This is a genomic window from Ruegeria sp. CDSB113, from assembly GCF_059611045.1.
Genome location: NZ_JBXWOU010000003.1, coordinates 403,700 through 461,095, shown reverse-complemented (window position 1 = coordinate 461,095; position 57,396 = coordinate 403,700). Strand labels below are relative to the sequence as shown.

Below are 57,396 nucleotides of genomic sequence, written 5' to 3'. Positions count from 1 at the left end.
GACGTTCTCTAGGGTTACTGTTGCCATTTCTTATTTCTCGCTATCGACAAGGCCGCGGACAAAGAGCTTTTGCATCGACACCACCACGATGACCGGCGGGATCATTGCCAGAATTGAGGTCGCCATGATCGTCGGCCAATGCGCAAAATCATCACCCGACGGGAACATCTGCTTGATGCCCATCACGATGGTGTTCATTTCAGGGTCTGTCGTGATCAGCAGCGGCCACAGGTATTGGTTCCAGCCGTAGATGAACAAGATCACGAACAGCGCCGCGATATTGGTCCGGCTCATGGGCACCACGATGTCGATGAAGAACCGCATCGGGCGGGCTCCATCCACGCGGGCTGCTTCGGCCAATTCATCAGGGATGGTTAGGAAGAACTGACGGAACAGAAATGTCGCCGTTGCCGAGGCAATCAACGGAAAGATCAGACCGTAATAACTGTTGAGCATGCCAAACCCGGCCACAACCTCGAAGGTTGGAACGATCCGCACCTCGACCGGCAGCATCAGGGTCAGGAAGATCAGCCAGAAAAACGTCGTACGGCCTGGAAACTTGAAGTAGACAATCGCAAAAGCGGACAGCAGCGAGATGATGATTTTGCCCACTGCGATGCCAATTGCCATCACCAGGCTGTTGAACAGCATCGTCGCAACGGGCACGTTTACACCCGAGAACAGCGCCGCTTTGTAGTTCACCCAGAACTGATCACCCGGCACTACGGGCATAGGTGGCGAGACGATGTCTGCCTGGGTCACGGTCGAAGCCACAAAGGCCAGCCATATCGGGAAAAAGATGATCAAAACGCCTAGGATCATGAACGCATGGGTAAACCAGATGCCTACGCCGCGTTTTTCGACCATTCCGTGTTGTTGGGCTGTCATCAGTAATGCACCCTCTTTTCCACGTATTTGAACTGAATGACGGTCAGTAGGCCAACAACAATCAGCAAGATAACAGATTGTGCCGAAGATGACCCAAGATCTTGCCCGACAAACCCATCTGAGAAGACCTTGTAGACTAGGATCGTCGTCGCCTGTTGTGGGCCTCCGCCAGTGATCGTGTGGATCACCCCGAAGGTCTCAAAGAAGGCATAGACAACATTCACGACCAGCAGGAAGAATGCAGTCGGAGACAGCAGCGGCAGCACAATCGTGAAGAACCGGCGCCAGAAATGCGCGCCGTCAATTGCCGCCGCTTCGATGACCGAGCGGGGAACGGATTGCAGCGCTGCAAAGAAAAACAGGAAGTTATAGCTGATGCGGCCCCAAGCTGAGGCGACAACAACCAACCCCATAGCTTCAGTGTCGTTCAGGACATGGTTCCAGTCATAGCCAAGCTGGCTGAGATACCACGCCACCACACCGACGCGTGTATTGAACATGAACAGCCACAGCACACCGGCCACAGCGGGGGCCACGGCATAGGGCCAGATCAGCAATGTGCGATAAACACCCGAACCTTTAATGAGCCTGTCCGCGATAACTGCCAGAAATAGCGCCGGTATCATCGAGCAGAGCGTCACAAGCGTCGAAAACACGGCGGTTGTGACGAAAGATGCGCGATAATACTTGTCGCTCAGCAGGAACTCAAAGTTGCCGAGCCCCACAAACTGCGACGACAGACCGAACGGGTCGGGAATGAACAGGGACTGCCAAACCGCCTGACCGGCGGGATAAAAGAAGAAGACGGCGGAAATGATGACCTGTGGGGCGATCAGCGCCAATGGCAATAGCCAGCCGCGAAAGGTGACGCGTTTTTCCATCCTGAATTTCCACCGAAGAAAGATAATGCGGGCCCGAAAAGGGCCCGCATGAAGTTACGACTTATTGATTGGCGGATTCGAACCGGCGCAGCAGCGCGTCACCACGTTCCTTCGCGCTATCCATCGCTTCCTGAGCAGTTTTCTCACCGGACCAGACGGCCTCAAGCTCTTCGTCGATGATACCGCGGATCTGGTCGAATGACCCCAGACGCAGACCTTTGGAATTTGCGGTCGGCTCTTTCGCGGTCATCTGGATCACAGCGATGTCGGTGCCGGGGTTTTCGTCATAAAAACCTGCCGCACGGGTCGCATCACCCGCTTCGGCCGTGATTGGAAGGTAGCCGGTGTTCTGGTGCCAGGCCGACTGCACGTCAGACGATGACAGGAAGCTCAGAAACTCTCCGACGCCCTTGTACTCCTCAGGGTCATGACCTTCCATTACCCAAAGGGATGCGCCACCGATAATGGTGTTCTGCGGCTCACCTGTGACGGCTTCCCAGTAGGGCAGCGGACGGACGTCGAAATCGAATTCGGCCTCTGCCTTGATGCCAGCGTAACCAGCCGAGCTTTCGGTGAACAATGCGCATTCGCCTGACCGGAAGTTCGCACCACCTTCGTTTCTGCGACCGGTGTAGATGAACTTGCCATCCTTGGCCCAGTCACCCATCGCGGTCAGGTGTGCCACCTGCGCCGGACCGTTCAGCATCAGCTCGGTATCCAGACCGGCAAAACCGTTGTCCTTCGAGGCAAATGGAACGTCGTGATAGGCCGACATGTTCTCAAGATGGATCCAGCTTTGCCATGCGGTGACCAGCGGGCAGTCTTCGCCCCCGGCCTTGAGCTGTTCAAGTACGTCTCCAACCTTTTCCCACGTGGACAGATCCGTGTCTGGATCAACGCCGGCGGCTTGCATGGCGTCGCGGTTGACCCACAAAACCGGCGTGGATGAGTTGAAGGGCAGCGAAAGCATGTCCCCGTCAGTGGTCGTATAGTACCCTTTGACGGCACCGATATACGCGTCGGGATCAAAAGACGCGCCACTTTCAGCCATCACTTCGTAGACCGGCCGGATCGCACCTTCGGCTGACATCATCGTTGCCGTGCCGACCTCGAATACCATCAGGATTTGCGGCTGCTCACCGGCGCGGAAGGCAGCGATGCCCGCGTTCAGGGTTTCCGAGTAGTTGCCCTTGTGGCTTTCAACCACGACATACTCGTCCTGACTGGCGTTGAATTCTTCCACTTGCGCTTTGACAAGCTCACCAAGGCGGCCGGTAAAGGCGTGCCAGAACTGAACCTCGGTTTGTGCCATTGCCGCCACTGGGGACAATGCAGTTGTAACGGCAAGAGCGCCGAGAAAATTCTTTTTCATGATTCCTCCCATGCATCAGGTTCGATGCTTCGTTGAATACCGACCGCAACGGGTAAACGGCACACATGACGATTTCACGACGTTAACGTTACAGAAATATAATTCAAGCCCAATTTACTGGATAAAAAAATAACATAGTGTTATGAGGCGAAGGCGGCAGATTGGGATCGGTAATGAGTCAAATTCTTAGGGTCCGGCAGTTAGAAGCCCTTATGGCTGTAACCACCAACGGCTCTGTTACGGCGGCAGCGACCGACCTGGGGGTGAGCCAGCCAGCCGTCAGCAGGTTGCTTTCGGATCTTGAAAAGTCACTTGGGTTTCAGCTTTTTGATCGACGCGAAGGCCGGTTGGTGCCGACACAGGAGGTGCGGTATCTTTTGCCCAGCGTCGAGCGTGTTCTGGAACTGATGAGGCAAATCTCTGACGTCAGCCAGGACATTACACAGCGCAAAGCAGGGCACATCCGTGTTGCTTGCTTGCCCGGATTTGCCACTAGCCATTTACCCGACGTTGTCGCCAGATTCTTGACGGATCGGCCCGGCGTCACCCTGACGATCGAACCTGACAGACCCGAGCGCATTCTCGAATGGATGATCGGCGAGCAGTATGATTTCGGGATCACCGACAGCTTTAACGGTCACCCCGCTGTCGAAAGCTGGGATATCGAGGTCCGGACGGTTTGTGTGTTTCCCACCGGAAGTGAATTGGAAAACCTCTCTGAGGTTACACCGGCGGACCTCGTAAATAGCAAAATTATCCACACACGACGCGACAGCGACTTTTTCGGACGGCTCTCAAAAGCGTTTCAAAGTGCCAACGTGGAATTGAATTCCCATATTGAAGTCAGGCAGTTCACGGCGGCATGTGAATTGGCTGTGAAAGGCGTTGGCGTTTCCGTCGTGAGCGAACTGGACGCCGTCCAATACGCAGCCCACGGGTTAAGCTATCGACCGTTTAAGCCATTTCTGCCGCATACTCTTTCTCTTGTTCGCCCGATTTTGAAACAACCGTCACTGGTGACCCTGGAATTCATCGAACAGTTTCGAGACAGCCTTGAGCCTTTCAAGGCAGAATAGGGCGGTTGAAATTAAATGTTGCAACCGGTTGCAAAAATATTGATTGTGTCACCTGAGAATTGATTCGGGGGACCGTATGTTGAAGATCGGATTGCTGGGGGCCGGACGTATTGGTCGCGTGCATGCGGAAGCGATTTCGGCACACCCCCAAACCGAATTGACGGCTATTTCAGACGCGGTGAATAATGCCGCTGTCGGTCTGGCTGCTGAGTACGGCGCCAGGGTGCAAAGCTCTGACGAGATTATCGGTGATTCAACGATTGATGCGGTTCTGATCGCAACGCCTACCGATACGCATTCCGACTTGATCGAAGCGGCAACGCAGGCCGGCAAAGCGGTTCTGTGCGAAAAACCCGTCGATCTGGACCTTGAGCGAGCGAAGATTTGCCAAAAAGCTGCAGGCGCGACTGGTCAACCGGTCATGCTTGGCTTCAACCGTCGCTTCGATCCCAATTTCCAGGCGCTAAAAGCTGCCTATGATGGTGGGGAGGTCGGGAAAGCTGAGCTGTTGTCCATCACGTCGTTTGATCCGGCGCCGCCTCCGGTAAGTTATGTCAAGGTATCGGGCGGGTTGTTCCGGGACATGATGATCCATGATTTTGACATGGCCAACTACCTGATGGGGCAGATGCCTGTCACCATTTCAGCCGTAGGAACCTCGGTCGTCGATCCGGAAATAGGGCAGGCCGGTGACGTAGATACGGCTGTGGTAACAATGACTTACTCGGATGGTAGCCTCGCCGTTATCAAGAACTCGCGGCGGGCAGCATACGGGTATGATCAACGGGTCGAACTGCTGGGCTCAAAGGGCCTTTTGCAGGCGCATAATGTCCTTGAGAATTCAGTTGTTAAATCAACGGCCGACGGCGTGACCGGAGCGAAGCCAACATACTTCTTTCTTGAACGCTACATGGCCGCTTACCGCGCCGAATGGGATGCGTTTACGCGCGCCGTTCAGTCCGGGTCGGACGTGCCGGTAACACTTGAGGATGGTGTCGCGGCGTTGGCGATGGCCGAAGCTGCAACGCGCTCGGCGAAGTCCGGAAGGCCCGTTGCGATGGAGGAAGTTTTTTGAAACCGGTTGCAAAATGATCGGATATCCGGAAACTGAAGGAAGCCCGATCACCGATCGGAGCAGACGAGATTCGGTTTAGCCGAATGGCCGGGCAGACCCGGCACCAAGATTGAATTTTCTATTGGGAGGAATGGAAATGAAAAAAATCGTAAAAGGTGTGCTGATGGCCAGCGCAGTCGCATTTGCCGGCGCCACAGGCGTTGCGGCAGAAGGCGAGAAGTATATTCTGGTCAGCCATGCCCCGGACAGTGACAGCTGGTGGAACACCATCAAGAACGGTATTGCCCTGGCGGGCGATCAGATGGGTGTCGAGGTTGAATATCGCAACCCGCCTACCGGTGACCTTGCCGACATGGCGCGGATCATCGATCAAGCCGCAGCTTCGGGACCCAATGGTATCATCACTACGCTGGCCGACCCGGACATTCTGGAAGGTCCGATCAAAGCCGCCGTGGATTCCGGTATCGACGTCATCATCATGAACACTGGCACGCCGGAAAAGGCGCGCGAAGTTGGTGCGCTGATGTATGTCGGCCAGCCGGAATATGACGCTGGATTGGCCGCTGGCCAGCGCGCCAAAGGCGATGGCATCAGCTCGTTCCTGTGCGTGAACCACTATATCGTGCAGCCATCCAGCCAAGAACGCTGCCAGGGCTTTGCAGACGGTCTGGGCATCGAACTGGGCGAGCAGATGATCGACGCAGGACAGGATCCGGCCGAGATCAAGAACCGCGTTCTGGCATACCTGTCAGCAAACCCCGAAACGGAAGCCGTTTTGACACTTGGCCCGACATCGGCCGACCCAACCATTCTGGCGCTGGAAGAAAATGGCATGGCCGGTGACATTTACTTCGGCACCTTCGATCTGGGTGGTGAAATTGTCAAAGGCATCAAAAGCGGTGTGATCCAGTGGGGCATCGACCAGCAGCCCTTCCTGCAGGCCTACCTGCCAGTCGTCGTGATGACGAACTACCACCGTTACGGCGTTCTGCCGGGCAACAACATCAACTCAGGCCCCGGTTTCGTGACCGCTGACGGGTTGGAAAAGATCGAAGAGTTCGCGGGCGAATACCGCTGATCTTCAAAACGGTGCGGACGCATGACGTGTGTCCGCACCACCTGATGCAAGCATTCAGACGAACGCGCCAAGGAGGCAACAATGGCTGAGTCAGCGCAATCCGCAGTCGGTGGTGACGAGCGGGTAAAAGAGATATCACCTCTACGCAAGGCCCTGATACGCCCCGAATTGGGCGGAATGGTCGGCACAGTCGCGGTATTCACGTTTTTCCTGCTGTTTGCTTTTGACAGCGGCATGTTCACCAGTCAGGGCGTGATGAACTGGTCCGTGGTTTCCGCGCAGTTCATGATCATCGCTGTCGGAGCCTGTTTGCTTATGATCGCAGGTGAGTTTGACCTTTCCGTCGGCTCAATGATCGGATTCGCGGGCATGATGATCGCGATTTTCTCGGTCACTCTTAGCTGGCCGGTTTGGATTGCCATCATGGTGACCTTTGTACTTTGCGTTTCAATTGGGGCGCTGAACGGCTTTATCGTCGTGCGCACCGGATTGCCCAGCTTTATCGTGACGCTGGCCTTCCTGTTTATTTTGCGTGGTTTTACCATTTTTCTACCGCAAACAATCGAGCGGAAAACAATCATTGGCGGCATTCGGGATGTAGCCGAGGGCGATTGGCTGGCATCGGTGTTTGGCGGCAAGATAGGGCAGGGCTTTTTCGTTTGGTTGGGCGATAATGACCTAATCGGAACTTTTGAACGCGGCACGCGCGAGGGTCAGCCGGTGGTTGACGGTATCCCCATGCTGATTATTTGGGCCATCGCGCTTATCATCTTCGGCCATGTGCTTCTGACCAAAACAAAATTCGGCAACTGGATCTTCGCCTCTGGCGGTGACGCTGAGGCTGCCCGGAACTCGGGTGTCCCGGTCAACAGGGTCAAAGTTTTGATGTTCATGTTCACCGCATTCTGCGCGACGGTTTTTGCGACTTGTCAGGTGATGGAATTCGGTTCTGCCGGCGCGGATCGCGGGTTGCTGAAGGAATTCGAGGCGATCATCGCCGTGGTCATCGGCGGCGCGCTGCTGACCGGCGGTTATGGCTCCGTCATTGGGGCGGCACTTGGTGCCCTGATCTTTGGTGTGGTGCAGCAGGGGCTGTTCTTTGCCGGGGTCGAAAGCTCTCTGTTCCGGGTGTTTCTGGGCGTGATCCTGTTGGGTGCCGTGATCTTGAACACCTACATCCGTCGCATCATCACAGGAGAACGCTGAGATGACCGAAGATACCAATTTCCATCATGGTGATGTGCAGGGTCAGGATCCGATCATCCGGATGATCGACATTGAAAAGCACTTTGGCTCTGTGATCGCTCTGGCCGGGGTCAGCTTTGATTTGAAGCCGGGTGAGTGTCACTGCCTTCTGGGTGACAATGGCGCGGGTAAATCGACCTTCATCAAGACTATGTCCGGGGTCCATAAGCCGACAGCTGGCGAGATCATCTTTGAAGACAAACCCATGCATTTTGAGGACCCGCGTGATGCCATCGAAGCCGGGATCGCAACAGTGCACCAACATCTGGCTATGATCCCGCTGATGAGCGTCAGCCGCAACTTCTTCATGGGCAATGAACCCACTCGCAAGGTCGCGGGGATCAGCTTTTTTGACAAGAAGTTGGCCGACGAAATCACCATGGAAGAGATGCGCAAAATGGGCATCAACTTGCGTGGTCCCGATCAGGCTGTGGGTACGTTGTCAGGCGGTGAGCGTCAGACGGTTGCGATTGCACGCGCCGTGCATTTTGGCGCGAAAATCTTGATTTTGGACGAACCGACATCGGCTCTTGGCGTGCGCCAGACTTCGAACGTTTTGGCGACCATCGACAAAGTGCGCAGTCAGGGTGTGGGTGTGGTATTCATCAGCCACAATGTTCGTCATGCGCTGGCCGTCGGCGATCGGTTTACGGTGTTGAACCGGGGTAAAACTCTAGGCACGGCCATACGGGGTGAGATTTCGCCCGAAGAACTACAGGACCTGATGGCAGGTGGTCAGGAACTGGCCCAGCTGGAAGGGTCTTTGGGCGGAACGGTCTGACGCGGTCCCGCGCAGACCCAGCTTTCGAAAAACTGGTATTCAACAGACTGGCCATGTGGCCTTGAGTTGAAAGGGATCAATATGGGCAAAACTATTAGACTGACCGCAGCGCAAGCTCTGGTTCGCTATCTGGGCGCGCAGATGAATGAGGCCGGAGAGCCTTTTATCGCAGGTGTCTGGGCTATTTTCGGCCATGGAAACGTGGCTGGCCTGGGCGAGGCGCTGCATGCTGTGAAAGACAGCCTGCCGACCTATCGCGGCCATAACGAACAGACCATGGCGCATTGTGCCATCGCTTACACCAAACAGATGCGGCGATCACGGGCGATGGCGGTGACCTCGTCCATCGGACCGGGCGCGACCAACATGGTGACAGCCGCCGCTTTGGCGCATGTAAACCGGTTGCCGGTGCTGATCATCCCCGGCGATATCTTCGCAACGCGTGGTCCTGATCCTGTGTTGCAACAAATTGAAAGCTTTGGCGACGGTACGGTCAGCGCAAACGACTGTTTCAAACCTGTCAGCCGTTACTTCGACCGCATCTCGCGGCCCGAGCACCTGCTAACCGCACTGCCAAGGGCTTTCCGCACGATGACGGACCCGGCCGACTGCGGACCGGCAACACTGGCCTTCTGTCAGGATGTTCAGGCCGAGGCCTACGACTATCCTACAAGCTTCTTTGAGCCCCGCGTCTGGTATCAGCGTCGCATTCGCCCCGACGAAGGTGAACTGGCCCACGCCGTCGCTGCCATCAAAGCGGCAAAGCGCCCGGTCATCGTGGCCGGGGGCGGCGTTCACTACTCTGGCGCTACGGACGCGCTGCAGAGTTTCGTGGAAACGCACAATCTCCCGATCACCGAGACACAGGCAGGCAAGTCTGCGCTTGCATGGGATCACCCGTTGAACCTCGGGCCCGTGGGTGTGACTGGCGGCGAGCCGGCCAATTCCGTCTGCGCCGAAGCTGACCTGGTTCTGGCCGTTGGATCTCGCTTACAGGATTTTACCACCGGGTCTTGGGGCCTGTTCTCAAACCCTCAGCGCGAGATGATCTGCCTGAATACCGCAGCTTATGACGCGGAAAAGCACGGTGCGATGCCATTGCAATCAGATGCGCGCGTTGGGCTAGAGGAGCTGGGGGCGGCCTTGCAGGGATACCGCGCCGATCCGGTTGCGGATACGCTTAAAGCGGATTGGTTCGGCAAGGTCGACAAGTTAACCGATGCCCCCGGCGACGGGAACGCATTGCCGACAGATATGCAGGTTGTTGGTGCGGTTCAGCGCGCCTCGAACAACGATACTGTCGTTATGTGCGCGGCGGGCACCATGCCCGGAGAGTTGCACAAGCTGTGGAAAGCGCCGCGCCCGGGTGCCTACCACATGGAATACGGCTTTAGTTGCATGGGCTATGAGATCGCCGGTGCGATGGGCATTAAAATGGCCCAACCAGATCGCGACGTGATCTGCTTTACCGGTGACGGCACTTATATGATGGCGAATTCCGAGATGGCTTCGGCAGCGATGATGGGTATCTCGTTCACTGTGGTCATCACCGACAACCGGGGCTTTGGCTGCATCAATCGTCTGCAGATGGGCACAGGTGGAGCCGAGTTTAACAACCTGCTGGATCACGCCGTTCATGAAACCCCATCGGCCATCGACTTCGCGGCCCATGCCGCGGCAATGGGCGCAACTTCGGTCAAGGTCACTTCGATTGTCGAGCTGGAAGACGCGCTGGCTAAACGCGGCGATGTCCAAGGCCCTTATGTGGTGGTCATCGACACAGATCCTTACCCGTCGACCGAATATGGCGGGACGTGGTGGGAAGTGGCGGTTCCGGAAGTCAGCATCCGCCCCGAAGTGAACGAAAAACGCGCGGCCTATGAGCTGGCGATCAAGGAAAGAAACACGAAATGAGCGTGAAAATCGGGATTTCTCCGATCGCCTGGCAGAATGATGACCTGCCGGACCTGACGGCGGCGTACACGATGGAACAGGCCCTGAAAGAGGCGCGCGAGATCGGATACACCGGTGTCGAGCGTGGTCAGCGGATGCCCAGTGATACCGAAGGGCTACGTGCTTATCTGGAAGGCAATGACATCGCGCTCTGTGGCGGGTGGTGCTCGGGCGCGTCGCTGGTCAATGATTTCGCAGCGGAACGTGAGGCTGTGCGGGAACAGGTTGAACAGTTCGTGGCCCTGAATAGTCCATGTATTGTCTATGCCGAATGCTCAAACACCGTTCAGGGCCAAGCGGGTACGCCGGTGAACAACCGACCCAGGCAGTCCAAGGACGAAGTGTTGGCTTATGCCGCCAAGATCACCGAACTTGCCAAATGGATGGCCGACCAGGGTATGCCGATGGCCTATCACCATCACATGGGTACCATCATCGAGACCGAAGATGACGTGAACTGGTTGATGGAAGGTTCAGGCCCCGAGGTGAACCTGTGCTTTGACACTGGGCACCTACTTTTCGGTGGCGGGGATGTGATGGCGACCCTCAAACGCTGGGGCGACCGTGTGCATCACGTGCATTTCAAAGATATCCGCCCGGCTGTGGTACAGGACGTAAAAGAGAATGATCGCAGCTTTCTCGATGCGGTCGTCGCCGGAGCATTCACCGTGCCAGGTGACGGGTGTATCGACTTTCAGTCCGTGGCGAATGCGCTCAAATCCTTGGATTACAACGGATGGATCGTGGTCGAGGCCGAACAGGACCCGGCCAAGGCTCCGCCATACGAATACTCCAAGAAAGGCTACGAGCACATTCTCGACGTCTGTGGACAGGAAGGATTGGAGGTCCAAGCGTAACACTCTCCCTATGGGGTTAACACCTAAGCCATGAAAAAGGAGAACTCTCATGGTAGATCAGCAGCTAGGTTTTGTCGGCTATTTCGACCGGGAATCCTGTGATCTGGATGAATTCAAGGTGTTGACCTCGCAGAACCTTACAGCCGATGTCGCCCCGTACGCCGCCACGATCGAAAAGAACGTTCCAGTCTATGACATGGACGAGCTGCGCCCTGCGCTGGAAAATGTAGGTAAGCGCAAGGCTCTGCTGGCCGAGTGGGGCCATGTGTTGGACAAATCGTCGGGCGTGATCGTTCTGAAACGTGCGTTCTCCGATACCTCGGTGATTGACCGCGCAACCGATGTCTTTCGCCAGATAATAGCTGAAGAAAGACAAAGCGGCGCGGGTGATGGCGACCACTTTGCGGCGTCCGGGGCCAATGATCGGATCTGGAACGCTCTGCAAAAGCAATGTCTGCGCGACCCCGAGGGTTTTGCCCTTTATTTCGGGAACACGGCTGTTGCTGCAGCCTGCGAGGCGTGGTTGGGGCCAAACTATCAGGTCACGGCACAGATCAATCAGGTGCGTCCGGGTGGTAAAGCGCAGCAGGCGCATAGGGATTACCATCTTGGATTCCAGAGCGCAGAAAGTGCTGCGCGCTATCCAGTGCACGCACATCTTGTTACGGCATCACTGACATTGCAGGGGGCGATTGCCCATTGCGACATGCCGGTCGAAAGCGGGCCAACCAAGCTGCTGCCGTTCTCGCAGCTTTATCCGTCGGGCTATCTGGCGTTTCATGACGAGGGTCATCGCGAGTATTTCGAAGACAGCTACATCCAACTGGCGCTGGACAAGGGCGATGCTGTGTTCTTCAACCCGGCACTGTTCCATGCGGCTGGTGAAAATCGCAGTGCGGATATCGACCGGATGGCGAACCTGTTGCAAATCTCATCCGCTTTTGGTCGCGCGATGGAAACCGTTGACCGGCGGTCCATGTCTGAGGCGGTGTTTCCTTCGCTTATTGCGTTGAAACAACGCAGACAGATGAAAGGGGCCGAACTGGATGCAGCCATCGCGGCTACGGCAGAGGGATACCCGTTCCCGACCAATCTGGATACGGACCCACCGGTCGGCGGCAACGCACCGGAAAGTCAGGCCGATATTTTACGTCGTGCTGTGTCTGAAGGCTGGACCGAACAACAACTGACCGAAACATTCTCGGCGCTGCAAACAAGGCAAGCTGCCTGAAGGAATACGGGCGGGCCTTCAAAGCCCGCCCCACACGGAGAAAAACACATGGCGGACCTGCTCAAAAAGCCCTTTGGGACCAGAGGTAAAGTGCATGACATCACTCCGGCAAGTGCCGGGTGGCGGTACGTCGGGTTTGCGCTTTACCACCTGCGGGCAGGCGATAGAGTGGCCGAGGCGACGGGTGATCGCGAGGTCATTCTGGTCATGGTCGAGGGCAAGGCCCGCATCGCCGGAGCTGACCGAGACTGGGGTGTTCTGGGCGATCGGATGAACGTGTTCGAAAAGACGCCGCCGCACTGCCTGTATCTGCCGAACGGCACAGAATGGACGGCCGCAGCCGAAACGGATTGCGTGATTGCGGTGTGTACAGCCCCGGGCAAGAATGGCCACTCTGCGCGACGCATCGGCCCCGAAGGCATTACTCTGACCGAGCGCGGCAAAGGCGTAAATACGCGTTATATCAACAACATCGCGATGGAGAATGAGGACTATGCTGATAGTTTGCTGGTGACCGAAGTTTTTACGCCAAACGGGCATTGGTCATCGTATCCCAGCCATCGACATGATGAAGATGATTTTCCGCGGATCACCTATCTGGAAGAGACCTACTATCACCGTCTGAACCCGGCGAACGGGTTCGGGATTCAGCGCGTCTATACTGATGATGGGCAGTTGGATGAGACTATGGCTGTTTCCGATGGCGATGTTGTTTGCGTGCCCCGCGGTCATCACCCATGCGGCGCACCCTATGGGTTCGAGATGTATTATCTGAACGTTATGGCCGGACCGCTGCGCAAATGGCGCTTTGTTCCGGCCCCCGAAGTTGAATGGATCATGGAGCGCGACGCGTAACGCCCACGCCTACCTTTGCGCGGGCGCACCAAAGGCCCGAATGACCATGCGGGCTGCTGCCTCGACCGGATCGTGGGTCTCTTTCAGGATCGCCACGCGGTCAAATCTGTCAGGGTCTCGGTTGACTGCCTCGCGCAGTGCGTTGCCAAACGCCATACGCAGTTCTGTCCCGATATTGAACTTGCAGATCGACGTTTCCCGCGCCAACCGGCGGCGTTGTTCCACAGGCACGCCAGAGCCGCCATGAATGACCAACGGAACATTTGTCGCAGCGTCGATTTCAGCGATGCGAGCCTCGTCCAATCCGCCTTCTTTGTTCTGTTGCAGATGGACGTTTCCGACTGAGATGGCCATCGCGTCCACGCCGCTTTCACGAGCGAACTGCGCGGCCTCGTTTGGGTCTGTCCCGTTCGATCCTTCGCCGCCGGAATAGCCGACAAAGCCAATCTCACCTTCGCAGGAAATACCGGCCGCATGGGCCATTTCGGCAATGGCAGCAGTTTCGTCGATGTTTTGCTGCAGCGGCTTGCGTGACCCGTCAAACATGAGCGATGTGAACCCGCTGTCCAATGCGATCTTGCAGTCCTCGAGTGTATAACCGTGATCCAGATGGGCCACGACCGGAACCGAGGCATTTTCCGCCAGGAAGCGAAACATCTTGCCCAAAACAGGCAGGGGCGTGTGTTCGCGGCAGCTTGGACCAGCCTGAAGGATCACCGGCGCATTTTCCGCCTCGGCTGCGGCTACATAGGCGCGCATATCCTCCCATCCCAGTGTAACAAGCCCGCCAACAGCGTAGCCGTTTTCGTATGCGGGGGCGAGGATGTCTTTGAGTGTGGCGAGGGTCATTTGAATTTGGCAATCATGTCTTTGATGCCCGGAATGGTCTCGACCTGATAGGCATGGGTTGGTTGGAAAAACTGAACCAGCGAACGCTGAGTCAGACCGCCAAGGATGGTGAAATAATACATCTCGTATCCCGGCAGAACACAGCAAGGGTGATAGCCCTTGTCGATGCAGATCGTTGAGCCGTCGACGATGTGATAGGCGTCGCCCGGTTTGTTGTCCTCACGCTGCAACATCTGAAGGCCCGACCCCCAGTTGGGTTTGAAACGGAAATTGTAGGTCTCGTCGTGCCGCGTCTCGTCGGGCAGACGGTTCGTGTCATGCTTGTGGCTGGGGAAGCCGGACCAGCCGCCTTGACCAACAGTGAAAAGCTCACTGACCAGCAGGCGACCGACTTTGTCGTGCTGTTTCTGACCGAGGATGTGTTTGATTTTGCGATGAGTTTTCGTGTCGTCGCTGCCGTATTGCACAAGGTCGTGTTCACGCACGTCAAACGGATCCAGTACCTTGTCGTACTTGGCGCCCGCTATGAAGATTTCGGTTTCATCCGACACGCAGACCAGTTGGACCTTAGCGCCGACCGGCACATAAACGCCTTCAGGATCCCCATCCCAGACGTCTTCGCCCCGCTTGCCCAACTTGGCGAACTGCTCGCCTTCGACGTCGACATCGACACTGCCCGTGGCGGGCACGATACACGTTTCATAACCGGGCACCTGATATTCAAACGCTTCGCCCTTTTTTAGTTTGACGATGTTGAAGTAATTCAGCGGCACCGTGGAGTCGTCTGCATCGACGATTGGCATGTTCTGGTTGTCATAAGGGGCGATGTGCATGGGGGTCTCCTATGCCGTGGGGCCGGGATGAGACGCCAGGAATGCGTCCAGTTCTGGGGTTGTTGGCATCGCTGGCGCGCAACCGGGCTTTGAAACAACGATCGAGGCGCAGGCCGAACCGCGCATGACTGCATCCTTAAGCTCGCTTCCAGCGGCGATCGAGGCCAGCAACCCCGCCATAAAGCTGTCGCCAGCACCGTTGGGTTTGACGGCCTCTACCGGATAGATGCCGGTTTCGATTTCCTGACCATCCACCAGAGTCACTGCGCCTTTTTCGCCCATCTTGTAGATCACGATCCGGCCCGGTTTCGCCGCCAACTCCTTGGCTTTGGCGAAGCCTTTGTCGATGCCGCCTGCCATGAACCCAAATTCTTCGTCATTGCCGACGATTAGATCGCTTGCTTCGCCCGCGCGCGACAGGACTTCGGCGGCGACCTCAGGTGATGGCCAACTGTAGGGACGGTAGTCTATGTCAAAAATTACCGGCAAACCCGCCTTGCGGGCGTTTTCGAACGCGCGAAACGTGGCGCTGCGCGAGGGTTCAGCGGCAAACACCGTTCCGGCAGATATCACGGCTGAAAATTTGCTGTAGTCGACCTTGTTCATGTCATCCTCGGTGACCTGAAAGTCTACTGCGCCGTTGCGGTAGATGACATTCTGAAATTCTTCGATCCGGCTTTCGTAAACGGCTAGAGACATGCGGTATTCACCACCGACGACGCGGATATAGGACGTGTCTACACCGTAGTGAGCAAGTTTATTCAGGCAGAAGCGGCCAACCGCATCATCTGCAACCGAAGTGATCAAGGATGCCTGGCTGCCCAGTTTGACCAGCCCCGCGCAGATATTTGCCGATGACCCGCCCAGATCGGCGTGAAACGTGTCGGCGTCTTCGCTTTTAACACCAACGGGATCGGCATACAGGTCCATGCCCGCGCGTCCAAAGACCGCGAACCGGTTTCCTTTGATACCGTCTATCAAAGCGCTCACGTCATGTCCTCCGGCAAAAATGGGCTGGCGAGGATCGTTGGTCCTTGCGTTGAATCGATTCACACGATACTGATTTTGCAACCGGTTGCAAATACATTGTTCGGAGCCGTTGCAGATGCCTGAAATCGGAATTGGAATTATTGGCGGCGGCTATATGGGCAAAGCTCATTCAGTCGCGATGTCAGCCGTAGGCGCAGTGTTCAACACAGCCTTGCGGCCACGACTTGAGATGATTTGCGCGTCCACGCCCGAAAGCGCCGAGCGATACCGTGCGGCTTACGGCTTTCGTCGCGCGACCTCGGATTGGTCTATGCTGGTCAATGATCCGGCAGTGGATGCTGTCGTGATTGCCTCGCCTCAAACAACGCACAGACAGATTGCAGAGGCCGCGTTAGCCTTGGGCAAGCCTGTGTTGTGCGAAAAACCCCTCGGATCTTCTTTGGATGATGGGCGCGCAATGGTTGCCGCGGCCGAGGCCACGGGCGTCACCAATATGGTCGGGTTCAACTACGTCAGAACGCCCGCAACACAGTTTGCCCGTCAGTTGATAGCCAATGGTGAATTGGGGGACATAACCTGGTTTCGCGGCGAGCATACTGAGGACTTCTATGCCGACCCTGACGCCCCGGCCACATGGCGGACGTCCGGAATGGCCAACGGCACGATCGGAGATCTTGCCCCACATATGGTCAACGGTGCTTTGGCCCTGATCGGTCCGATTGTCGAGGTTATGGCCGAAGTCGAAACGGTTCATACTGAGCGCCCAGGCGGCACCGTCACCAATGATGACCACGCGCAAATCATGTGCCGGTTTGCCAGTGGCGCGATGGGCAATATCTATGTCAGCCGCATCGCGACAGGTCGAAAGATGGGCTATGCCTATGAAATTACAGGCACCAAAGGCGCAATCCGGTTTGATCAGGAAGATCAGAACGCCCTGTGGCTCTATCGGCGCGAAGGACCAGAGGAAGAAAGGGGCTTCACTAAGATCCTGACGGGTCCGGCGCACCCCGACTACGAGCCTTTCTGTCAGGGCCCCGGTCATGGAACAGGTTATCAGGACCAGATCATCATCGAGGCCAAAGATTTTCTTGAGGCCATTCACACGGGCAAAACGATTTGGCCCACATTCCGTGATGGGCATGAGGTCAACTGCGTTCTGGCCGCCGCGCTGAAATCGTCAGAGCAACGGCAGTGGCAGGACGTCAGCACCGTCTGAACACAAAAACTAAGAGATCATCTAAGAGAGACGAGAACCATGGCAAAGCTGAAATGGGGCATGATTGGTGGTGGTGAAGGCAGTCAGATCGGACCCGCACACCGGTTAGGAGCGTTGGCGGATGGGATGTTTGAATTCGCTGCGGGTGCTTTGGATCACCGACCCGATGTTGGGCGAGAATATGCGCAACGACTTGGAGTGGCGTCGGATCGCGCCTATGGCGACTGGCAGGAAATGCTGGCCGGGGAAAAGGACCGTCCCGACCGGGTTGATCTGGTGACAATCGCCACTCCGAACTCCACCCATTTTGAGATTGCCAAAACGTTCCTTGAGGCTGGTTTTAACGTGCTTTGTGAAAAACCGATGACGATGACCGTGGAAGAGGGCCAAGAGATCGTCCGCGTTGCAGAGGCCTCGGGCAAGATTTGTGCGGTGAACTATTGCTATTCCGCCTATCCGATGGTGCGCCAGGCGCGCGCGATGGTTCGCGCCGGGGATATTGGCAAGGTGCGTCTGGTCGTGACGAATTTCAGCCATGGCCACCATGGCGACGCGACTGACGCCGATAACCCGCGCGTACGCTGGCGCTATGATCCCGCGATGGCGGGTGTGTCTGGCCAATTCGCCGATTGCGGTATCCATGCGCTGCACATGGCCAGTTTCATCAGTGACGATGAAGTCAAAACCTTGTCTGCAGATATGGCGTCCACGATTTCAGGCCGCGAACTTGAGGACGACGCCATGGTCAACTTCCGGACCGAAGGCGGTGCTGTCGGGCGGTTGTGGACCTCTTCGGTGGCAATTGGGCGTCAGCACGGGTTTGATATTCAGGTGTTTGGCGAAACCGGAGGTCTTCGCTGGACGTCCGAGCAACCCAATCAATTGATCTATACGCCTGTCGGTGGCCGGACACAGATCATCGAAAAAGGCGAGGGCGGTCTTCACGACGATGCGCAACGATTGTCCCGTGTGGCGATTGCCCATCCCGAAGGGTTCCCGCTGGCCGTGGCCAACATCTATTGCGATCTTGCCGATGCTATTCGCGGAGAGGCGCGTGATGGTCTGCCTACACCTGCCGACGGGGTGCGGTCGATCGCAGCCGTGCATGCCGCAGTGGCGTCTGCGAAAAATGACGGGGCATGGACGGACGCGCGCCCACCGATGTTTCGCTGATCAGGGTCGGGGCCGCAATGTGCCCCGCTCGATCACACGGCAGGGGAAAATACGGGCCTCGGGGTAACGCTCGGGGTCTTTCAGCATCTCTTCGACCAGATCGACGGATGCGGTAATGATTTGCTTGATAGGCTGATGGATCGTCGTCAGGTCCATGCTTTCCCAGCGCGACATCTCCATGTCGTTCAGGCCGATGATGCCGATATCTTTACCCGGTTTCAGCCCGTGATCGGACAATGCGGACAGGGCACCTATGGACAGAATATCGTCGCCGCAAAAGTACCCTTCTGCAGGGCCTTCCGCCAGTTGCTGAAGCATTTCTTCCCGCCCGGCTTCAAAAGAATAGGCGCCTGCGAAGCAATGCGTCACTTCGAGTTCCGGGTGCTTTTCAACTTCTTCCATGAAGCCGCGATACCGATCCATCGCCGATGTCGCATCTTTTGGGCCGCCCAGATAGCCAATACGGCGATACCCCCGCGACGACAGCTCGCGCGCGGCCATGCGCCCGCATTCAACGTTGTCGATGCCTACAACATGTACCTCTGGCGATGTCGCTGATCGACCGAACGTGTGTACGACGGGAACGCCCGCATCGTGGAATGCCTTTGCAAAACTGGGGGGCAAGGTGGATGAGGCGACGATGGCAGCATCCACAGAATACTGCCGCAGCATTCTTACCGAGTTTGTCGGCTCAGTTTCGTCGGTCAGGTTCACGATCAGCGGACGCAGGCCGCGTTCCTGTAAAGCGCGGGTGAACTGGTCGAAGACTTCAAGAAAAATGGGGTTGTGGAAGTTGTTGGAAATCAACCCGATCAACTTGGTGCGTCCGGTTGTCAGCGAAGAAGCCAACGCGTTTGGGCTGTACCCCAATTCGGCCGCAGCCTTTTCCACCTTGCTCCGTGTCTTTGGCGAGACGGATGCGCCTTCGGTAAAGGTCCGCGATACGGCAGAGCGAGACACACCGGCCAGTGCGGCCACTTCTTTTAGGGTTACACTCATGGCTGGCACCGATGGGTTCGGGGATGGCTTTCAGTCAATTTCATGGGAAAATACTACGCCCTATTGCGTCGGGTTTGCAATCGGTTGCAAGGCTGTGCGGAAAAGACGTCGGGTTCTTTGCAAAAGGCCACGCCAAGGCTTTAACAACTCGACTTGGATTCAATCTGTAAGTCCAAGCTTTGTATCAGAGGTGGTAACAGCATGCGCATCGCACTTAACGACCCTGAAATTGCGTGGCCAGCAACCTGAGTAAACCCCTTCTCCGACCTCATTGAAGCAATGACCATTCAAGACGGTTATCTCCGCACACTTCAGCCCGAACGCGCATTGGCCCGCTTTTGGTGGGCGCGGTGACGATTGTGCCTTCTTTGACTGGCGACAAGGGTGTTGCCGTCCATCGCAGTCTTTGTTCCGGGGTAACATGCTTAAGAGGGCGCTGCAGGCTGGGTTCTTCGTAAAAAACGGGGCGGTTTGGTCCATAAACATTTAGGGATGTCATCCTGTAGGCAGTGAACACATCAAACGGCTTGCTCCGTTTTATGGCCGCCCGCATGGAATGCCGCCACGCCTCCAGACCTGCTGGTGACACATAGAGAATAGCTATTGCACCGGCCATAGAATGCAGTCTCAGCCAATCGCTGTTCTCAGTCGAAGCGAGTGCAAGGTTGTAATGCGCGCGGTGCCCGAAGCTTTGAACATAGCGACGTGTCCAGGGAAAGCAGCCGAAGGGTGAAACCCCCAAATAAACGATGTCCGCATCTTTTGGAATTTCAGGAATGGTCAGGTCTTCGCTCAATGCGGAGACATCATCCTCCAGAACCAATGCCGGGAGTGTTTTGAGTGACTCAAGCGCTGCAAGGTGGGCGCGGGTGCAGTTCTGGGCATGGCTTTGTCCGGTGCTTCCTTCTGAAAATGAAAATTTGATGCCAAGCTTGTTCATCAAGTTGGTCATATGAAGCCGCCTGCTTTTGTTATCGGGTAAATTGATGACCCGGCAGTCTGCAACGATTGCGCTCAACTTCTTCATTCTGGTGTCCGTCAGCTACGCCGCGCAATTCGCGCAGCCGATGAATGATCGTGAACCGGGGGTTTCAAGATGCTTGAGCATTGGCTCTGTTGCAATCGTTGCTTTGGCCTAGGCGGGGCTTGGGACATGGACCTGAATCCGCCTGACATGGACTGTCAGGCAAGAGACAAAGTTGGGCTGTTCTTGCATAGCTCGGACGCCTGCCAAAACAGAACATCCTCAAAATCCTGAAGCGCCTGAGATTTCTCCTGCGTTGCGGGGTACAACAAACCAAAGGTCATCCAACGCTCTGGTACGATCGGAACCAGGGCCAAACGTTCTTTTGTTTCCTGTGCTGCGACCAGTTCGTCGGCAATCGTGATGCCAGCACCTTCTGCGACAAGCGAACAGGCAAGCTGGGACGCCGCGACTTCGCAGGTATGTCTGGGATTGACGCCCGCGGACCGGAAGATGTCATCAAGCTGTTCGCGCAATAGAAGGCCGTTCATCAGCCGAATGACCGGCTCGCGGGCGAGATCAGTGGCCGTAACCGACTTGCGATCAGATAATGCATGCGCAACCGGCAAAACGGCCTGCGCCCGCACCCGCAGCAGGGGTTTTGTCCTGACGCCCGGATGCTCGACCGGCAATGCCCCGATGCCGATGTCATATTCACGACCGGCAAGCCATTTGCTGGCTTCGCGCCGCGCCCGGATATCCAGAGTTACGTTTGTATCAGGGTGGGCTTGTAAAAACATCGCAAGCGCCGGCGCCGAAATTGCCCGGGCGATACGCGGCATTGTGACCACGCGCAGAGTTTCTGTACGTCCGGCTTTGATCTCTGCAGCGATGCGAGGCACTTCATCAAGGTTGTCCAGGATACGCCCCGCTTCGCGGTAGAACGCCAAACCTTCACGCGTTGGCGTCAAGTTGCGGCCGCTGCGGTCAAACAGGGTCAGGCCTAATTCTGCCTCAAGCCCAGAGATCAGTCGGCTGATTGCAGGCTGACTCAGGTGCAGGATTTCAGATGCGGCCACGAGCGTTCCTTCGGAAAGGGTGGCACGAAAGGCGCGAAGGGCTTTGATATTCATAAGGCGGACTCTTTACTATTTCGCAAGATAAGATAACATCTTTGCATTTTTATTAACACTAAATTTAAACTAGATTAGATCGCATCTTAGGGAGGATGCTATGAAGCGTAGAACAATTCTCACTGCTGTTCTGGCGGCAGTAACCGTGACTGCAACAGCAACAGCAAGTTTCGCAGCCGACTGGCCGAAACGTCCGATCAACCTGGTTGTTCCATACAAAGCCGGCGGCGGTACAGACGCTTATGCCCGCGCTATTTCGGCAGCAGCCGAAGGGATTCTGGACGTTCCAGTTGTCGTCGTGAACAAACCCGGCTCGGGCGGTCTGAATGGTGCGAACTCGGTCGTGGGTGCACGCCCCGACGGCTATACTTTGATGATGACGTCGGGCGGTTCGTTCCTGTTGTCGACCATGACACGTGACACCGATATCGATGCTCTGGACAGCTTTGAGTTTGTTGCTCAGGTCGGTCAGCTGCAAACGTCGCTGATGGTGCCGCTGAACAGCCCGTTCGAGTCCGTTCAGGACGTGATCGACGCGGCCAAAGCCAACCCCGGTCAACTGCGTTGGGCCCATTCGGGTCGCGGAGGCTTCCACCACGTTGGTGGCATGGGCTTTCTGGCCAGTAACGGCATCGAAGCTCAGGACGTACCGTTCAAAGGTGGCGGGCCGACCCGTGCTGCACTGATCGGTGAACAGGCTGACTTTGGTTTCCTGGGTGTTCAGCAGCTGGCAGGGTTTGAAGAGCAGCTTCGCGCCCTGGCGGTTAACAGCCAAGAACGTGACGGCATCATGAAAGACGTGCCTGCGTTTGGCGAACTGGGCATTCCGTTTGCCGCTGTTTCTTCGCCAGTGATCGTGTTCGCACCGAAGGGCACACCGGCCGAGGTCGTTGCCGCGATGGAAACTGCGCTGGAGCAAATCGCCGCGAAACCCGAATTTGCCGAACTGCTGGCCTCGCGCGGAACAGGCCCGGTCTATCAGAATGGTGCGGACGCCAAAGCAACGCTGTCCGCCATGAAAGAGGACGCCGCTCCCCTGGTCGAAAGTCTGACCAACTAAAGTCCTCGGGGCCGGGTGGATATTCTTCCCCCGGCCTTTTTGTATCTAACGCAATCAGGGAGGAACGATATGCGCGCCTATGCAGAAGGCCTTGTGCTTGCCCTTATTTCCATCGTTGCCATTTGGGGCGCCTGGCAAGTGCCAGCAGCCTCGCCGGGGGATACCTGGGCTGGCATCGTACCATTTTCAGCATCCATCGCACTGCTGTTTCTTTCCGGCCTGTTACTGCTAGGTGCCACTCGGCAAACGGCAGGCGATACCGGTCAGGAACAGGATAGCGGAGCAACCCTGCAGATCATCGGCCTGTTCGTCATCGCCCTGATCTATCAGCAGTCATTCCGCTGGTTTGGCTATCTTTTGCCAACGGCGATCGCTGCGCCGGTTGTTTTGTACTTCTTCGGAGTTCGCAGCTGGATCGGTCTGGCGGTTTCCGTCGTTCTGTGCCCGTTGATCTTCCACCTCATCTTTTTTGTGCTGCTTGGTGTGTACCCGCCTTATGGCGAGGTCTTTGACCTGCTTAGCTGGATACAGGGGTAAATCGTCATGGAAATTTTTCCCGCACTTCTTTCGGTCATAACCGACCCCAGTTTGCTGTTTGCCATCGTGCTGGCCGCGGCTGTGGGCATGGTTGTTGGGGCCACGCCCGGTCTGACCGCATCGGCAGCGATTGCGATGCTGCTGCCCATCACCTTTTACATGTCGCCACTATTCGCGCTCGCCTTCCTGTATGTGATCGGTAAGTCCGGTCGTTATGGCGGCTCGATCGCGGCAATTTTGTTCAACACGCCGGGCACTGCAGCCAGTGCCGCGACACAGATTGACGGTTATCCCCTTGCACGCGCCGGTCAGGCCGGCAAGGCGATGAAGGTCGCGACCATATCATCAGTCATCGGTGACCTTATGGGGGATATCCTGCTGGTCGTCGGTGTCGGTTTCATTGCATCTATTGCCCTAAAGCTTGGCCCGCCCGAAACCTTTGCGATCTACTTTGCAGCCTTCGTGGTCATCGGCTCGGTCATCGGCAGCTCAATCGTCAAAGGATTGGCATCTGCCCTGATGGGTATTTTGATCGCCATGGTCGGATTGGACCCAATCTCAAGCGAAGAGCGCTATACCTTTGGCTCGTTTGACCTATCCAACGGGATTGGACTTGTGCCCCTGATGATCGGCGTATTCGTTTTGGGCGAGGTTTTTGCCCAGTTGGAAACGCGCCGCAAAGCAACCGGTGAAACTAAAGAAAATGAAAGCACGGAAGACGGCAACAGCCTGACATGGGAAGAGTACAAACCTTGCTTGCCCCATGCGTTCCGTGGTGGCTTCATCGGTGCAGGCATCGGTGTGCTGCCAGGTCTGGGTTCGGCTATTGCGGCCTTCATTTCTTACGGTGAAGGTAAACGCCGCGCCAAAAACCCCGAGAAGTGGGGCAAGGGCGCGCTGGAAGGTGTCGCAGCACCCGAAGCAGCAAACAACGCGGTGTCCGGTCCGTCGATGGCCCCGCTGCTGACGCTGGGCATCCCGGGTTCGACAATTGGTGCAATCCTTTTGGGTGTTTTCCTGATCCACGGCATCCAGGTTGGACCAACCCTGTTCCTGACCGACAAAGAGCTGGTCTATAAGCTGTTCGCCTGCGGGATGCTGGGCATCGTGGCCTATGGTCTGATCGGTTATTTCGGTGCCACTCAGGTTGCACGAATTATCCTGAAGATCCCGACCAATGTCCTGTACCCGCTGATCTTCCTGACCGCGTTTGTCGCAGCGTATTCTGCACGTGGATCAATGTTTGACGTCACGGTCATGACCTGTGCGGGCTTTGCCGGCTGGTTGATGCGCAAATACGACTTCAACGTTGCGGCATTTGTCATTTCGTTCGTGCTGGCCAAAGGTGCTGAAGAGACATTCCGTCAGTCGTTGCTAATGTCGGAAGGTGGTGCCCTGATCTTCGTTGAACGTCCGATCGCTCTGGCCTTCCTGGTCATCGGCGCAGGGGCAATTGCATTCCGCGTCCGCGGGATCATGAAAGAGCGCAAGATCGCGAAGGGAGCGTTGGAAGATGCTTGAGCACTCCCTCTATCGCGACTGCTTTTCCAGCGCCGATATGCGGTCCGTCTGGTCGGAACACGCCACGATCTCGGCCTGGTTGAAGGTTGAACAGACGCTGGCCCGTCACCAGGCGCTGGAAAACCTGATCCCGCAAGAGGCTGCAGATGCGTTGGATGCGGTGTCGGTCTGCAATCTGGATACCGAGCGGTTGCACGAAGACATGATGCTTGTCGGGCGCCCGATCGTTGGTCTGGTCGAACAATTGCGAAGACAGGTAGGCGACCATGCAGAAAAGGTCCACTATAGGGCGACAACGCAGGACATTATGGACACTGCATTGGCCCTGCAAATGAAGATCGGTCTGGAGCACATCCAAACCGGACTGCAAAGACTGACCATCGCTATTGAGCAACACATCGATCAGCTTGGTGATACTATCATGATCGGTCGCACGAATGGCCAGCATGCCTTGCCTATACGGGCCGAAACTAAACTGACCGTCTGGAAAGTTGAACTGCAGCGGCGGGCACAAGCGTTGGAAGAAGCAGGCGTTCGCGGACTGAATGTCCAGATTGGTGGCCCTGTTGGCGATCTGCGCGGTTACGAAAACGGGACCGGACATCGCATCAAGGAAGGCGTTGCGGCCACTTTGGGTCTGAATGTAGTTGAACCCCATTGGCAAAACGCCCGTGATGGGCTTGCCGATGTTGTAACTGCACTGGGAGGGCTGTGTGCGACGCTGTGCAAAATCTCGCATAACGTCAATCTGTTGTCTTCATCGGATATTTCCGAATGGTCCGAGGTGCATGAAGCCGGTAAAGGTGCGTCTTCGGCTATGGCGCACAAACAGAACCAGCGCGCGTCAGAATTCGGAGAGGCCGTCGCCCGGCTTGGACGACAGCGGGCCGAGCAAATCGGCGAATTCACCACCCATCAACACGAACGTTCGGGTGGTATGTGGATTGGCGAATGGATCGTTATTCCCGAGACGTTCTTGCTGACGTCGGGCGCTTTGTCATGGGTCGAAACGATCTTTGCGAACCTGGTTGTGGATTCTGAATCCATGGCCCGCAAGGTTAACGACTTTGAGTATAGTACGGCTGGGAAATCGCACTGAAGCGATAAGACTGGTCATATCACCGCTCGTTTCTCGAGCGGTGATTGACGATGCGGGATAAGATCACTGGGTCCTGCGCCTGAATTGGGGCTTTCGCTTTTCCAGAAAGGCATTCATGCCTTCTTGTTGGGCCGGCAATCCATAAAGCGCGTGATACATCTGCCGCTCGAACCGCACACCCGATTCAAGTGTGCTCTGGTCGGCCATGTTTACGCAAGTACGCGCCATACTGACGATATCATCAGCGTAATCTGCAATGGTTTCGGCCACCTCTTGCGCGGTGTCCAAAAGGGTATTCTGCGTGACAACCCGACTGACCAGGCCCATCTGCAGCGCCTCTGACGCGTCGATCATGCGCCCGGTCAGGATCATGTCCATAGCTCTGGCACGGCCGATCAACCGCGTAAGCCGCTGTGTGCCGCCAATCCCGGGAATGCAGCCAATTTTGATTTCGGGCTGACCGAATTTGGCAGTGTCCGAGGCCAGAATGACGTCACACATCAGCGCAACTTCACACCCGCCGCCCAGGGCATAGCCACTGACCGCTGCCACCTTGGGCAGGCGAAGCGCCGCAAACCTGTCCCATTCGGCAAAGTAGTCACTTGCCTGCATGGTCGCGTAGGTTTGCACCGCAAGCTCGCCGATATCTGCCCCGGCGGCAAAAGCACGATCATTGCCCATAAGGATCAGGCAGCCGATGCCGGGGTCCTTGTCGAATTCGGTGGCGGCGGTCAGCACCTCATGCATGAGTTGTGTATTCAACGCGTTCAGCTGATCGGGCCGATTGAGGCGGATCGTTGCGACCCGCCCCCGTGTTTCAGTTTCGATTGTCTCAAACATGATCAGCTATCCCAAATTGCACCATAGGCGGGAATGCCAAGGCTTTCCAAGTCATGCACAACCTTGCGGGTCAGCTTTTGGTTCGAGATCACGATAACCGCCTCTGCCCCACTTTCGCGAACAGCTTGCAAGGCAAGGGCCGAAAGGTTCGGTTTGCCGTCTTCGTCGGTGTCCCAGATCAAAGGCTGCTCGGTATTTGCTTCGATCTCGTCAACTAACGCGTCACCATAGGTTTTGCGCGGGCTTCGGGTGGACCATATCAGGCGGTTCGGCACCTCTTTGGCCAACAGATGCGGCAGGATAGGCCCAATGCCCGAACCGGTGCCCACATACACCACTTTTTTGAAAAGCACCTCGATCCGCGCCACACCTGATGTTGTGATACCCTTGACCCAAACCTTGTCTGGCGGGTTGTCGATAAAACGCCCGGTCCAGTCTCCGGCGCGGCTGATGGCCAATCGATAGCCCGACCGGTCCGGAGCGGGGATATTGGCGAAAGAGTGGTACTCACCAAACGGGGTGTGGCTGATCGCGTTCGAGCTGCCGGGGAATGGCGTATCCCCATAGTCGAAATGCGCAATCACCGCATGGTTTGACGGCTTTTCAATCCTGACTTCGACCCGTTTCAGTGTCAGCCATGGCGACAGGATCGACAAGGTGATCAGGCAGAGCATCCAGAAGGCCGGGCTGTGCAACAACATGCCCCCCATGTCATTTGTGATAGAGATCGTCTGCGCCCAGAACAATCCCAAAACCGTCCAGCCGACAAAGCGGTGCGTTTTCTCGAACGCATTGTGGAACCGCGCGCGGATCGGGCCGAGGGCTGAAATCACCATCAATGTCATCAAGACGACCATTGTCGCGCTCAGGCCCAGTGTCAGGTCTGAGGGCACGGCGGCTCCGTTGGAGCGGTTCCAAATTATCGCAAAAAGAAGAAAGCCGAACCAGATGGTTCCAGTGACGGCGCCGCCGGAATGCAACCCGCCAAAGTGGAACACCTTGCCAGCCCCCCAACGGATCCAAAGTGGCCACGATGTGGGAATGCGGATGGCCAGCCAGAACAGGGCGTTGACCACTCGTTGTTGCCGGATCAGGATGCCGAGGCTGAGGTTGATCAGCGCCATATCCGCAATCGGGCCGAGCGTGAACGCGTTATCTGCGAACCAAGTCCCATCGCGCAATCCAACCACGAAGACGGCCAGATTCAGCAATGCAACAAGCATTACCAGGCGGCGGTATTCCATCAGGGCCGGGTGGCGGGTCACCCGCCGCCAATTCAGGCCGCCTGTGTCAAGATTTGTCGTCTGCGTCGTCATCAGTTCAACTCCGCACCAGTTTTCGCGATATGGGTGCGCGCCAGATCCAGCAAGAGACGCTTGTCCAGCTTGCCGCGCGGAGTGCGGGGCAGCGTGTCCATCGGGACCACAACGGCGGGGCTGCAGTAGTATGGCAAACGATCCGAGACGGATTGCGCCGCCTGCTTGGGGCAGGCCGACAACGGTGAGATAAAGCTGACCAGATTGCGGCTGTCATATTGCAAAGTCACCGCCTGCTGACAGCAGGGCGAGGCCTCAAGCGCGGATGTAACACCGTCGAGCTCTACCCGGAATCCGCGCACCTTGACCAAGTCGTCAACGCGCCCGAAATGCTCAAGCTCACCGGTCTTCGTCCAGCGCCCCAGATCACGGGTGCGGAACATCATATGCCCCGGTCGGAATGGATCAGGTCGGTAACGCTCGGCCGTCAGTTTGGGGTTGGCGAGGTAACCGGCAGTGACGCAATCGCCGCCAGCCCACATCTCACCCTTTTCGCCGATGGGCAAAGGGCGCAGGTTTTCGCCCAGAACATAGACCGTGTTGTTCGGTGTCGGGCGCCCGATCGACAAAACCGGTTTGTCGGGGTGATGCGGCTCGGCCGTATTGATGATGGTGGTCTCGGTCGGACCACAGGAATTGTAGAAGGTGCAAAAGGTTGACCAGCGATCTGCCAGCGGGCGGGGGCAGGGTTCGCCCGCTACGGCGACAGCTTTGACCTGCGTGCAGCGGGTCTGGTCCAGCGCATTCAGGATCGAAGGCGTGGCGATCAGCACATCCACCTTCTCGGCGGTTTCCTGAATCGATTTGCCACGGATCACCAAAGTTGCGCCATTGGACAAAGCGCCAAGGATCTCCCACGCTGCCATGTCGAATGAGATCGACAGGATCTGTCCGACCCGCAAGCCCGGTCGCATACTCAAATCCCCGGGGGCGGTCAGCAAGATGTTGGCCAGGTTCCGATGGCTAACCTGTACGCCGTTTGGAACACCGGTTGTGCCGGACGTGAACAATATCATCGCCAAATCGTCGGGACTGGCCTGATAGGCTGGACCGGGGGTCGGTGCGTTCAGCATCGGGTCGAACATCGTCGTATCAATTGTGATCAGGGTTTGGTCCAATCCAACGGGGATTTGATCTGCCAGTTCGCTCAGGCCGAGTAGGATTTTTGCACCAGTTACATTCGCAACATGGCGTAAGGTTTCCGTCGGCGCGACACCGACATGCTGCGGAATATAAGCGGCCCCAAGCTTTATGGCGGCGACGATACCCACGACCATCTCGACCGAACGATGCAGGAACAGGCACACCGCGTCGCCGCGTTTCACGCCATGGGCGCGCATGACATTCGCCAATCGGTTCGAGGCCTCGTCCAGTGCCCGGTAGCTGAGGTTATGGTCCGCGCATTCCACCGCGGTGGCATCGGGCTGATCCTGCAACGACTGGCGCAGCGCATCGGCGATGGTGGCATAGCGTGGCGGAACCTGCGGCCCCCAGCCAAAGGATAGAAACAGCTTTTGATCTTCGGGGCTGAGCGCGTCCAGCGCACCTGGTTGTTTTGTGCGGGTAAAATCGGTTTGAGACAGGGGGGGGTAGTTTGTCTGGGGATCGGTTGCGATAAGGTGCATGGCATTCTCCAGTTCAAGAAGGGGTCACACCTTAGTGATAATGGGAAAAAATCCCATTAAAGGTCACATTCGATCACATTTTGAACACGAAAGCGTTGAATTCGTTAATTCTAGGAAAATGTTATCAACTACCAATCCGTGACGAGTTCCCAAATGTCGAATGATCCCAAACCTCCTCTTGAAACCGCGCTGTCTGCGTTGCTGGTCCCACTGGCGCAGGCAATGGTTGCGCATGGGGTCACGCTTGGCACCGCGACCGAAGCGCTCAAACAGGCCTTGCTGACTGCAGCTGAGCAAAGCACGGACGGAAAACTGAGCGACAGTCGCGCCAGTCTGTTGACGGGTCTGCATCGCAAGGATGTCAAAAGGCTGCGCCACATCGACGATGATGCCCCGTTGAAGCGCAGTTGCAATGCGGCGGCACTGGTCATCAGCTATTGGTCGACGACGCCCGAATTTCTGGACGACTTGGGTGCGCCTCGAAATCTGAGCCGTAAAGGCGACGAAACTGGGCCGGGATTTGATGATCTGGTGCGGCGCGCGCGTGTGGACATGGCCCCAGGTACCGTTCTGGAAACCTTGGTCGACCAAAAGAATGTGGAACAGGTCGAAAAAGGCAAGCTTCGCCTGTTGTCCCAAGCCTTTCTTCCTTCTGCTGGAAGCGCTGAACAAGTGGCGGCTTACGAGGCGACGCTGTCTGCGCATTTGGCGGTGGCGACACAGAACCTGCTGGCAGAACCGGATGCCCCACGCAATTTTGACCGTGCGGTGCGGTATTCTCATCTGTCGTCAGAATCGATTGAAGAGTTGCGTCAATTCTCGTCAGACCGGGCGCAAGCGATGCTGCAAGAGATCAATTCCCTGGCCCGCGAGCTGCAGGATAAAGACAGTGATGGCGATCACAGCGGTCGGTTTGCAGCGGGCGCTTTTGTCCTGCCCTCGCCGCAAAAATCGCAAAGTAAAAACCCGAAAGAGGATGAGTAAGTATGGGTGTGTTTCTTCGTGTGCTTGCGGCGTTTTTCCTGATGTCTTGGCTGCCTGCTCCGATTCAGGCCGAAGACAAAGGTGAAACTGATCGTGAAGGTGGCATTATCGGCACCGGTATCGTGGGCACGATCACCCATCTGGGCAGCATCCACGTGAATGGGCAGCATATTCTGTTCGATGACCAGATGCCGGTGGCCGACTCGGTTCCACTGATCTCCGCGGGCGATTTGAAACCGGGTCATACTGTTGCGGTTATTGTAGCGCAGGAAAATGGCGGGTGGCACGCAAAACATATCCGTCAGGTCCTGCCTCTGGTCGGACCAGTGTCCAGCGTGCAGGATGGTAGGGTGTCGGCTCTTGGGACGGACGTTGTGTACGAAGGGCCAATTGACATTCAAATCGGTGATTGGGTCGCCATCAGCGGATTGTGGCAAGGTCTGTCAGTGCGCGCTTCACACATCGAAAAACTGACAAGCGTTGGGCATCAGGCGCGGTTATCCGGCACGTATCTTGGGTCTGACCCTCAGGCCCAAACAGTGATCGGGGCAAGCGTTGTCAGTGGGCTTGAGCCGCAACATCTGTCGCCGGGTGATCTTGTTCGAGTTGTCGGGCAGCCAACACGCGACGGGATAATGGCCGAGCGTCTAGAAGCCGGGCTGTTCGCCGGTGCGGTCGGCGTTGTTCAGGTTCAGGGCTATTACTCGGAACCCCAGCCTGGTGGGCTGTATACGGTGCTGGGAAGTGGCTTGATCGCCTATAGCGATCAGCCCGAGATGATAGACACGAACACCCTGGTTATCCGCTGCGGCGACGGCAGCGGGCTGGTGAATGTAGGCAGCATAGGTGCTTTCGCTCAGCTGGGATGCTGAAACGTGAACTCCGGCTTTGGCTTTCGGGCGACACGTTTGATCCGGGAGGGTTTGGCCGTGCCCTCAATCTAATCACAGGGTCTGATCCGTGTGGATCAGGCCAGAGTTTGGAAGGCACGAAAGCGTTTCAGAAATGAAACGCGAGGTGACTTGCCCCAAAGGCAAAGCTGAACCTATCGTCGCAGGTAGGATAAGCGCCCTGCGGGCAGCGCAGGGTAAAACTCTGGGAAAGCAAGTTTTCGAGAAGGTATGCCAGATGTCTGAAAGCACCCCAACGCGTGACGTCGTACTTAGCCAGGCGCAATCCGACAAATATTGGGAGGATGGGTTTCTTTTTCCGCTGACCATCTTTTCCGAAAAGGAGGCCGCCGAAACCCGCGCTGAGCTTGAGCGGATTGAGCGGGAGTGGCTTGACGCGGATCTGCCCTTGCCGTTGAACACCTATAAACGGGTCAACGCACATCTGGTGATGCCGCTTGCGGCGCGTGTCGCGACGGATCCCCGCGTATTGGATGTGATCGAAGGTGTATTGGGGCCGGATATCATGATCTGGTCAGCTGAATTCTTCATCAAAGAGCCGCACACAGCCCATACTGTCGGGATGCACCAGGATTTGACCTACTGGGGTATGGGTGAAACCCCGGATCAGGTCACCGCCTGGATTGCGTTGTCGCCGGCAACGGTTGAAAGTGGGTGTATGGATTTTGTGCGCGCCAGCCACAAGAACCCGATCCTTCCCCATAAGGACACGTATTCAGACACCAATCTTCTGTCGCGCGGACAAGAGGTTGCGGTGGATGTAGCCGAGAGAGACAAGACCCACATCGAATTGACACCGGGGCAGATGTCTCTGCATCACGGGCTGACGATCCACGGTTCGGGTCCCAATCAATCGGGTGACCGGCGTATTGGTCTTGCGATCCGCTATCTTAACCCGAATGCCAAGCAACTGGTGGCCGAGCGAGACTATGCCATGCTGGCGCGCGGGCAGGATGGCCAAAGCAACTTTGTTCATGTCGAACCGCCAGCCGAGTTGTTTTCTGCTGATGCGCTGGCGCTGTACGACAGGGTTCGCAGCGATCAAAGCGCAGCGCTGGCAGAAGGTGCAAAAGGCTCAGTACCGTTATATGCGTCGTCCTGAAGCGCTTGCGCAAACGATGGTCAACTGCAGTGGAATCAAAGCCCGGTCGCGGCGCAGGGTTGCATTCAGGGGTATATTGCTGTTTCTGAGGCGGCGAAAAGCAAATCAGATATTCTCGGATCGCGGCTATGACAAAAACAGCATTGGTGACTGGTATTACAGGGCAGGACGGATCTTATCTTGCTGAGCTTTTGCTGGAAAAAGGATATGAAGTCCATGGCATCAAGCGCCGTGCATCTTCGTTCAACACACAGCGCATTGACCACATTTATCAGGACCCGCATGTGCCCAATCCGCGCCTGCACCTGCATTACGGTGACCTAAGTGACACATCGAACCTGACGCGCATCATTCAAGAGGTTCAGCCGGACGAGGTGTATAACCTTGGCGCTCAGTCCCACGTGGCGGTCAGTTTTGAATCGCCCGAGTATACCGCTGATGTCGACGCAATCGGTACATTGCGCCTGCTCGAGGCGATCCGGTTTCTGGGTCTCGAGAAAAAGACGCGCTTTTATCAGGCGTCCACGTCCGAACTCTATGGATTGGTCCAAGAGACACCGCAACGCGAGACAACGCCGTTTTATCCGCGTTCCCCTTACGCGGTGGCCAAGCTTTATTCCTACTGGATCACCGTCAACTATCGCGAAGCCTATGGCATGTATGCCTGCAACGGCATCCTGTTCAATCACGAAAGCCCGCGCCGGGGCGAAACCTTTGTGACGCGCAAGATCACCCGTGGTCTGTCCAACATTGCACAAGGTCTGGAAGGCTGCCTGTATATGGGCAACATCGACAGCCTGCGCGACTGGGGGCACGCCAAGGATTACGTCCGGATGCAATGGTTGATGCTGCAACAGGACGCCCCCGAGGATTTCGTTATCGCAACGGGTGTACAGTATTCGGTGCGTCAGTTCATCGAATGGTCTGCCGCTGAGCTGGGTGTGACGCTTGAATTCTCAGGTACAGGCGTCGATGAAATCGCCACGGTCAAATCCGTCGAGGGCGATAGTGCACCTGCGTTGAAACCCGGCGATGTAATCATGCGCATCGACCCGCAATATTTCCGCCCGGCCGAAGTGGAAACATTGCTTGGCGATCCTTCGAACGCCAAAAACAAACTGGGCTGGGAGCCGGAACTGACGGTTCAGCAGATGTGCGTTGAAATGATAACCGAGGACCTGAAGACAGCCAAACGGCATGCCTTGCTAAAACAGCATGGTTACGAATTGCCGGTCACTCTGGAAAATGGCTGAGGCGGGGGGCATGCGCAAGATCTACGTTGCCGGACATGGCGGCATGGTCGGCGGCGCAATCCTGCGTTGCTTGCAAAACCGTAAAGCATCAGGCGAGGCGCTGGAGCTTGTGACACGGACCCATGCGGAACTTGATCTGACCAATCAAACCGCTGTCGCCGATTTCATGCAGAGCGAGCGCCCGGACGTTGTCATTCTGGCGGCTGCTAAAGTCGGCGGTATCCATGCCAACAACACCTATCCGGCGGATTTCATTTACAAAAACCTGATGATCGAGTGCAACGTGATCCATCAGGCGTTTTCCGCTGGTGTCAAAAACCTGCTGCAATTGGGAAGTTCCTGCATCTATCCGCGTGCAGTGCCGCAGCCAATGCGCGAAGATGCCCTGCTGACAGGCGTGTTAGAGCCGACAAACGAACCTTATGCCGTGGCAAAGATTGCCGGTATCAAGCTGTGTGAAAGCTACAATCGGCAGCACGGGGTGGACTACCGTTCCGTGATGCCGACAAACCTGTATGGACCTGGTGACAATTTTCACCCTGAAAACAGTCACGTCCTGCCCGCCCTGATCCGCCGATTTCACGAGGCATGCGGGGATGGGCTGGACGAAGTTGTCATATGGGGCACAGGCAAGCCCCGGCGCGAGTTTCTGCATGTTGACGATATGGCTGAGGCGTCTTTGTTCGTAATGGACCTGCCTCGTGCTGCGTATGAGGCAAATACCCAACCCATGCTGAGCCATATCAACGTGGGATGTGGCGAAGATATCTCGATCGCGGAACTGGCAGCGATGGTAGCAAAGATCACCGGGTTCACCGGGCGGATTACGCAAGACGTCAGCAAGCCGGACGGTACCATGCGGAAGCTGATGGACGTTTCCCGGCTGGCCGATATGGGATGGCGCGCGACTATCGGGATCGAAGACGGTATTCGCGAAACCTATGCCTGGTTTCTGGAGCAAGCCGAGGCAGAACTTCGCGCGAAGTGACCGCCCGGACAAAGATCCGGGCAGTCTGGCGGATCAGAACCAGCGGCCAATAGCTATGGTCGTTGGAGGTAAAGCCGTCGCGTCAGAAGCAGACGAAAGAACTTTGTACACGACCTGAGTTTCGGACGGTTCATCAAAGCCCATGAACCTGTTGATCGCGCCCCCACTGCCGCTGATTGCCGGGTTGGTGCCAGTAGCAAAGGCAGCCGGGAAAACCCATGTTGCAGACGAGCTCGCATACAGTGCACCTTCGGTGTTTGTGCAGGTCGTTGCATCCAGTGAAGCGGTGCAGATCTGGGTACCATCAGCAAACCGGACGAAATCACCACTCGGTGTGGCTCCTCGTTCAATCACAGCGCCGGTCGGGGTTCCGCCACTTTGCGTGACTGTCCCCACTAGGTTGCCGGGCCCATACCCGTAGTCAGCCCGCATCAGGCGGCCCGCCGTTGTGTCGTTTGCACTGTTTTGCACGGCCGTGCCAGAGGCCACCCCAGACGCTGGATCAAAACTCAGCGCCTCAAACCAACTGTTCCCATCCGGCGAGACCTTGATGGAAAAGCCTGTGTTACCGGACAGACCCATTTCCGCATGTCCGGTCCAGTTGGATTGAAACAAAAGGGATGCGGTCTCACCCGCATTTGCCTTGTTGATCTTCAGTTGATGCCCGGCCCCTTCGTGGCTTAGCAACGTCGCCGGGGCGCGCACCGACAGCCGGTTGGTCGTGTCGTGCCCGGTGGCAATTCCGATGCCCGGCAGGTTTTGCGTCGTCGTCGGGGGTTCGACCCATGCCGACCCGTCCCAAATTGTCAGACGGTTATTCTCCTGGTCCCACGCGCGCCAGCCCGATTTGGGCGTTATGAAATGCCAGCCATTGTCTAACCAAGCTGCAAGTTCTCCGGCATGATCCGACCAATCGCCGGAGGGCGTCGACCCAAGGGCATAAAGCTCGCCCTGAGCCGGAACTGCGGGCGGGGTTGAGGCATTGATAGACGCAACACTCAGCTGGACGATCAGATCAAGGCGTCTCAGGGCTTCGTTATGCGTGACGTGCTTTTGCGCTTGCGACGGTTGCAGGAATGGCAGGTTCAATTTGGGCGAATTTTGGGACAAAGGGCATTCTCCGTTGGTTGTCGGATCGACAATTTCGTTGCGCGCCAGACTGAAGCGCCTCAGATGAATCCCGCCTGACCGGTACGAACGCTCGGTTAATGTCGTGCCATTGTTTTGTCTGAGTGAAGGGCTGTCCAATCGCCCCCAAGGCCTTTCATCTACACCGAAAGAAAAAGGCAAACTGCAATGCCCGCAGTTTGCCCCTTAAATCGATACCGTTTGCCTCGTCGTCAAGGCTGCAATCTTGGTTACTGGGCTGCCTGACCCGTGGCGACAACGTCGTGCAGGTATTTCTGCAAATCCTCTCGAAGGTCATCGCGCGCCAGCGCAAATGCGACGGTCGCCTGCAGGAAACCCGCTTTGGACCCGCAGTCAAACCGCTGGCCGTCGAATTTGTACCCGAAGACCGGGACACCGTTTCTGATATCTTCGGCGATTGCGTCCGTCAGTTGAATTTCGCCGCCACTGCCCTGCTTGTTCTGATTGAGGTTGTACAGCACCGATGGGCGCAGAATGTAACGGCCGATAACCGCCAGATTGGATGGTGCTTCCTCGGGCTTCGGTTTCTCGACCATGCCGCGCGCGCGCACGACTGTGCCGATGTTATCGCCGACATCCAGAACGCCGTAAGAGCTTGTCTTTTCCGAGGGAACTTCCATGGTGGCAACCATATTGCCGCCGGTTTCTTCATAGGCTTCTATCATCTGCTGCAAGCAGGGCTTTTCCCCTGCGATAACGTCGTCGGGCAGCATGACCGCAAATGGTTCGTCTCCGATCAGGCGGCGTGCGCACCACACGGCGTGACCCAAGCCCAGAGCTTTGTGCTGCCGGATATAGGCGATGGCCCCGCTTTCCATGTTGGTCGCATTTAGTGTTTCCAACAGGTCGTCTTTGCCCTTTTCCTTAAGTGTTTGTTCAAGGATTTGGTTGTGGTCAAAATAGTCCTCAAGCGCCGATTTTCCGCGGGATGTTACAAAAATGAACTCGGTAATCCCGGCCGCCCGGGCTTCGTCGATTGCGTATTGAACCAGCGGGCGATCGACCAGGGTCATAATTTCCTTAGGTACCGATTTTGTCGCGGGCAGAAAGCGAGTACCAAGACCCGCAACCGGAAAAATCGCCTTTGTGACCTTACGTGCCATGCTACCTCTCAGCAAAAAGTCTTGTCCGTATGAAAGTGTTTTGTCGACGCCACCTCATAGTGTGTGCGGTTAGAACAATCAACGCAAATAGGCAAAGCTGGTCAACTCGGAGAGATCGTGCCACCGTTGAAATCGGAAGTCAAAATGCTGTGGTCATGCCGGCTATAACTTAGCCTCGGAAGTTGCATTATTTGGGGCAAAGAGGATGAATTTGTACACATTGGACACGGTGGCGAAACAAAAATGAATCGCCGAAACACCCAAAAACGAACCTGCCCCGAAGGCTGTGAATTGCTTCGGAGCAGGCGGGTTTATGCCTTTGCCATGATCGCCTCGAGCGGGTCGTGCTCGGCCACAAAATGATTAGGCTTCACTTCACTCAACAGAGGAACATAGTCATTCTCACCGGCCGCCAAACGACTTGGCAGGAAACGCAACGCGGCTTTCGGATCCATCGGTGAGGGCAGTTCGCCCGGCAGTTTCAGGCGCGTGCGGCTGCGCTCCACGTCCGGGTCCGGAATTGGCACGGCCGAGATCAGCGATTTGGTGTAGGGGTGGATCGGATCAGAACATATCACTTCTCCGTCGCCCAGTTCCACGATCCGGCCCAGATACAGCACCATGATCCGGTTAGATACCGCTCGTACAACCGACAGGTCGTGACTGATGAAGATCATCGACAGACCGAACTCCTGCTGCAACTCGCGCAGCAATTCCACGATCTGCGCCTGAATTGACACGTCCAGCGCGGACACTGCTTCGTCGCAGATGATCAGCTTGGGTTTGTTGATCATCGCCCGTGCAATGCCGACGCGCTGGTTCTGACCGCCCGAAAGCTCGTGCGGATAGCGGTTGATCATGTTGGCCTTCAGGCCGACCCGTTCCATCATTTCGGCGACCAGCTTCTTGCGCTCCCGCTCAGTCAGGTCAGGGCGATAGGTCTTCAGCGGTTCCGCAATTGAGGCCGAGATGGTCATCCGCGGATCGAGGCTGGCCAGCGGGTCCTGGAACACGATTTGCAAGTCCTTGCGGTACTTGTTCAACTCGGACCTCCTAAGTCCAACAATGGGATGACCCAGCCAACTGACATTTCCCGCACTGGGTTCGATCAACTGCAGGACGGCCCGTGCCAGAGTGGACTTTCCGCAACCAGACTCGCCCACGACTCCCAATGTTTCGCCCTTGCGGATGTCAAAACTGACACCATCGACGGCTTTCAAAGGTACTTTGTGCCCGAACAAACCGCCCGAGACGTGGATTGGGAAGTGCACTTTGACGTCGTCGACTTTCAGCAGCGGCTCATCGACTTTTTCCAGCGCCTTGGGTGCGTCACCGGCGTCGATGCGGGGCATCGCGGCCAGCAAAGTCTTGGTGTAGTCGTGTTTGGGCGCCCGGAAGATTTCACGCGTCTCGCCGGCCTCAACGAATTGACCCAGCCGCATGACCTGAACGCGATCGCACATTCGGGCCACGACACCCATGTCATGGGTAATCAGCGCAATCGCGGTGCCTTCGTCCTTTTGCAGGCGTACCATCAGGTCCAGAATGTCTGCCTGAACGGTCACATCCAGCGCCGTTGTCGGTTCATCCGCGATCAACAGCTTTGGATTACACAACATGGACATTGCAATCATGACCCGCTGGCGCATACCGCCGGAAAGCTCATGCGGGTATTGATCCAGACGCCGTTTAGCCTCAGGGATGCGCACACGGTCCAGCCATTCAAGACAGCGAGCCCGAGCAGCCGATCCTTGCAGCCCCTCGTGAACCTGCAGAACTTCGCGCATCTGCTGACCGATCCGCAGGTGCGGGGTCAGGGCGGTCAGGGGATCCTGAAAGATCATGCCGACATCGTCGCCACGGATCTGGTTCAGCTTGTTGACCGGCAGGTTCAGAATTTCCTGACCGTTCAGCATGGCAGAGCCTGATGCCTGCCCCGCAGGTGGCAGCAGGCCCATCGCGGCCATGAATGTCTGGCTTTTGCCGGACCCGCTCTCACCTACGATACCCAGGCATTCGCCCGGATTGATGTCAAAACTGATGCCTTTGACGGCCTCGACAACGCCGTCGGCGGTGTTGAACTGGACGCTCAGGTCTTTTACGGAAAACAGGCTCATATCAGCGATCCTTCGGGTCCAGAGCGTCGCGCAAGCCATCACCTATGAAGAACATGGTGATGATGATTGCGACATAGAATGTCAGTGGGAACAACAACTGCCACAGCGTGCCATAGCCCATCGTCCCAGCCCCTTCGGCGATCAGTCGACCCAGCGACGTGTAGGGTTCAGAAATCCCAAGGCCGAGGAACGAGATGAAACTTTCAGTCAGGATCATCTCAGGCACCAGAAGCGAAGCATACACAATCACCACGCCAAGAAGGTTGGGCAGGATATGGCGATACATGATGGTGAATTCGCTGACCCCAGCTGCACGTGCGGCCTCGATAAACTCTCGGTTCTTCAGGGTCAGGGTTTGCCCCCGGACAATTCGTGCCATCGTCAGCCAACCAACCGCACCAAGTGCGATGAACAGCATGACGAATGATCGACCCGCGACAACCAGCAACAGGATGATGACCAGAGTTGCCGGAATGGCCAGCAGGATATCGACGAAGCGCATCATTACGCCATCAGTACGGCCACCGATATACCCTGCAGCAATACCGTAACATGTACCGACGATCAGGGCGGTCGCGGCACCGATCAGACCCACCAGCAGCGATGTCGTCGTCGCCTGAATGATGCGGCTGTATAGATCGCGCCCCAGATCGTCGACGCCGAAGAAATGCCCAGTCTCTGCGGACGGCATTCCCATGCCGCGTACGTCGCCCATGACGTTCCAGTCGATTTCCTCGTTGCTCCAAACGGCAAAGTAGGGGCCAATGATCGTGAACAAAACGATCATAGCCAGAATGAACAGACTCGCCATGGCAGCCTTGTTGCGAACAAAACGCATCCGTGCGTCCTGCCAAAGTGAACGCCCCTGAATGACCGTGTAATCGGTGATATCTTCGGCCAGGTGGGCGGCTTTTTGTGATTTACCAAGCATTGCCAGCCCCTCAGTAACGGATTTTCGGATCGAACCAGGCATAAGCCAGGTCGGTCAGCAGGTTTACAAGAACGGTCAGGACGCCATACAGGATCGTGACCCCCAACAGCACGGCATAGTCGCGCGACAGCGCGGACCCCACATAGGCCTGCCCCAGTCCACCGGTCGAAAAATAGATGTCCACAAAGACCGAACCGGTCAGTACGTAGACGAAAACCGGACCCAGATAAGACACGACGGGCAGCAAGGTTGGTTTCAGTGCATGGCGCCAGATCACGGTTCTTGTCGGCAGACCCTTGGCTCGGGCCGTGCGGATGAAGTTCGAGTTCAGAACCTCCAGCATCGATGACCGCGTGATCCGTGCAATGGACCCCATGTATGAGGTAGCAAGCGCGATAACGGGCATGATCAAGTACGGCCACTGGCCGCCATTCCAGCCACCACCCGGCAGCCACCCCAACCACAAGGTGAAGGTCAGGATCAGGATCGGACCCATGATGAAGTTCGGCAGCGCCTGCGCTGCAATACCCAAGCCAACAGCAAGATAGTCGATCCAGCTGTTGTGCTTGATCGCCGCGGCAATCCCCAGCGCGACTCCGACGGTTGTTGCCACCAGGAAGGACAGCGAACCATAGGTCAGCGAGATCGGGAAACCCTGCGCGATGATGTCATTCACGTCCCGGTCCTTGAACTTAAAGGACGGGCCGAAATCAAAATGCACGACGATGTTATACAGATAGTCCCACAGCTGTTTCCACAGCGGTTGGTCCAAACCGTACCGTGCCTCAATATTGGCCAGCACCGCGGGCGGCAGTGGCCGTTCCGAGGTGAATGGTCCACCTGGCGCGAAGTGCATCAGAAAGAAACTTGCAACGATCAGCAAAAGGATCGTTGGGACGGCGATCAGCAATCGCCGGACGATATAGGCAAGCATTTCATGCCCCCATTATTGGCTTTGCCCCGGAAAGAACTCCGGGGCAAAGCTTGGTCTAAGGAAGATTATTCGGCGGTTTTGTAGAGGTTCTTGGAATACCAGTTCTGCTCTACGTTTTTGACCGGCCAGTTACCAACATCGCTGTCCATCATGTAGACGCCAGCATAGTGATAGATAGGGATAACGGGCGTCTCTTGCGCGATGATACGCTCGACCTCGGTGTAGAGAGGAGCGGCATCGTCAGATGTTTTGGCGTCGGACAACAGTTCATCAACGCGGGCGTTGTTGTACTTGCCGTCGTTATAGCCGGAATCCGACTGTAGAAGATCGAGGAAGGTCGAGGCTTCGTTATAGTCGCCACACCATGCGCCGCGTGCCATATCGAAGTTCTGGTTGCCACGCTCTTCCAGGAAGATTTTCCATTCCATGTTGGCCAGCTCGGCATTGACGCCCAGCTTTTGCTTCCACATCTGGCTCAGGGCCACAGCAACTTTTTTGTGCGCTTCCGAGGTGTTGTAAACCATCTCAAAGCTCAGTGGGTTGTCGGGACCATAACCGGCTGCGGCTAGCAGTTCCTTGGCCAGTTCGTCGCGCTCGGCCTGCGACATGGACGCCATTTCTACGTCTGGAACGTCAAAGCCAGCGGTTGCTGCCGGGGCAAAGGTATAAGCCTGCGGCTGCCCACCTGCCATGATGTTCTCGGTGATGATCTTACGATCAACTGCCAGGGACAGCGCCTGACGGACGTTCGGGTCCTTGAAGGCTTCGGGGCCACCATCGGACAGGTTGAACGTGTAATAATAGTTACACAGGCGCGGGAAGCTGATTGCTTCTTCCGGGTGCTCTTTTTGCAAGCGTGGGAACTGACCTGCGGGAACTTCTGTGCGGTCCAGCTCACCTGCCAGGTAACGGGTCAGCGCGACGTTTTCGTCGTTGATGACTAGTGCCACGACTTTTTCGATGATCGTGTTGTCGTTGTCCCAGTAGTTTTCGTTCCGCTCACGAACCGAACGTTCCTGCGGCAGATGCTCGGTCAGGACGTATGCCCCGTTCGATACGATGTTTTCAGGCTTGGTCCAGGCGTCGCCAAACTCTTCGATAACTTTCTGCGGGGCAGGGAAAGTGGTCGAATGCGTGGTCATTTGCGGGAAGTACGGCAGCGGTGCGCTGAGCGTCACTTCAAGCGTGTGGTCGTCGATGGCTTTAACGCCCAAGTCGTCAACCGACTTGTCACCTGCGATGATTTCAGATGCGTTCTCGATCGACATCAGTTCCATGAACCACGCATAGGGCGAGGATAGGGCGGGATCGACGGCACGTTTCCAGGCGAAAACAAAATCGCTGGCGGTTACCGGATCACCATTCGACCACTTCGCATCGTCGCGCAGGGTAAAGGTGTAAACGTCTTTGGAGTCGTTGGTGGTGTAACCGGTGGCAACACCGGGGACCAGATTGCCGTCTTCGTCCTGGTTCATCAGGCCTTCGAACAGGTCACGCACGATCTCGGCGCCGGAAACATCCTCAACAACCTGAGGATCGACCGAGCTGTGTTCGTCGAGAATACGATAGGTAAAGGTCTGGTCATCCGCCAACGCTTCGCCGGTAGTCGGATGGGTTCCGGCGGCAAATGCAGCACCGGTTATCATGGTCGAGGTCAACAGCCCCGCAAGAGATGTACGAATATACTTGTTCATGTTTTTCAACTCCCGTTTTTTATTCGGCAACCCACGCGCATCCCTTCAGGATGGCTGAAGGCCACCATGTTTGTCCGACCCAGAAAGAGACCGGGACTGGTTCGAATTTTGCTTTTTCAGATCGCAATGAACACCGCGTCGCAGTCTTTCGGTTTGCAGTCGGGAACGTGTTTGCAAAAGTCGCCTTTCACTGATGTCGAACGTGGCATTATTTCAAAAAAGGTTAAAGCCTTTGCCTTAAAATTGGGCAACCAGAGGTGGATTGTGAATGGAAACGGGGGTGCAGTGGAAATTTTATGTTGAAACTCGGAGGCTTCGTGACATTTTCGTGAAAGGCAACGTTTTTCGTTTGGCTGTTGCCGTCGGGTCAAACAGCTGAGGGGTCTCTGGATCAGGGCGAATCGCTACTGTTTCAGGCTGGTCTTCATGCCCGCGTCAGGAAAGCAGGTCGGAGCCTGGCCGATCGATTCTTGCCAGCGACCGATCGAGCGGCGGGTTTTGAAACCCGGTAGGCCATCTGCCCCGCCCACGTCGTGTCCTTGTTGTTCCAGTGTGCGTTGCATGGACGATATGTCAGACCGGTACAAGTTTCCCACCTTGCCCCAGCGTCCTGTGAAATCGCCAATGCCATATTGAATGCGGTCTCCGACGTGTCCAACGAACAAGGCATACAGATCGCTTTTGTTGTATTCCTTGAGGACATAGAAGTTCGGCGTGACGACAAAGGCAGGGCCGTTCCGCCCTGCAGGCATCATCAAATACCCCTCACCGGCCAGTTCATGTTTTGGAAACGGCTTGCCTGACACACGCGCAATTCCCATTTCGGCCCAGTCCCGAATGGGTCTGCCTTGGTCGGGACCTTCCAGTGCGCAGGAAATTGTGTCAGGAACTATGACCTCGAACCCCCAATCTCGTCCGGTCCTCCAGCTATGCTGCGCCAGATAATTCCCGATAGAAGCAATTGTATCTTCGGCTGAGGTCCAAATGTCAGCTTTCCCGTCCGCGTTCCCGTCGGCCGCATAGGTCAGGAAATTGGAGGGCATGAATTGCGGCTGACCCAAAGCGCCCGCCCAGCTGCTTTTCATTGTGCCCGGCGGTGCATCGCCCGCCTCGGCGATTTGCAGCGCCGCGATCAGCTCTTTGGTAAAATAGTCCGCGCGGGTACTCATGAACCCTTTGGTGCCCAGCACCTGGAAGGTGTTGTGCCGAATGGGAACTTGCCCATAGCCGCTCTCACGACCCCAGATGGCCAGAATGATGCGGGCGGGCACGCCGGTTTCGGTCTCGACGCGCGACAAGGTTGCGGCGTGTCGCCGGGCCATTTGCCGCCCGACTGATGTCGCGCCCTGAACGGAACCCGCGTTGAAGTATCGACCCGGAGAGCCAAATTCGGCCTGTTTTTGCCGTTTTGGGGTTTTGATCGGTTGCCCAGACGGCACCAGATCCGGCAATTTCCAGTTCAGCGTCACACCGTCAAAGGCCTGTTGCATCGTGCGCCTGGAAACACCCTTGGCTCTGGCCTTTGGCCAGATGGTGTCTTGCAGCCAAGACTGGAATTGTCTTTCAACCGCAGCACGATCTTGCGCGGTTGCACTTGTGGACAGGCACCAAAGACCCAGGACGAACATGATCCATCGCATCGCTTAAGGTCTGGCTTGGTCAAAGCCGCAAGTCAACAGCGGTTTTCCCGTGGTTTTGTCTGCGCCAATTCCCACCGTTGATCAGGGTCGGCGGCCGAGCACCGACCTATTTGGGAAAAAGCCTTGAGAAATTTCATTTGTCTGCCGATAGTTGGCGCGAGAGATTGCTTTAGGAGGACAATCAGGCGTGGCCCTATTCCGAATGTCACCAAAGGCGATGCAGGTTGTGATTGTCGCTGCGGCTCTCTCTGCTACGGTGCAAGCTGCCGGCGCAAGTGACAGTTTCATGGACCCACAAGGTCCGATTGCCGCTGTCCAAAAAGTGCACCTTTTCCGCGCAACTGTCCTGATCCTGTTGGCGGTTATCCCGGTTCTTGTTTTGGTGCCGCTGATTGCCTTTCGGTATCGGCGGCGCAAAGAAGGCGGAGCCATATACCGGCCCAAGTGGGATTTCTCCGGTCCGTTGGAGTTCGTTATGTGGGGCGTGCCGGTCCTAATTGTCGTGCTGCTGTCTTTCTATCTGTGGAAGGCGACCCACAGATTGGACCCATATTCGGATCGCTTTGGCGAAATGCCTGCGCTGAACGTTCAGGTCGTCGGCTTGGATTGGAAATGGCTGTTCATCTACCCCGATCTTGGCATCGCCAGCGTCGGAGAGCTTGGCATCCCCGTCAAACAGCAGGTCGCAATGACACTGACGACCGATACTGTGATGCAGTCCTTCATGATCCCTGCTTTGGCAGGCCAGATTTATGCAATGCCCGGTATGACTACGGAATTGCATGTCGTGTCGGATGTGGCTGCAACAATGCAGGGCGAGAACACCCAGTATAACGGGCGCGGGTTCACCAAACAGAAGTTCCAAACCGTTGCCATGTCCGTCGAGGAATTCAACAAATGGGTCGACAAGGTGCGCAGTAACGGCATTGCGCTGAATGACGAGACCTATCGCATTTTGGCCATGCGGACGGACCGGGACGAGGTTCAAGCCGCGTTGGGAACCGAGCAAATGCCAGATAACGCGTTGTATTTCACGCTGGAGGACAGCAACCTGTTTCATTCAATTGTGCATCGGTATCACGGCAACAATGCTCTGACCGCCGACCAGCAGCCGGGGACGGTAGAATTCGGGCAGGAGGCGCAGCAATGACCACCAATGGTTCTGGCTTCTTCGGCCGCCTGAATTGGGACGCGTTTCCGATTACAGGGCTTATTCAGAATCCCAACACGAACGAGATTGTCGCCAACACTGCCGCTGCGATAGTGATTGTCGGTGTCATCGTTGTCGTTGGATCATTAACGTGGTTTCGCCTTTGGGGACCATTGTGGCGCGATTGGCTAACCAGTGCGGATCACAAGAAGATCGGCATCATGTACATCGTCTTTGCAATCGTCATGCTTGCGCGCGGCGTTTTGGAAGGCGTGGTAATGCGGGCGCAGCAGGCGGCCGGTCCGGGCGATGGATTTCTTGAGGCCGAGCATTTCGCCGAACTATTTAGTACCCATGGAACGATCATGATCTTCTTTGTCGCCGTTCCGTTTGTGTTTGGGCTGGCGAATTTCCTGATCCCGCTGATGATAGGTGCGCGCGATGTGGCCTTTCCTGTGATGAACCAGATCAGCCTTGGTCTGACCGTCTCAGCCGGGATGATGCTGATGGTGTCGCTTGTGGTGGGCGAGTTTTCGACCGGCGGTTGGACGGCATATCCGCCATATACCGGTGCGGCGTTCAACCCCGGTGTCGGTCCGGACTACTGGATCTGGGCGATCGTCGTCTCTGGTGTCGGAACAACACTGACGGGCATCAATTTTGCTGTCACGATCTATAAGTTGCGCGCACCTGGCATGAAATTCATGCGGCTACCGATGTATTGCTGGACAATCATCTGTAGCTCGATCCTGATTGTCTTTGCCATGCCGCCTCTGGGCGTTGCCGCCCTGATGCTGGCAGCGGACCGGTATCTGGACTTTCATTTTTTCACCAACGACCTTGGCGGCAACATGATGAACTATGCCAATATGTTCTGGCTGTTTGGTCATCCCGAAGTCTATTTGCTGGTTCTGCCGGCCTACGGTATCTACTCTGAGGTCTTCGCAACATTCTCGGCCAAGCGCCTGTATGGCTACAACTCGCTGGTAATCGCCACCATGTCGATTGCGGTGTTGTCATTCACTGTCTGGCTGCACCATTTCTTCACCATGGGTCAAAGCGCGCTGATCAACGCCGTGTTTGGCATCGCGACAATGCTAATTGCTATCCCGACAGGGGTGAAGGTCTATGACTGGATGGCTACCTTGTTCCGCGGGCGAATCCGGTTTTCGGTGCCAATGCTCTATGGGTTGTCTTTCTTAATGTTGTTTGTCATCGGCGGGCTATCCGGTGTGATCCTCGCAAACCCAACAGTGGACTATCAGGTCCACAACACGCTATTTCTTGTCGCCCACTTCCACAATGTCCTGTTGCCGGGTGTGCTGTTCGGATTGCTTGCCGGATACAATTATTGGTTCCCCAAAGCTTTCGGGTTCCGCCTGAACGAATTCTGGGGCCGCGTCTCGGTTGCGTTGTGGACCGTCGGGTTCATGCTGACATTCCTGCCGCTGTATTTCGTCGGCCTGATGGGAATGCCACGCAGGTCATTCAGTTGGGAGGACCCGAGCTTCCACCCGTACATGATCGTTGCCGTCGTCGGCGCGCTGATCATATTGGCGGCTTTGCTGTCGGTGATCGTGCAACTGTGGGTTAGTATCCGTGATCGGGAAAAGGCACGAGTTCCGGTCGGTGATCCGTGGGATGCGCATACGTTGGAATGGTCGATCCCGGCCCCGCCGCCTTCCTACAATTTTGCCATCATCCCCCATGTGACCGATCGGGACGATTTTGCTGCCGCGAAAGAGCGCGGCAACGCGTACCCGTCGCCTGATGCCTATGAGGATATCTCGGTTCCGCTGAACACTGGCATAGGCTTCAGTCTCTGCGTGCTCAGCGGGGTTTGGATGTTTGCGCTGGTCTGGTGGATCTGGTGGCTGGCGGCGCTGATGACAATCTTTATGCTCGCGACCTTTATCGCATGGACGTTCAAGGCCGAAACAGAGCGGGTCATTCCGGCAGACGACGTGCGTAAGCAGCACGAAGCCTGGTTGGATCTGGTGCACAATTCTACGCCCGTTGACCGTGATCACGAAACTGCCCCGGAAAATCGCGGATTGGCCCGCCCTGATCTGGAGGCCGTGACATGAAACGCGCGCCCACCCACAGCTATCCCGGCCTGAACCTTGGACGGCGGCACGCAAGTGCCGACAAGGCAAGCGAAGTCGTTACCTTCGGGTTCTGGGTCTTTTTGATGAGCGACCTAGTCTATTTCGGGCTGATGTTCGCGATCTACATCACAATGATCGACGCACAGGCAGGCGGACCCGGGCCGCACGAATTGTTCGACCTGAAAAGCATCTTTGCCCAGACGCTGATCCTTTTGACCAGCAGTCTTACTGTGGGTCTGGCGATGCTTGCGCTCAAATACAACCTTCCGCGGTGGCGGATCGTATTCTGGTTCTTTGTGACACTGGTTCTTGGTCTCAGTTTTCTGGTTCTGGAAATGCGCGACTTCATGTCGATGGCCGAAAAGGGGGGTATCCCACAGCGCAGTGGGTTTTTGTCAGCATTCTATGGGCTGGTGCCTTTGCACGGTCTGCACGTCACGGCCGGGTGCATTTGGTTGATCGTGCTGGGTATTCAGCTACGAATTTTTGGCCTTACCGATTTGCTGATGTCTCGCGTGGTACGGCTGGCGCTGTTCTGGCATTTTCTGGACCTGATCTGGATTGGCATCATCACTATCGTTTATTTCGGAGGGCTGACCTATGGATAAGCGCAGCGAAATGCATCGCCGCGAGCGCCGCCGTTATGTGATCGGCTATGGTGGGTCGCTTTTGTTGACCTTTGCAGTTTTCGGAATCGCTTATCGTTACGGCATTGAGACACCGGGCGTTTACCTTGCAATCAGCCTGCTCGGATTGGCTCAGCTGATCGTACAGCTGGTTTATTTCTTGCACATCGACCGACGTCGCAGCAGCCGCGAAGATCTGGACCTTATCCTGTTTTCCACGATGGTGCTGCTGATCATCATTCTTGGAACTGTTTGGATCATGGGTAATCTGGCGGTTCGGATGCACACGTTTCCAATGTGACGTTCGGCCAAGCCAAATGAAGGGGGCTGGTTCATGAAATCTCTTAAGGTCGTTGGCGCGGTGGTCATCTTGGGCGCAATTGCCATCGGGCTGCTGTTGTACTGGCGCCATCAGGAACGATACCCTTCGACCGATGACGCCTATGTGGGGGCGAACATCATCTACGTGGCGCCACAGGTCACCGGTCAGGTTGCCGAAGTGCTTGTGATTGAGAACCAGCCGGTCAAAACCGGGGACTTGCTGTTCACGATCGACGATACGCAATTCAAAGCTTCGGTTGATCAAGCCAAGGCCAACCTCGACAGCGCGGTGCAGCAGGCGCAGTCTTACGGTACGCAGATCGCGGCCGCACAAGCGGTGGTCGACAGCACGCAGTCGGCCTACAATACCGCTCAGAGCAATCTGGAACGTGCTAAGGCGCTGTTTTCAGATGGTGATCTGGCACAGGCGTCACTGGATCAAACCAGTTCGGAGTTTGCGCGCGCCGCGGCGCAGCTTACCACAAGCCAATCCGCCCTGTTGGCCTTGCAAAGCGGTCTGGCGGCCAAACAGGATGATATTCTGTCATCGCAAGCTCAATTGGAAATTGCGCAGGCCAATCAGAATTGGACCAAGATTTTCGCATCGGCAGATGGGTGGATCGCCAACCTGACCCTAAGGCCTGGATCGTCGGTTTCAGCTAACGCGCCGCAGTTTTCCATCGTCGAGTCGTCTGATTGGTGGGTGGACGCCAATTTCAAAGAGACGTCGCTGCCGCGTATTCGTCCGGGTCAGCAGGTCACTGTAAAGGTCGACATGATGCCGGGCGTCACCCTGACGGGCAAAGTTGCGTCAATCGGACGGGCGTCGGGGGATACGTTCTCGCTGTTGCCATCCGAGAACGCCAGCGGGAATTGGGTCAAGGTCACGCGGCGCTTTCCGGTGCGGGTTGAACTTGATCCTACGGATGCCCCATTGCGCGTGGGTGGCAGTAGCAAGGTGACCGTGGATACCACACCGCAGGCCCAAAAATGACATCCCCGGCAGCAGGCCACATCAATCCGGTGATTGTGGTTGCTGTTGTCCTCAGCGCTATTCTTGAGGTGCTCGACAGTACAATCGTCAATGTCGCGCTGCCCCATATTCAGGCGGCATTCGGGGCAACAACCGATCAGGCCACGTGGATACTGACCAGTTATATTGTGTCGGCCGTTGTGGTCATGCCACTGACGGGCTTTGTCGCCCGCCGTGTCGGCCGTCGACGTCTGATCCTGACCGCTGTGACCGGGTTCGCGACGATGTCAGTCATGTGTGGCCTGTCCTGGAGCCTTGAGACCATTGTAGCCTTTCGCCTGGCCCAAGGCATGTTCGGGGCGTTTCTGATCCCGTTGTCCCAATCCATTCTATTCGACGCCTATCCCCGTGAAAAACGTGGGCAGGCGATGGCGGTCTTCGGTTTGGGAGTCGTCGTGGCCCCGGTGTTGGGACCAACAGTGGGGGCGATCCTGACCGAGTATTTCTCTTGGCGGATGGTATTTTTCGTGAACCTGCCGGTAGCCGCGATGGCGTTACTTTTGTTGGCCGGAGAGTTGCCGGATGACGAAACCGAAGAGGTTCGCATCGATTGGAAAGGTCTTGCCCTTCTGGCCATTGGCATAGGCTGCCTGCAATTTGTTCTGGATCAGGGAGAGACCAAGGACTGGTTGTCATCACGGGTCATTCAGGTTGCCCTCATCGCGTCGTTTTTGGGCGCGGTTGGGTTTATCATCCATGTGCTGACCACGGAAAAGCCGGTTGTCGATTTGCGGTTTTTCGCGGATCGCAATTTTGCGCTGTGCAATCTGGTTATCGCCGGATTTGCCATTTCCCTGTTCGGAGGTATCGCGATCCTGCCGACTTTCGTTCAAAACTTGCTGGACTATCCAGTCATCACATCGGGCCATCTGTTTATCCCGCGAGGGGTCGCCGCCGGGCTGTCGATGGTCCTGACCGGCGCTGTTCTGGTTACGCGTTTCGATCCGCGCATCCTGGCGGGGCTCGGTATGCTTTTGACGGCTGTCAGCAATTTCATGATGGGACGGCTCAACATGGATGCAGGTTTTTGGGAGCTTGCCTGGCCAGGAGCAGTAAGCGGTCTGGGAATGGGGCTGGTGTTTGTGCCGATGTCGATATTGGCCTTCGAAAGCATCTCCAAATCGCGGCAGGACGAGGCATCCGGCCTGTTCAATGTGACCCGTCAGCTTGGATCATCAGTCGGAATTTCCTTGGTCGGAACTTGGGTGGTTCGGGGCCTTCAAACAAACACGGCAGTTCTCAGCCAAAACGTGACGCCCTATAACCCCGCCGCCCAAGCCTATCTTGCGCCACTGAACTTGACGCCAGACAGTGCGCAGGGGGCGGCCATTCTGGGGCAGGAGATCGCGCAGCAGGCTGAACTGATTTCATATCTGACCGTCTTCAACAATCTAGGGCTTTTGGCCTTGGCGACCATTCCGCTGCTGTTCTTTTGCAAAGCACCTAAACCTGGAACGCAGGCGTCAGTGCCGGCACATTAACGCATCGCGAACAAGCCTAATGCCAGTGCCGCCCAGCAAAGACCTAGGCTGAGCAATATATTGCCCGCCGCCAGCGCGACGGTCCGTTCGCGTCTGAGTTCCAGCGACTGATAGGCAAAGCTGGAAAACGTCGTGAAGCCGCCGCAAAAACCAAAGACCAGGCGTCTTTGTTCTTCGCCCATCTCTATTGATCCGCCGAGATAGCCGATCCACAAACCCAGCAGCAGGCTACCCAGAACGTTTACAATCAGCGTCGAAAACGGCAGGTCATGAACAATCCGCAGTGCGATCCAGTGGCGCAAAACGGCCCCAAAACCGCCGCCTAATCCGAACATCGCGTGCAGGAACAATTCGCTCATTCAGTCGCCCTCGGTGGATGAAAGCGCCTTCCGATAGCCTCACCCAGAATGGCTGCGGCCAGTCCCACCGCGATTTCCAACGCGGCGGCCGAAGCCGCAACCCAGATGTTGGACAAGGCTAACCGCTCCAATTCGGAAACAAACGAGGAAAAGGTCGACAGGCCACCACAAAAGCCGACAGCTCCAAGATGCAGCACATGGGCATGGACGCGGTTTCGCACCGAATACAGCCACCCCAGTATGAAGCAGGCCACTATATTGATGCCAAAGGTCTGCGTCAGAAATCCGGCATGCGGTATGCTTACCGAGAACAACTCGCGCAGCAGCGACCCAACTGCGCCACCAATGAACACGGCTCCAAACATCAATGCCGTGGTCCGAACATGCGTTCGTTTTTGTGTCACAGCCTGCTGTCCTGCCTGTATCCCGTTTCTTCGGGCATAATGGCTGACGTTGCCCGGATCAACCGTGACCAATGTCCGCGCCATATTTCACATCTTCGCCCGATTACGTGAAGGCGGGCACAATCGCTTGCAATCTAACAGCGATTTGGCCCACGTTTGGCGAACACCTCGCCTGCTGAAGCAGGCTGGAAAGCACGCGATCCTGGGAGAGCACGAATGATTGTACGCAGACTCTATTACTTCATTGCATATGTGTGTCTGCCGTTGACCCTGTTGTGGGGTTTTTTCTGGCCGCCCGCCCATTGGTTGCTGGTGGTGCTTATTCCATATGCCGTAATCGGCCTTTACGACATGCTGACGACCAAGCACAACGTGCTGAACAACTACCCGGTCCTGGGGCATTTCCGGTACATGCTGGAGTTCGTCAGCCCGGAAATCCGGCAGTATTTTGTGGAAACCAACGAAAGCGGCCGCCCTTTCAATAGGATCGTACGATCACTTGTCTACTCGCGGGCCAAAGGACAGGTGGATACGCAGGCGTTTGGTACGCAATACGACGTCCTGTCAGTCGGATATCATCGTGCTAACCACTCGCTTGCGCCCAAGCATGTGGATGAAAGCGAAGAACGGATCATGCTGGGTGGCCCGCAATGCACGCAGCCATACAGTGCGTCGCGGCTGAACGTCTCCGCCATGAGCTTTGGGGCGCTCAGCGCCAATGCGATCCGGGCACTGAACGGCGGCGCCAAGGACGGCGGATTTGCGCATAACACGGGTGAGGGCGGCCTGTCCCCGCACCATCTGGCCGAGGGTGGCGACATCATTTGGCAGATCGGAACAGGCTATTTCGGCTGCCGCACGCCCGAGGGTGGTTTTGACAAGGACCTGTTTGCCGAAAAGGCAAAAAAGGACGTTGTCAAAGCGATTGAAATCAAGCTGTCGCAGGGGGCCAAACCTTCGCATGGCGGGGTGCTGCCTGCCGCAAAAGTGGATCAGGAAATTGCCGAAATTCGCGGCGTGCCGGAACATCAGGACGTGATATCTCCGCCCACTCACTCTGCTTTTGAAGGTCCAACCGGTCTGATGCATTTTGTGCAGCATCTGCGGGAAATGTCTGGCGGCAAACCAATCGGGTTCAAGCTGTGTATTGGTAGACCGTCCGAGTTTATGGCGATTTGCAAGGCGATGCTGGAAACAGGAATCCTGCCGGATTTCATCACAATTGACGGTGCCGAAGGCGGTACCGGTGCTGCCCCGGTCGAATTCACCAACCGGTTGGGCATGCCGCTGAACGAGGCGCTGATTTTCGTAAACAACTGCCTACGTGGCGTCGGTTTGCGTGACAAAATCCGGATCATCTGTTCGGGTAAGGTAGCCACCGGCTACGATATGGTCGAAAAATTCGCGCTGGGGGCAGATATGTGCAACGCGGCGCGCGCAATGATGTTTGCCGTAGGATGCATTCAGGCGCTGCATTGCAATACGAACCGCTGCCCGTCCGGCGTTGCCACTCAGGACCCGATACGGGGCAGGGCGGTCAATGTTCCACAAAAACGCCAGCGCGTGCACCGCTTTCACGATGCGACATTGGAAAGCTTCCGCGAACTTTTGGGCGCTATGGGCAAAGACAAAGTGTCAGACCTTCACCCGATAGATATCCGCCGCCGCACGGCAGACGAGCGGGAACGGTCTTATGCCGAACTCTATACCCTTATCGACGAGGGCGTTTTGTTGACAGACACAATTCCGTCCGACTACGCGACAGATTGGAAACTCGCCTCGGCGGACCACTTTTAATTTTTTTGGCGATATCGCCAAGGATTGACGTTTTCGATCCGTCATACTCAGTGTGATGCGTATGAAAACATCGGATGAGGACTTGGCCAGTGCCGCCGCGGACGGGGACGCTGAAGCGTTTGCGGCCCTGTTGCAGCGCCATTACGACCGGGTCTTTCGTCTGGCTTTTCGTCTGACCGGACGGGCTGATCAGGCCGAGGATCTGACACAGGATATCTGTGCGGCGCTGCCCACCAAAATCGCGGGCTTCCGGGCGCAGGCCAAGTTCACGACCTGGCTCTATCGCGTTGTCGTCAACGCGGCCGAGGACGCCCGGCGTCGCCAGGCAAGTCACAGCCGCGCCGCCGCAGGGTGGGGTGATGTGGAGCAATTGCGACGGGCAGAGGCGACCGAAACGGCCCAAGCAATGGATTGGTTGCAGCGCGCCATGCGGTCTCTGCCACCCGATTTGCAAGACACTCTGGCCCTGACATTAGAGGATGAAATGACACACGCCGAAGCTGCAGCAGTTCTGGGCGTGTCCGAAGGCACCGTGTCCTGGCGCATGTCCGACATTCGCAAACGTCTGCGCGCCCTGCGACAAGAGGAATTGGCACCATGACCGATGATCTTGATGACTTCAAAGCCTTGATGGATGCTGCGACGCCGGCACCAGATGCCGAACGGCGGGCGCAAAACTTAAAACGGGCTCAGAAAAATTTTGCACACAGCCAAGGATCGCATGCTGCGATGCGTCCGACTGTTAAGCGAGGCCCAATGGCCCGCATGACAGAAGGAGCGAAATCCATGTTGAATGCTTTGTCCCATCGCGGCGCCCTAACCGCGACAACCGCAATTGCCGCTGTTGCGCTGATTATGTTCGTGCCGCAATCCCGCGACATCGTTGTGCAGCCCCTATCACGCAGCGAAAGCCCTGCGGCCGCACCCGAAGCAGACTCTGCCGCTTTGGAAGAACCCGTCGTTGAGGCCCCGGTCGTAGTTGAAGAGTATGCCGCGCCCGTGCGATCCAAAGCGGCCGCCCCTCAGCAAGGCGTTTCGGGCTTGGTTGCTGAAAACACCGCGCGACTTGGCGTCACTTCGGGTGATGCCACTCATATGATGGTCGAACCAGAGGTGGGAATACTGCAGGTGCCGGATACCGAGGTTTTTTCAAACGCGGAAAACAACCCGCTGAAAGTCACCAGTGAAGAGCCTGTTTCCACCTTTTCAATTGACGTTGATACGGCCTCATATTCGATCGTCCGGTCCTCTCTTATGCGCGGTCAGCTTCCACCCAAGGACGCCGTCCGTGTCGAAGAGATGGTAAATTATTTTCCTTACTCGTATCCCGCACCAGAAGGGGACGCGCCGTTCCGGCCGACGATCACAGTAACACCGACGCCTTGGAATGAGGGTACACAGCTTGTGCATGTCGGTATCCAAGGGGCATTGCCGCAGATTGAGGACCGACCACCGCTGAATCTGGTCTTTCTGATCGATACGTCGGGATCGATGCATGATGCCAACAAACTACCACTGTTAAAACAATCGTTCCGTTTGATGCTGTCCGAGCTGCGAGATGAGGACGAGGTCTCGATCGTGACTTATGCCGGTAGCGCGGGGCAGGTTCTGGAACCCACCGCGGCCGTGGAACGTGACAAAATCCTCGGCGCGCTCGACCAGTTGGAGGCAGGCGGTTCGACCGCAGGTCAGGCCGGGTTGCAACAGGCATATCAGGTAGCCGAAAGCATGAGCGCCGACGACGAGGTCACGCGCGTTATCCTGGCAACGGATGGCGACTTTAATGTTGGCTTGTCTGATCCTGATGCGCTGAAAGACTTCATAGCAAATAAACGTGACAGCGGTACGTTTCTGAGTGTTTTGGGTTTTGGCCGGGGTAATCTGGACGATGCCACGATGCAGGCACTTGCCCAGAACGGAAACGGACAGGCCGCGTATATCGACACGCTGAGCGAGGCGCAAAAAGTCCTGGTCGACCAGTTGACCGGCGCATTGTTCCCAATCGCAAACGACGTCAAAATCCAGGTTGAGTTCAACCCGTCACAAATAGCCGAATATCGCCTGATCGGATACGAGACGCGCGCGTTGCGTCGGGAAGATTTCACCAATGACAAAGTTGACGCCGGTGATATTGGAGCAGGCCACTCGGTCACGGCGATTTACGAGGTCACGCCTGTTGGTTCAGACGCCATCCTGAACGACCCGTTGCGCTATGGTGCCCAAGCCGTGCGCGATGGTTCGGATGAGATCGGGTTTTTCAAGCTGCGTTACAAAACGCCGGGATCTGACCAGAGTCAGTTGATCGAACAGCCCATTGCGACGACGCAGGGCGAGGCTACAGACGATGTCCGCTTTTCCTATGCCATCGCCGGATTCGGGCAGTTATTGCGCGGTGCAGAATATCTGGGGAACTGGTCCTACGACGACGCGATCGGATTGGCAAACGCTGCGCGTGGCGAAGATCCATTTGGGTACAGGGCCGAAGCTGCCACCCTCATGCGGCTTGCGCAAACGCTGTCACGGTAACAGCGGGCAATGGGGCGCTGCGTTGGGCAGCGCCCGTGTCCCGTCAATACGATCTTTGGTTGTTGGCCGCATGTGTGTTGATCCGGCGCACGCTCCACTCTACGGCATCGCGCATGGTCTTGCCCAAAGCATCGTCAAAGGCTTTCACAAGGTCAGGCGTCGCATCGCTGGCAGAGGCAACAACTTCCCGAAATGAACTGGACGCGATGATCTTGTCTTCGAACTCATCGATGATCTTGATGTTCATACGCACTTCGACGCGGATGGTTTTTGTCCCCTCAACATCGCTGACGACGAACCCCTGAAATTCGCGCAGGTCCGGAACGATGACATAATCGGCGCGCAAGCCCACGGTTGAGCGACCAACAGCGGCCACTTTGCCGCTGTTTTCATAGCTTTCGACCAACAGCGCCTGCACGATAAGCGGTGCACGGTCGACCCATCTGGCGCGCGGTAGGTATTGCACCTGTAATGGGGTTGGCTGAACAGCGATCTGATCGGTATTGACCGCCGCCGTTGCCGTCGGTTCCTGTACAACGATTTGTTTCTGGACGCGCGGTAACGAAGACGAAAAGGTGCTTTTCGGCGTCAAAAGATACAGGTCGTTTGGCTTGGACGCCTGGCTCAGCGTACCCAACCCGGTGCATGCGCCCAGCGACCCCAACGCCAGAACCAAAAGAAACAGCCTGATCATTGGCGAAACTCCGAAGCTTGGGTTCCCAGTAAAAACCGTGCCGGGTCACGTTCGACTTTGTCCACCAGCCGATCCAGGCTGATTACCAGTCGTTGCGACTCTTCTATGAAACGTGTGAATTGCGGCAGGCCGACGCGGAGGAAGTCGGACAATTGCCGTCGATTGTCCTGGACGATACCGTCGATGGTGCCCAGCAACTCGGACGCCGATCGCGATGCGTTGAGGATATCGGCCGAAATTTCGTCCAACTTGCTTGTGACATTAGACACCGTCGAGGCGACCTGATCGGCCGCATTGCGGATATCATCCATGACTGCGCCAACGTCTTTGTTGATGACCTCATTGGCCGAGTCAAAAGCGCGTTCTGCAGAAGCTAATGTGGTGTTTGCTGTATCCATCGCTGCGGTGATCGACCCCAGTGTTTTGTTTGCATTTACAAAGGTCTCGGTCGCGGTCGCCAAGGCAACGCTGCCTTCATCGGACAGGTTGGTCAGACGTTCTGCCAATGTCGAGGCGCGATCGATGAAGGGTTTCACGTCGTCCTGCATCATGCGATCGGCGGTTTCAATTGTGGTCTTGGCGCTGTTCAGTGTTTCTGTCGCCGACTCGGATGCAGTTCTTACGCTTTTGAGTGTGTCTGT

Annotated in this window: 53 protein-coding genes (2 of these 53 only partly in view); 29 read left to right on the top strand and 24 right to left on the bottom strand. The window is 56.4% G+C overall.

Annotated features, from left to right (window positions below; translation table 11 throughout):
* From ugpC to ugpB, 4 genes are all read right to left on the bottom strand, one after another.
* Nucleotides 1–27, bottom strand: partial view of a sn-glycerol-3-phosphate ABC transporter ATP-binding protein UgpC gene (gene ugpC, locus AC2FIS_RS08820; RefSeq protein ID WP_496772897.1) — the start only. 1,029 nt of this gene lie to the left of the window's left edge; only the first 27 of its 1,056 coding nucleotides appear in the window; the start codon lies at nt 25–27; its stop codon lies beyond the left edge, outside the window.
* Between the two features lie 3 nt (nt 28–30).
* Nucleotides 31–867 carry a sn-glycerol-3-phosphate ABC transporter permease UgpE gene (ugpE, locus tag AC2FIS_RS08815; RefSeq protein WP_058274572.1) on the bottom strand — a complete coding sequence of 279 codons (837 nt, stop codon included), beginning with the start codon at nt 865–867 and terminating at the stop codon, nt 31–33.
* 20 nt (nt 868–887) lie between these two features.
* Complete coding sequence (gene ugpA, locus AC2FIS_RS08810) at nt 888–1,769, bottom strand: sn-glycerol-3-phosphate ABC transporter permease UgpA (protein WP_058274560.1); 882 nt, start codon at nt 1,767–1,769, stop codon at nt 888–890.
* A 61-nt stretch (nt 1,770–1,830) separates the two neighbouring features.
* Nucleotides 1,831–3,141 (bottom strand): sn-glycerol-3-phosphate ABC transporter substrate-binding protein UgpB, encoded by a 1,311-nt coding sequence (ugpB, locus tag AC2FIS_RS08805; protein ID WP_496772896.1) that lies wholly within the window; start codon nt 3,139–3,141, stop codon nt 1,831–1,833.
* A 173-nt stretch (nt 3,142–3,314) separates the two neighbouring features.
* Between ugpB and AC2FIS_RS08800 the strand changes: the two genes are divergently transcribed.
* From AC2FIS_RS08800 to iolB, 9 genes are all read left to right on the top strand, one after another.
* Nucleotides 3,315–4,217 (top strand): LysR substrate-binding domain-containing protein, encoded by a 903-nt coding sequence (locus AC2FIS_RS08800; protein ID WP_496772895.1) that lies wholly within the window; start codon nt 3,315–3,317, stop codon nt 4,215–4,217.
* 76 nt (nt 4,218–4,293) lie between these two features.
* Nucleotides 4,294–5,292 (top strand): inositol 2-dehydrogenase, encoded by a 999-nt coding sequence (gene iolG, locus AC2FIS_RS08795; RefSeq protein WP_496772893.1) that lies wholly within the window; start codon nt 4,294–4,296, stop codon nt 5,290–5,292.
* Nucleotides 5,293–5,428: 136 nt separating this feature from the next.
* Nucleotides 5,429–6,370 (top strand): sugar ABC transporter substrate-binding protein, encoded by a 942-nt coding sequence (locus AC2FIS_RS08790; RefSeq protein WP_496725127.1) that lies wholly within the window; start codon nt 5,429–5,431, stop codon nt 6,368–6,370.
* A gap of 81 nt (nt 6,371–6,451) precedes the next feature.
* On the top strand, nt 6,452–7,576 hold the full coding sequence (locus tag AC2FIS_RS08785) for an ABC transporter permease (protein WP_496772892.1): 1,125 nt from the start codon (nt 6,452–6,454) through the stop codon (nt 7,574–7,576).
* Nucleotide 7,577: 1 nt separating this feature from the next.
* Nucleotides 7,578–8,396: an ATP-binding cassette domain-containing protein gene (locus tag AC2FIS_RS08780; protein WP_282119507.1), complete on the top strand. Its 819-nt coding sequence runs from the start codon at nt 7,578–7,580 to the stop codon at nt 8,394–8,396.
* 81 nt (nt 8,397–8,477) lie between these two features.
* Nucleotides 8,478–10,310, top strand: a complete 1,833-nt coding sequence (gene iolD, locus AC2FIS_RS08775; RefSeq protein WP_496772891.1) for a 3D-(3,5/4)-trihydroxycyclohexane-1,2-dione acylhydrolase (decyclizing) — start codon at nt 8,478–8,480, stop codon at nt 10,308–10,310.
* A complete protein-coding gene (gene iolE, locus AC2FIS_RS08770) occupies nt 10,307–11,206 on the top strand; it encodes a myo-inosose-2 dehydratase (RefSeq protein ID WP_496772889.1) in 900 nt (299 codons plus the stop codon). Before iolD ends, iolE begins: the two co-directional genes overlap by 4 nt.
* Before the next feature lie 49 nt (nt 11,207–11,255).
* Nucleotides 11,256–12,437, top strand: a complete 1,182-nt coding sequence (locus AC2FIS_RS08765; protein ID WP_496772888.1) for a phytanoyl-CoA dioxygenase family protein — start codon at nt 11,256–11,258, stop codon at nt 12,435–12,437.
* Between the two features lie 48 nt (nt 12,438–12,485).
* On the top strand, nt 12,486–13,292 hold the full coding sequence (gene iolB / locus AC2FIS_RS08760) for a 5-deoxy-glucuronate isomerase (RefSeq protein ID WP_496772887.1): 807 nt from the start codon (nt 12,486–12,488) through the stop codon (nt 13,290–13,292).
* 9 nt (nt 13,293–13,301) lie between these two features.
* On the opposite strand, the gene AC2FIS_RS08755 is transcribed toward iolB, so the two are convergent.
* From AC2FIS_RS08755 to iolC, 3 genes are read right to left on the bottom strand one after another with little or no spacing between them, the layout of a single operon-like run.
* A complete protein-coding gene (locus tag AC2FIS_RS08755; protein ID WP_496772886.1) occupies nt 13,302–14,141 on the bottom strand; it encodes a class II fructose-bisphosphate aldolase in 840 nt (279 codons plus the stop codon).
* Complete coding sequence (locus AC2FIS_RS08750; protein ID WP_496772885.1) at nt 14,138–14,974, bottom strand: 5-deoxy-glucuronate isomerase; 837 nt, start codon at nt 14,972–14,974, stop codon at nt 14,138–14,140. Before AC2FIS_RS08750 ends, AC2FIS_RS08755 begins: the two co-directional genes overlap by 4 nt.
* A 9-nt stretch (nt 14,975–14,983) precedes the next feature.
* The gene (gene iolC, locus AC2FIS_RS08745) at nt 14,984–15,964 is read right to left on the bottom strand and encodes a 5-dehydro-2-deoxygluconokinase (protein ID WP_496772884.1); all 981 of its coding nucleotides are present in this window, start codon (nt 15,962–15,964) and stop codon (nt 14,984–14,986) included.
* Between the two features lie 115 nt (nt 15,965–16,079).
* Between iolC and AC2FIS_RS08740 the strand changes: the two genes are divergently transcribed.
* Together AC2FIS_RS08740 and AC2FIS_RS08735 are read left to right on the top strand one after the other, a co-directional pair.
* Nucleotides 16,080–17,183, top strand: coding sequence for a Gfo/Idh/MocA family protein (locus AC2FIS_RS08740; protein ID WP_496772883.1), 1,104 nt, complete (start codon nt 16,080–16,082; stop codon nt 17,181–17,183).
* Nucleotides 17,184–17,222: 39 nt separating this feature from the next.
* The gene (locus tag AC2FIS_RS08735; protein ID WP_496772881.1) at nt 17,223–18,356 is read left to right on the top strand and encodes a Gfo/Idh/MocA family protein; all 1,134 of its coding nucleotides are present in this window, start codon (nt 17,223–17,225) and stop codon (nt 18,354–18,356) included.
* Here the strand turns inward: AC2FIS_RS08735 and AC2FIS_RS08730 are convergent, their stop codons facing one another.
* From AC2FIS_RS08730 to AC2FIS_RS08720, 3 genes are all read right to left on the bottom strand, one after another.
* Nucleotides 18,357–19,355: a LacI family DNA-binding transcriptional regulator gene (locus tag AC2FIS_RS08730; RefSeq protein ID WP_496772880.1), complete on the bottom strand. Its 999-nt coding sequence runs from the start codon at nt 19,353–19,355 to the stop codon at nt 18,357–18,359.
* A gap of 268 nt (nt 19,356–19,623) precedes the next feature.
* Nucleotides 19,624–20,382, bottom strand: coding sequence for a hypothetical protein (locus AC2FIS_RS08725; protein WP_496772879.1), 759 nt, complete (start codon nt 20,380–20,382; stop codon nt 19,624–19,626).
* A gap of 155 nt (nt 20,383–20,537) precedes the next feature.
* On the bottom strand, nt 20,538–21,452 hold the full coding sequence (locus AC2FIS_RS08720) for a LysR family transcriptional regulator (protein WP_109310955.1): 915 nt from the start codon (nt 21,450–21,452) through the stop codon (nt 20,538–20,540).
* A gap of 100 nt (nt 21,453–21,552) precedes the next feature.
* On the opposite strand from AC2FIS_RS08720, the gene AC2FIS_RS08715 reads away from it, so the two are divergent.
* The 4 genes from AC2FIS_RS08715 to AC2FIS_RS08700 all read left to right on the top strand — a co-directional run bounded on the left by AC2FIS_RS08715 (nt 21,553) and on the right by AC2FIS_RS08700 (nt 25,669).
* Entirely contained in the window at nt 21,553–22,512 is a 960-nt protein-coding gene (locus AC2FIS_RS08715; RefSeq protein ID WP_496736077.1) for a tripartite tricarboxylate transporter substrate binding protein, read from the top strand.
* 69 nt (nt 22,513–22,581) lie between these two features.
* Nucleotides 22,582–23,049, top strand: a complete 468-nt coding sequence (locus AC2FIS_RS08710; protein WP_496772878.1) for a tripartite tricarboxylate transporter TctB family protein — start codon at nt 22,582–22,584, stop codon at nt 23,047–23,049.
* Nucleotides 23,050–23,055: 6 nt separating this feature from the next.
* Nucleotides 23,056–24,570 (top strand): tripartite tricarboxylate transporter permease, encoded by a 1,515-nt coding sequence (locus AC2FIS_RS08705; protein ID WP_496723130.1) that lies wholly within the window; start codon nt 23,056–23,058, stop codon nt 24,568–24,570.
* Nucleotides 24,563–25,669 (top strand): lyase family protein, encoded by a 1,107-nt coding sequence (locus AC2FIS_RS08700; protein ID WP_496772877.1) that lies wholly within the window; start codon nt 24,563–24,565, stop codon nt 25,667–25,669. Before AC2FIS_RS08705 ends, AC2FIS_RS08700 begins: the two co-directional genes overlap by 8 nt.
* A 63-nt stretch (nt 25,670–25,732) precedes the next feature.
* On the opposite strand, the gene AC2FIS_RS08695 is transcribed toward AC2FIS_RS08700, so the two are convergent.
* The 3 genes from AC2FIS_RS08695 to AC2FIS_RS08685 are packed head-to-tail and all read right to left on the bottom strand — an operon-like array spanning nt 25,733 to nt 29,450.
* Entirely contained in the window at nt 25,733–26,509 is a 777-nt protein-coding gene (locus AC2FIS_RS08695) for an enoyl-CoA hydratase-related protein (protein WP_496772876.1), read from the bottom strand.
* Between the two features lie 2 nt (nt 26,510–26,511).
* Nucleotides 26,512–27,825 (bottom strand): ferric reductase-like transmembrane domain-containing protein, encoded by a 1,314-nt coding sequence (locus tag AC2FIS_RS08690; RefSeq protein ID WP_496772874.1) that lies wholly within the window; start codon nt 27,823–27,825, stop codon nt 26,512–26,514.
* Nucleotides 27,825–29,450, bottom strand: coding sequence for an amino acid adenylation domain-containing protein (locus AC2FIS_RS08685; protein ID WP_496772873.1), 1,626 nt, complete (start codon nt 29,448–29,450; stop codon nt 27,825–27,827). Before AC2FIS_RS08685 ends, AC2FIS_RS08690 begins: the two co-directional genes overlap by 1 nt.
* Before the next feature lie 153 nt (nt 29,451–29,603).
* Between AC2FIS_RS08685 and AC2FIS_RS08680 the strand changes: the two genes are divergently transcribed.
* The 5 genes from AC2FIS_RS08680 to fcl all read left to right on the top strand — a co-directional run bounded on the left by AC2FIS_RS08680 (nt 29,604) and on the right by fcl (nt 34,688).
* The gene (locus AC2FIS_RS08680) at nt 29,604–30,434 is read left to right on the top strand and encodes a DUF6502 family protein (protein WP_496772872.1); all 831 of its coding nucleotides are present in this window, start codon (nt 29,604–29,606) and stop codon (nt 30,432–30,434) included.
* 2 nt (nt 30,435–30,436) lie between these two features.
* Nucleotides 30,437–31,306 (top strand): DUF5666 domain-containing protein, encoded by an 870-nt coding sequence (locus tag AC2FIS_RS08675; protein ID WP_496772871.1) that lies wholly within the window; start codon nt 30,437–30,439, stop codon nt 31,304–31,306.
* A gap of 256 nt (nt 31,307–31,562) precedes the next feature.
* Nucleotides 31,563–32,447 carry a phytanoyl-CoA dioxygenase family protein gene (locus AC2FIS_RS08670; protein ID WP_496772869.1) on the top strand — a complete coding sequence of 295 codons (885 nt, stop codon included), beginning with the start codon at nt 31,563–31,565 and terminating at the stop codon, nt 32,445–32,447.
* A 128-nt stretch (nt 32,448–32,575) separates the two neighbouring features.
* Complete coding sequence (gene gmd / locus AC2FIS_RS08665; protein WP_496772868.1) at nt 32,576–33,700, top strand: GDP-mannose 4,6-dehydratase; 1,125 nt, start codon at nt 32,576–32,578, stop codon at nt 33,698–33,700.
* 10 nt (nt 33,701–33,710) lie between these two features.
* On the top strand, nt 33,711–34,688 hold the full coding sequence (gene fcl, locus AC2FIS_RS08660) for a GDP-L-fucose synthase (RefSeq protein ID WP_496772867.1): 978 nt from the start codon (nt 33,711–33,713) through the stop codon (nt 34,686–34,688).
* 33 nt (nt 34,689–34,721) lie between these two features.
* On the opposite strand, the gene AC2FIS_RS08655 is transcribed toward fcl, so the two are convergent.
* The 7 genes from AC2FIS_RS08655 to AC2FIS_RS08625 form a co-directional block, all read right to left on the bottom strand.
* On the bottom strand, nt 34,722–35,798 hold the full coding sequence (locus AC2FIS_RS08655; protein ID WP_496772866.1) for a DUF2793 domain-containing protein: 1,077 nt from the start codon (nt 35,796–35,798) through the stop codon (nt 34,722–34,724).
* Between the two features lie 248 nt (nt 35,799–36,046).
* Nucleotides 36,047–36,940, bottom strand: a complete 894-nt coding sequence (gene galU, locus AC2FIS_RS08650; protein ID WP_496772865.1) for a UTP--glucose-1-phosphate uridylyltransferase GalU — start codon at nt 36,938–36,940, stop codon at nt 36,047–36,049.
* Nucleotides 36,941–37,251: 311 nt separating this feature from the next.
* On the bottom strand, nt 37,252–39,057 hold the full coding sequence (locus tag AC2FIS_RS08645) for an ABC transporter ATP-binding protein (RefSeq protein ID WP_496772864.1): 1,806 nt from the start codon (nt 39,055–39,057) through the stop codon (nt 37,252–37,254).
* A gap of 1 nt (nt 39,058) precedes the next feature.
* Nucleotides 39,059–39,988 carry an ABC transporter permease subunit gene (locus AC2FIS_RS08640; RefSeq protein WP_058274595.1) on the bottom strand — a complete coding sequence of 310 codons (930 nt, stop codon included), beginning with the start codon at nt 39,986–39,988 and terminating at the stop codon, nt 39,059–39,061.
* Nucleotides 39,989–39,998: 10 nt separating this feature from the next.
* Nucleotides 39,999–40,922: an oligopeptide ABC transporter permease OppB gene (gene oppB, locus AC2FIS_RS08635; protein WP_058274596.1), complete on the bottom strand. Its 924-nt coding sequence runs from the start codon at nt 40,920–40,922 to the stop codon at nt 39,999–40,001.
* A 65-nt stretch (nt 40,923–40,987) separates the two neighbouring features.
* On the bottom strand, nt 40,988–42,616 hold the full coding sequence (locus AC2FIS_RS08630; protein ID WP_496772863.1) for a peptide ABC transporter substrate-binding protein: 1,629 nt from the start codon (nt 42,614–42,616) through the stop codon (nt 40,988–40,990).
* A 404-nt stretch (nt 42,617–43,020) separates the two neighbouring features.
* Complete coding sequence (locus tag AC2FIS_RS08625; protein WP_496772862.1) at nt 43,021–44,244, bottom strand: lytic murein transglycosylase; 1,224 nt, start codon at nt 44,242–44,244, stop codon at nt 43,021–43,023.
* A gap of 199 nt (nt 44,245–44,443) precedes the next feature.
* Between AC2FIS_RS08625 and AC2FIS_RS08620 the strand changes: the two genes are divergently transcribed.
* From AC2FIS_RS08620 to AC2FIS_RS08595, 6 genes are read left to right on the top strand one after another with little or no spacing between them, the layout of a single operon-like run.
* On the top strand, nt 44,444–45,406 hold the full coding sequence (locus AC2FIS_RS08620; protein ID WP_496772861.1) for a cytochrome ubiquinol oxidase subunit II: 963 nt from the start codon (nt 44,444–44,446) through the stop codon (nt 45,404–45,406).
* Entirely contained in the window at nt 45,403–47,493 is a 2,091-nt protein-coding gene (locus AC2FIS_RS08615; RefSeq protein WP_496772860.1) for a cbb3-type cytochrome c oxidase subunit I, read from the top strand. Before AC2FIS_RS08620 ends, AC2FIS_RS08615 begins: the two co-directional genes overlap by 4 nt.
* Nucleotides 47,490–48,122, top strand: coding sequence for a cytochrome c oxidase subunit 3 (locus AC2FIS_RS08610; protein WP_109310972.1), 633 nt, complete (start codon nt 47,490–47,492; stop codon nt 48,120–48,122). The genes AC2FIS_RS08615 and AC2FIS_RS08610 overlap by 4 nt, the downstream gene beginning before the upstream one ends.
* Nucleotides 48,115–48,441, top strand: a complete 327-nt coding sequence (locus tag AC2FIS_RS08605; protein ID WP_234416583.1) for a cytochrome o ubiquinol oxidase subunit IV — start codon at nt 48,115–48,117, stop codon at nt 48,439–48,441. The genes AC2FIS_RS08610 and AC2FIS_RS08605 overlap by 8 nt, the downstream gene beginning before the upstream one ends.
* A 33-nt stretch (nt 48,442–48,474) precedes the next feature.
* Nucleotides 48,475–49,455 (top strand): HlyD family secretion protein, encoded by a 981-nt coding sequence (locus AC2FIS_RS08600; RefSeq protein ID WP_496772858.1) that lies wholly within the window; start codon nt 48,475–48,477, stop codon nt 49,453–49,455.
* Nucleotides 49,452–50,975 (top strand): DHA2 family efflux MFS transporter permease subunit, encoded by a 1,524-nt coding sequence (locus tag AC2FIS_RS08595; RefSeq protein ID WP_496772857.1) that lies wholly within the window; start codon nt 49,452–49,454, stop codon nt 50,973–50,975. Before AC2FIS_RS08600 ends, AC2FIS_RS08595 begins: the two co-directional genes overlap by 4 nt.
* Here the strand turns inward: AC2FIS_RS08595 and AC2FIS_RS08590 are convergent.
* Both AC2FIS_RS08590 and AC2FIS_RS08585 read right to left on the bottom strand, forming a co-directional pair.
* Nucleotides 50,972–51,334 carry a fluoride efflux transporter FluC gene (locus AC2FIS_RS08590; RefSeq protein ID WP_496772856.1) on the bottom strand — a complete coding sequence of 121 codons (363 nt, stop codon included), beginning with the start codon at nt 51,332–51,334 and terminating at the stop codon, nt 50,972–50,974. The genes AC2FIS_RS08595 and AC2FIS_RS08590 overlap by 4 nt on opposite strands.
* Nucleotides 51,331–51,822, bottom strand: coding sequence for a fluoride efflux transporter FluC (locus AC2FIS_RS08585; protein ID WP_496772854.1), 492 nt, complete (start codon nt 51,820–51,822; stop codon nt 51,331–51,333). The genes AC2FIS_RS08590 and AC2FIS_RS08585 overlap by 4 nt, the downstream gene beginning before the upstream one ends.
* Nucleotides 51,823–51,954: 132 nt before the next feature.
* Between AC2FIS_RS08585 and AC2FIS_RS08580 the strand changes: the two genes are divergently transcribed.
* The 3 genes from AC2FIS_RS08580 to AC2FIS_RS08570 all read left to right on the top strand — a co-directional run bounded on the left by AC2FIS_RS08580 (nt 51,955) and on the right by AC2FIS_RS08570 (nt 56,061).
* Nucleotides 51,955–53,535, top strand: a complete 1,581-nt coding sequence (locus AC2FIS_RS08580) for an FMN-binding glutamate synthase family protein (protein WP_496772853.1) — start codon at nt 51,955–51,957, stop codon at nt 53,533–53,535.
* A gap of 61 nt (nt 53,536–53,596) precedes the next feature.
* Nucleotides 53,597–54,136: an RNA polymerase sigma factor gene (locus AC2FIS_RS08575; RefSeq protein ID WP_496772919.1), complete on the top strand. Its 540-nt coding sequence runs from the start codon at nt 53,597–53,599 to the stop codon at nt 54,134–54,136.
* Between the two features lie 29 nt (nt 54,137–54,165).
* The gene (locus tag AC2FIS_RS08570; RefSeq protein WP_496772918.1) at nt 54,166–56,061 is read left to right on the top strand and encodes a vWA domain-containing protein; all 1,896 of its coding nucleotides are present in this window, start codon (nt 54,166–54,168) and stop codon (nt 56,059–56,061) included.
* A gap of 43 nt (nt 56,062–56,104) precedes the next feature.
* On the opposite strand, the gene AC2FIS_RS08565 is transcribed toward AC2FIS_RS08570, so the two are convergent.
* On the bottom strand, nt 56,105–56,755 hold the full coding sequence (locus AC2FIS_RS08565; protein WP_496772852.1) for an ABC-type transport auxiliary lipoprotein family protein: 651 nt from the start codon (nt 56,753–56,755) through the stop codon (nt 56,105–56,107).
* Nucleotides 56,752–57,396, bottom strand: partial view of an MlaD family protein gene (locus AC2FIS_RS08560; protein ID WP_496772851.1) — the final stretch only. The gene runs 672 nt beyond the window's last position; 645 of the gene's 1,317 nt are visible here — the last part of the coding sequence; its start codon lies beyond the right edge, outside the window — the gene reads right to left on this strand; the stop codon is at nt 56,752–56,754. Before AC2FIS_RS08560 ends, AC2FIS_RS08565 begins: the two co-directional genes overlap by 4 nt.

Coding starts and splice junctions, on each gene's coding strand:
- ugpE (WP_058274572.1), bottom strand. CDS start 867: ATGGTCGAAAAACGCGGCGTAGGCATCTGGTTTACCCATGCGTTCATG.
- ugpA (WP_058274560.1), bottom strand. CDS start 1,769: ATGGAAAAACGCGTCACCTTTCGCGGCTGGCTATTGCCATTGGCGCTG.
- ugpB (WP_496772896.1), bottom strand. CDS start 3,141: ATGAAAAAGAATTTTCTCGGCGCTCTTGCCGTTACAACTGCATTGTCC.
- AC2FIS_RS08800 (WP_496772895.1), top strand. CDS start 3,315: ATGAGTCAAATTCTTAGGGTCCGGCAGTTAGAAGCCCTTATGGCTGTA.
- iolG (WP_496772893.1), top strand. CDS start 4,294: ATGTTGAAGATCGGATTGCTGGGGGCCGGACGTATTGGTCGCGTGCAT.
- AC2FIS_RS08790 (WP_496725127.1), top strand. CDS start 5,429: ATGAAAAAAATCGTAAAAGGTGTGCTGATGGCCAGCGCAGTCGCATTT.
- AC2FIS_RS08785 (WP_496772892.1), top strand. CDS start 6,452: ATGGCTGAGTCAGCGCAATCCGCAGTCGGTGGTGACGAGCGGGTAAAA.
- AC2FIS_RS08780 (WP_282119507.1), top strand. CDS start 7,578: ATGACCGAAGATACCAATTTCCATCATGGTGATGTGCAGGGTCAGGAT.
- iolD (WP_496772891.1), top strand. CDS start 8,478: ATGGGCAAAACTATTAGACTGACCGCAGCGCAAGCTCTGGTTCGCTAT.
- iolE (WP_496772889.1), top strand. CDS start 10,307: ATGAGCGTGAAAATCGGGATTTCTCCGATCGCCTGGCAGAATGATGAC.
- AC2FIS_RS08765 (WP_496772888.1), top strand. CDS start 11,256: ATGGTAGATCAGCAGCTAGGTTTTGTCGGCTATTTCGACCGGGAATCC.
- iolB (WP_496772887.1), top strand. CDS start 12,486: ATGGCGGACCTGCTCAAAAAGCCCTTTGGGACCAGAGGTAAAGTGCAT.
- AC2FIS_RS08755 (WP_496772886.1), bottom strand. CDS start 14,141: ATGACCCTCGCCACACTCAAAGACATCCTCGCCCCCGCATACGAAAAC.
- AC2FIS_RS08750 (WP_496772885.1), bottom strand. CDS start 14,974: ATGCACATCGCCCCTTATGACAACCAGAACATGCCAATCGTCGATGCA.
- AC2FIS_RS08740 (WP_496772883.1), top strand. CDS start 16,080: ATGCCTGAAATCGGAATTGGAATTATTGGCGGCGGCTATATGGGCAAA.
- AC2FIS_RS08735 (WP_496772881.1), top strand. CDS start 17,223: ATGGCAAAGCTGAAATGGGGCATGATTGGTGGTGGTGAAGGCAGTCAG.
- AC2FIS_RS08730 (WP_496772880.1), bottom strand. CDS start 19,355: ATGAGTGTAACCCTAAAAGAAGTGGCCGCACTGGCCGGTGTGTCTCGC.
- AC2FIS_RS08725 (WP_496772879.1), bottom strand. CDS start 20,382: ATGAAGAAGTTGAGCGCAATCGTTGCAGACTGCCGGGTCATCAATTTA.
- AC2FIS_RS08720 (WP_109310955.1), bottom strand. CDS start 21,452: ATGAATATCAAAGCCCTTCGCGCCTTTCGTGCCACCCTTTCCGAAGGA.
- AC2FIS_RS08715 (WP_496736077.1), top strand. CDS start 21,553: ATGAAGCGTAGAACAATTCTCACTGCTGTTCTGGCGGCAGTAACCGTG.
- AC2FIS_RS08710 (WP_496772878.1), top strand. CDS start 22,582: ATGCGCGCCTATGCAGAAGGCCTTGTGCTTGCCCTTATTTCCATCGTT.
- AC2FIS_RS08705 (WP_496723130.1), top strand. CDS start 23,056: ATGGAAATTTTTCCCGCACTTCTTTCGGTCATAACCGACCCCAGTTTG.
- AC2FIS_RS08700 (WP_496772877.1), top strand. CDS start 24,563: ATGCTTGAGCACTCCCTCTATCGCGACTGCTTTTCCAGCGCCGATATG.
- AC2FIS_RS08695 (WP_496772876.1), bottom strand. CDS start 26,509: ATGTTTGAGACAATCGAAACTGAAACACGGGGGCGGGTCGCAACGATC.
- AC2FIS_RS08690 (WP_496772874.1), bottom strand. CDS start 27,825: ATGACGACGCAGACGACAAATCTTGACACAGGCGGCCTGAATTGGCGG.
- AC2FIS_RS08685 (WP_496772873.1), bottom strand. CDS start 29,450: ATGCACCTTATCGCAACCGATCCCCAGACAAACTACCCCCCCCTGTCT.
- AC2FIS_RS08680 (WP_496772872.1), top strand. CDS start 29,604: ATGTCGAATGATCCCAAACCTCCTCTTGAAACCGCGCTGTCTGCGTTG.
- AC2FIS_RS08675 (WP_496772871.1), top strand. CDS start 30,437: ATGGGTGTGTTTCTTCGTGTGCTTGCGGCGTTTTTCCTGATGTCTTGG.
- AC2FIS_RS08670 (WP_496772869.1), top strand. CDS start 31,563: ATGTCTGAAAGCACCCCAACGCGTGACGTCGTACTTAGCCAGGCGCAA.
- gmd (WP_496772868.1), top strand. CDS start 32,576: ATGACAAAAACAGCATTGGTGACTGGTATTACAGGGCAGGACGGATCT.
- fcl (WP_496772867.1), top strand. CDS start 33,711: ATGCGCAAGATCTACGTTGCCGGACATGGCGGCATGGTCGGCGGCGCA.
- galU (WP_496772865.1), bottom strand. CDS start 36,940: ATGGCACGTAAGGTCACAAAGGCGATTTTTCCGGTTGCGGGTCTTGGT.
- AC2FIS_RS08645 (WP_496772864.1), bottom strand. CDS start 39,057: ATGAGCCTGTTTTCCGTAAAAGACCTGAGCGTCCAGTTCAACACCGCC.
- AC2FIS_RS08640 (WP_058274595.1), bottom strand. CDS start 39,988: ATGCTTGGTAAATCACAAAAAGCCGCCCACCTGGCCGAAGATATCACC.
- oppB (WP_058274596.1), bottom strand. CDS start 40,922: ATGCTTGCCTATATCGTCCGGCGATTGCTGATCGCCGTCCCAACGATC.
- AC2FIS_RS08630 (WP_496772863.1), bottom strand. CDS start 42,616: ATGAACAAGTATATTCGTACATCTCTTGCGGGGCTGTTGACCTCGACC.
- AC2FIS_RS08625 (WP_496772862.1), bottom strand. CDS start 44,244: ATGTTCGTCCTGGGTCTTTGGTGCCTGTCCACAAGTGCAACCGCGCAA.
- AC2FIS_RS08615 (WP_496772860.1), top strand. CDS start 45,403: ATGACCACCAATGGTTCTGGCTTCTTCGGCCGCCTGAATTGGGACGCG.
- AC2FIS_RS08610 (WP_109310972.1), top strand. CDS start 47,490: ATGAAACGCGCGCCCACCCACAGCTATCCCGGCCTGAACCTTGGACGG.
- AC2FIS_RS08605 (WP_234416583.1), top strand. CDS start 48,115: ATGGATAAGCGCAGCGAAATGCATCGCCGCGAGCGCCGCCGTTATGTG.
- AC2FIS_RS08600 (WP_496772858.1), top strand. CDS start 48,475: ATGAAATCTCTTAAGGTCGTTGGCGCGGTGGTCATCTTGGGCGCAATT.
- AC2FIS_RS08595 (WP_496772857.1), top strand. CDS start 49,452: ATGACATCCCCGGCAGCAGGCCACATCAATCCGGTGATTGTGGTTGCT.
- AC2FIS_RS08590 (WP_496772856.1), bottom strand. CDS start 51,334: ATGAGCGAATTGTTCCTGCACGCGATGTTCGGATTAGGCGGCGGTTTT.
- AC2FIS_RS08585 (WP_496772854.1), bottom strand. CDS start 51,822: ATGGCGCGGACATTGGTCACGGTTGATCCGGGCAACGTCAGCCATTAT.
- AC2FIS_RS08580 (WP_496772853.1), top strand. CDS start 51,955: ATGATTGTACGCAGACTCTATTACTTCATTGCATATGTGTGTCTGCCG.
- AC2FIS_RS08575 (WP_496772919.1), top strand. CDS start 53,597: ATGAAAACATCGGATGAGGACTTGGCCAGTGCCGCCGCGGACGGGGAC.
- AC2FIS_RS08570 (WP_496772918.1), top strand. CDS start 54,166: ATGGATGCTGCGACGCCGGCACCAGATGCCGAACGGCGGGCGCAAAAC.
- AC2FIS_RS08565 (WP_496772852.1), bottom strand. CDS start 56,755: ATGATCAGGCTGTTTCTTTTGGTTCTGGCGTTGGGGTCGCTGGGCGCA.